Raw genomic sequence first — 56536 nt, forward strand, 5'->3', positions numbered from 1 at the left:
CCATCCGCAACGCCGCGACGGTCACCTGGTCGGCGGCCACGGCCCAAGGCAACCGGGCCGTGGGCGGAAACGGCGGGGGCGGTGGTGCCGGCAACGCGGCGGGCGGAGGAGGTCTCGGAGGGGAGGGGGACGCGGGGGTCGGTTCGGCAGCGCGGGGGGGGCGAGGGATGCGCCGGAGGCGACGGGGGCCCTCGGGGGCCGATGGTCCGGGTGGCACCGGAGGCGGGGGAAGCGGCGGGGGTGTCTGGAGCGACGGGGTGTTCCACGCGACGGGCGGATTGATCTCGGGGAACTCCGCCGGCGGGAGAATGGGAGGGCCAGGCGGATCAGGGGCGGCCGGGGCGGAGATGCCTCCTGCGGTGCCCACTTCACGACCCAGCCACTCCTCGCCCAGTCCGGCAACACCTTCGCCTCGAGCACGGCCACAGCCGGCCCGGCAGGCGTGAACTACTGCGCCGCGTACGCCACGGGTTGTCCCGGCGGCGCGGGCGGGGGCGGCTTCGGTGGCCCCGCCGGTGCCCTGGGAAAGGGCGGCCATAACAGCGAGGGCGTCTTCGCCGCCGACGGCGGGGCCGGCGCCCAAGGCGGATCCGGAGGCGCCGGGGCCTCGGGCGGTGCCGGAACCGACGGCGACCCAGGAGCCGCCGGCGCCCTCGACCACAACTCAACCCACCTACGCGCTACTTGTAGTACCGCATCAGCTCTCCGTTGGCGCGCAGGTGGTACAGCTGGGTGCTCGAACTCGCGATCATGACCGGGATGGGTCGGCCCGGCAGCCGGAGGTGGCTCACCTGCCCCACCTCGCCGCTCGGCGTGTGCCGGAAGATCTCTCCATTGTCGAGGAGCTGGTACACGTCCCCGGCGGAGGCGCTGATCTCCAAGGTCCGCAGGTCGGTGTCGACCGTGTCCCAGGACGCGCCTCCCAAGTGCCGCAGGATCTGACCGCTGGCCAGCCTGAACTGGTACATGACTCCGCCGCCGGCCTCGATCCGGGTGGCGCCGCTGCCGGCGAAGGCGAGGAACTCCCAGCCGGTCAGGGGCGTGCCGGTGTACCGGAAGATCGCACCCGTGGTGTGCCGCTGGTACAGCTGGTTGCCGTCGGCGACGATCTGAGTCGTGAACGGGTTGTTGTCCAGGAGCTGCCACCCGGTCATGGGCGTGCCGGTGTACCGGAAGATCGCACCGGAGTTGTGACGCTGGTAGAGGTTCCCTCCGGACGCGGTGAGCTGCGCGGTGGCGGTGTTGTTGTCCAGCTGCTGCCAGCCCCCCAGCGGGGTGCCGGTGTACCGGAGGATCGCGCCGCTGGTGTGACGCAGCTGGTACAGCTCGCCTCCGTCGGCGACGATCTGTGTCGTCGTGGGGTTCAGGTCGAGTGCCACCCAACCGATCATGGGCGTTCCGGTGTACTCGAAGACCGCGCCCGTGCTGTGGCGCTGGTAGAGCCGGTTGCCTGACGCGGCGAGCTGGACGGTGGCCGGGTTGCCGTCGAGCTGCTGCCAGTAGAGGCTGCGCGCGCGCCTCTTGTCGTTCGCCGTCGGCACCCGCCTCAGGGTGTTGGGATCGAAGAACGCCCACATGACGTCATGCTGCATGCCGACTCCGGCCGCGTGCCGCATGCCGATGAGATGGCCGATCTCGTGGAGGGCGACGCTCTCCACGTCGAAGCAGTCGGGCTCGGCCCCTATGCGCCACTTGTGCTCGTCCTTGTCGAAGTGGAGCGGCTTGGGCATATCGGGCGTCCCGCACCCCGGCGGCGGGAAGGAATGTGCGTGGCGTGGGCCTACCAGGAGGGGGTAGTCGGGGTCGTTCGCCGGAACCCAACTGACCATGAAGTCGGGGTTGGCCCCCGAGGACACCTCGGTGAACGTGATGGGGAGGAGGGCTTGCCACGTGGCAAACGCGGTCCGCACGGCGGTGAACTCGTCGTCACCGGGTATCTGAACGGTCCCCGCGCCGAACGCGTAGGTGAAGTGGTTCTTGTCCCAGGCGCACATGGGCCCGTTGACGCTGTGGAGGATGGGCTCTCCGATCGCGCGGAAGACCGGGTCCGGGTCACCCATGAACCCGCAGCGGGACTTCAGCATGACCTCGCGCGTCCGTTCGTCGAACGAACCCGTAGGCGTGAGCGCGCTGTGCTCCTGGAACCTGGCCAGGGCCAGTGAGGTGATGTTGTCGAGGCGCCCGGCTTCGTAGGAGTGCGCCGGAAGGTACCCCAGCTCTTCCAGGAACTTCTGAACGTACTCGAAGCCGTCCTGCCTCTTGCCGGGTTTGGTGATGGCGACACCGGTGATGGTAGGTCTCGACTCGGTTGTGTGCTGTCCCATGGCGGACTCCTCCGGTGTCGACGGGAATCGAACCGAGTCCTGCAGGAACGGGGTACACGTTCAGTCTCCTGCGGGGCGACACCCCCCGCAATCCGGTGTGGCCACGCGTCTTCTTCCGCCCCGCGGCGTGCGTCGCGGCCCCCGTGGCGCTGCATCTTGCTGCATGTCATGCGCGAGCCTCAACCGCGCTTCCACGTGATGGCAGCCGGCACCCCCAGCAGCGCGCGGAGGTACACCGCAGACCCCCCGCGTACATCCAGCGGACCCATGCCCAACCAAGGGCGCAACGGATGCCGTCGTGCTGGTAGTCCCGCAACGCAGCCGCAGTGGAGTGCTGCTTCACGTCGGCCGGGGCCGCCGCGATCATGTTCAGCGCCGCGTCGAGACGAGCAGTCTGCTCGACGGAGAGGGCGCGGACCTGGGTCTCGGCCGGCTCAATGAAGACGATTCGCCCGAACCGCCAGGCAGGATCGAGCGTCCGCCTCAGTGCAGTTGGTCGTCAGACGGAATCGGCTCCGCCACTGACCGGGGCTGACGGGCCGCTGACGCTTGCGGCTGAGGCGGCGTGCGGTGCTCGTGGCAGGATCCCCGGCATGAGCGACTGGGGGATCCGCCCTGATCACTGTCGGAATGGCCATCTTGGGCAGCATCACGACCGCGTGCCGCCCTCGGCATCTCCTGTGTGGGTCGCGATGGCCTTTGTCCGGCACGCGAGCAGACTGCGGAGAGCTTCTGACCCAGCTTCGTTGCGCATCTGCTCCTCGTGAACGAGGAGCCATCGCGCTCCCGCTTCGACCTCAGCCCACGCCAGTCGGCTGCGCCGGTTCTCGGCGCGTCTTACGTCACTGCGAAGAAAGCCCGCCCCTGCTGCGAATCCTGCGGACACAAGGGCCAGCAGTGCCGCTGGAACACGGGCATCCGGCGATGACAACCCAGCAGCGCCGGAAAGCGCGGCAAGCACCGCAGCGGGGAAACCGAGCGTGACATCCATGAGAGACCAGAAACGGATGCGATGGTGGGCAGCGCGTTCCAGCCGTTCCGCTTCAGCCAGCACACGCTCGACCTCAGCTCGGAGGAGCGCCCCCTGCCCCTGCCGACTACCCGGATGCTGCCTGTTGTCACCAGCCACGAGCTCATGATGGCCCGGAATCCGAGCAGTGATCACCGAGCCACGCTCGTGCCGTCGGTCGAAGCTGGCAAGATCACCGACATGAGTGAGTGGGGGGTGCCCTGACCCCTGCCGGGTCGGCCACCGTGGGCAGCGCTGTAGCGGAGTTCCCCAAGGAGCGTCGCCGTACCGCTGCCTATAGCATGGAAGTTGACACCTTGCTGGATTGGAGGAGTCGAAATGGTAGAGATGGTGAATATTCAGTCCTTCAATCGTCAGGACATGTACGTTCAGTCGCATAATTTTGAAGGTGAACTGAATCCGTTCGATCCGAACAGGAAGTCCCGCTTCGTCTTCCAAGTCGAGCGCGGCCAAGCGTTCGACGGCACGGAGACTGTACCGACAGTCCGCTTCAAGTCCGTCCGTCTGGACGAGGGAAATTTCTACCTACGCCATCGGAACTTCCGGCTCTATCTTGAGGCGTGGAACCCCGCCACGCCGGTCGACGTCTTCGCCGACGATTCACTCTACTTCGTGCGTGGCGGCAAGTCTGGAAACGTGGATGCCGGCTGGATCTCCTTCCAGTCGTTCAACTTCCGCGACCGATGGATCCGGCACCGCGACTATCACGTCTACGTCGAATCCCTCGGCGTCAACCCGGCTTCGGCAAGGGAAGACGCCACATTCAAGATGGTGCCGACAAGCTGGTTCTTCTTGGAGCCGTAGATCGGCTTACTCGCAACCAGCCGCTGAACAGGTCCTGTTCTCGCATAGCTGCGGACACGTGGTGGCATCCGGGCGGCGCTTGGTGGCGTCGGCAACATCACCGACCCGGATGGAGGGTCAGCTCGTCACGCGGATCCCTTCCCCGACCGGATGGAAGCCCTCGTGGAGGAGCTCATCGAACTCGCCGATCCGGCCGCGGCGTCCCCAGGGACCGGGACTTCGGACGCCTTGCTGTTGGCCGGTTCGTGCACGACTCTGGCGTACCTGACCGGCCCGGTGACAGGGTGAACGGCACGCGGCCTTCCGCACCGCTCGCCCGCGGACCTGGCCGTCGGCCCTGCTCCGCGACGCCCGCGGCAGTCATGGCCGCGCCTGCCTCCCGGCTCCCCACGGGAGGCCATAGGTGCGCTTGGGGAGGCCAGCTCACCACGAAGACATGTCAGAGTGCCCAATGCCACCGTGAACGGGCATGGTGACACCCGTCTTTCAGGCGAGGTTGATCGTGAAGCGCCTCGTGCCGGGAGCGATCGTTTCGGCGTGGATGGAGCCGCGAGCCCGGTTGTATTTGCCGGTACCGCCAGTGATGCCGTTGTCGAACGAGGGGGGAGGGCCCGGGTTGAGATGGCCGAAGACCATCCCCTGCACCGAGAGCTGGCCACCCGGGAGGGTGTAGGTCACGACGCACACCTCCGCTCCGCCGTTGTCGACCCGGGTGGTGTCGCAGGTGCCGCCGGTCTCGCCGACCTGCTTGCCGTCCTGGTCGGAAAGGATCGAGCGGAAGACGGTCCGATCGCCCTGGGCGGGGGCACCGCCGGGGTTGACGGGGAAGCGCGTCTGCTCCGCGAGCCGACCGATGAGGATGATGACCTTGTCTTTGCCCTTGGCGTGGACCGAATCGGTGCCGGCCGCGCCAGCGGCCGCGACAGGGGCGCCGACGAGAAGGGCGACCAGCGCAGTGGCCGTTCCAAGACAGGCTGCTCTGATGGGGCGCATGAAGTTGCTCCTGAGATTGATGCTCATGGATGGTCCGGTGACACATCCATAGCCTCAGCTCCGCCTCGCCCAGCGCGATCACCGGAAGATCCGACCGATCGGACGCGCCCGGCCGAGAGGCGACGGCCCGCCCGACCACGGTCTTCACGGCACCGGCGTCCCCTCATCACGCAGCGCACGTCCTGACCCGGACATCCGCCGGCCATACGCGGTGGCCGGCCCACGCAACGCCTTCGACGCACCCGACCGGCCACACGCCGGTGCCCCCGTCTTCCGCTGGGGACGTCGCGGAAGACGGGGGCACCCCTGGGTGGGGTCAGCGGGCGGTGGTGGTGGCCCCAGGACTCGGTGTCCACGGTGCGGCCACGATCGTCACGCAGTCCGCCCCGTGACGACCCTGGCGGTTACGGCCGGACGAATTCTCTTTCGGCATCGGACCGTTCATGACGACGTCTCACGGCACCGTGATCCCCCAGCCGAGATCATGTGAAGACGCCGCCCAGGGCGCCCTCACAGGCTGACCTCTACAGGTTCTTCAGCCTGCGCTCCAGTTCCTTGACGTCGATGGCCCGGGGGTCGCTCGAACTCACGTCGTTGCCGTTGGCGTCCGTCAGGGGGTCCGCGAATTCTGCGATGCGGGGAGAGGTGTCCCCGCGTTGCGCGGCTCCCCTGACGTAGTCCATGAGCGAGCGCGATGTCGGGGTGATGGCTCCTGTGGCGGTCATTCCGGGGTCGAACCTGTCGGAGATGCTTCGGTTCGTGCTGGCGTCGCCGCCCCGCAGGTTGGTGATGGTGTCCGCCGTGCTGTGTGCCGCGTCATGGAGGAACTTCACATAGCTCTTGATCTTTCCCACGACCTGCGCGGAAGTGCCGGACTTCGTTCCGAGCGCCTTGAGGTCGCTCACGTTGACGCTGTCGTCGTACATCGCGCCGAGCGTGGATATCTCCTTCCGTAGTTTGAAGGCCCGCTCCGACGCGGCTGTCGCCTTCTGGCCCCCTCCAGTGAGGTTGACCAGGCCGTTGATGATGGTGCTGCCGAAGGTGGCGGACTTGCGGATCGCGCTGTCGAGCAATTCGTACGTCCCCTGGTACGAGAGGCGGTGATTGCGGTCTACCTCCATGTCCTGAAGATGATATTTGCCGGTCTTGTCCTTTGCTTTGCCGACGTAGTTCTCGTAGGGGTTGAGCGTGCGTGACGAGGTGGCGGGCGTCCTTCCGGTGAGGCCGTTCGTCAGCGACTCACCCATGGAGGGGCGAGAGGCGTAGAAACTCTTCGCTTTACCGGATTTCCCTCGCTGGACCACCGTCCCGACGGGTGCGGCGGAGGACTCTCCCCGAGACTTCCGCTGCACGGGACGCGAGGCGCGCATGACGGTTCGCGCGTTGGCTTCGGCTTCGCGCTCGAATCGGTCGGACGGGTCGGAGACCTTGAGCCCCGAACCGTTGTCGGTGCCGGCGACGGGCCCCAGCCGCTGCTGGATGACATGGGTGAGCTCATGGGCGAGGGTGTGCTTGTCGCCGCCGCCGTCGCCGATGACGACGTGGTTGCCACTGGTGTAGGCGCGGGCACCGACTTCGGCGGCGGAGGCCTTGGCGGCGGCGTCGGCGTGGACGCGGACGTCGGAGAAGTCCGCGCCGAGACGGGTTTCCATGTCGGTCCGGGTGGCGTCGTCCAAGGGGCGTCCGGCGGTACGGAGCACGTCGTGGACGGCGGAGCGCTGCACAGCGGGCGCCGACCGCTCGGTCTGCTGATGCCCGCAGCCCGCGCCGTGCTGGTGCTGTTCCTGGGCCCACGGGTGTCCGGCCTCGCGGAGCATCTGGAGGACCGCGGCATTGCCCGCGGCCGCTTGCAACGCCACCAGCCCCGCGGGCATTCTCGCGGGCCGAGCCTGCGGGGCGGCTTGGTGCGGCCGCTCGCGTCCTTGAACGCCGGCTGTCCGCGCCAGGCCGCTGCGGGGGTGACTAGGCGGCAGGGTCATGGCGTTTGCCTTTCGAGAGCGGGGTGGCTGCTTGCCCAGCCGCTGCCCCGTCAGGGCCCCTCACATCGGTGACGCGTCGTGACACGGCGAGGTGATCGGGCGATGTGAGGCAGTATCAACGAACCCGTTGTCGTATGGCTGACGTCCGGCTAACGCTCCGCCATCGGGGGCGAGCGCGGCATCGCAACCGCCCGTGTGGAGGCGCGCGCAGCAGGCGATCGCGCCAAGGGGCGGGCGCCGAACCCGAAGAGGGCGTCCCCGCAAGCGGCCGGACAGAGTGCGTGCCGACAAGGCGTACGGCTCCCGGAAGAACCGTGCCTACCTGCGCCGACATGGGATCCGGTGCACGATCCCGGAGAAGAAGGACCAGGTTCGCAACCGTAAGAAGTTCGGCTCCCGCGGTGGCAGGCCGCCGACGTTCGACAAGGCCGACCACCGCGAGAGGCACGCGGTCGAATGCGGGATCAATCGCCTCAAGCGCCACCGGGCCGTGGCCACGAGATACGACAAACTCGCCGTCCGCTACGAAGCAACCGTGCTGGTCGCGGCCATCAATGAGTGGCTGTGCCCCCGCGGCCGCAGCAGCCTTCAGTTAACCCTTTGCCGAGGAGCCGATAGACCAGCTAGGTTCTCCCAGCCGTCCATAGTGATCCGGACCGGCACTGTCGACGAGGAGGTGTGGAGCACATGCGCAGGAGTGCCCAGCAGTTGAGCCCGCGTACTGACCTTTGCCACCTCCTCACGACGGAGACACCTTGTCGCTCCGCATCACCCCTCTGACCGACCCCGCTCACGGGGCGCACAGCCGACGCCTTGCATGGCTGGCGTCCGACGCCGATACCAACCCTGTCGGGACGGCCTTTCTGCGCCTGTTCGATGGCGGACAAGAGCACCTGGCCGAACTGACCCTCCACGTCCATCCTGTGGAGCGCCGCAAGGGCGTCGGCTCCCGGCTACTCGACACTGTCGTGGCCGCCGCCCGGGACAACACCCGGCGCTGCGTCGTAGCGCAGGCCGGGGCCGGATCACCCGGCGACCACTTCCTGCCGGCCCGCGGCTTCCGCAAGGTCCTCACCCTGAGGTACTCCCGCCTGCCCCTGGCCGATGTGGACATCCCCTCCCTGGCAGAGATCATTGAGCGTCCGCATTCCGGCTACCGGCTGGCGTCCTGGCAGGGAACCGTCCCCGACGATCTCGCCCAGACCTTCGCCGACTCACGTCGCGCCATGGACGACATGCCCATGGAGGACACCGACCACGGCACCACGACCTGGGACGTGGACCGGGTCCGGGCTGCGGCGAAGGCCGTCGAACAGCGCGGCGACCACCTGCACACCGTCGTCGCCATCGACACCTCCAACGGCTCGATCGCCGGGTTCACCGAACTCGTCGTGCCCGGCGGCGGCACTGGTGATGCCCAGCACTACGGCACCGGCGTGCTGCCTGAGCACCGCGGACACGGCCTCGGCCGCTGGATGAAGGCCGAGTCGATCCGTCAAGCCCACGGGCACTACCCGGACCTCGGCGGCCTCCTGACCGACACCGCCGACAGCAACACGCACATGAGACACATCAGCGACAGCCTCGGCTACCTGCCCACGCACACGACACTTCAGTATCAGCTCGACCTGTAGAGACGAGCGGACGGGCCGGACCTGGGCATCACCTCGTCCGGCCCGTCGGCACTTTCACAACAGGCACTACTGATCTCTTCGTTGGTTCTGTGGGGCTGGTGGGCGGAGAGTGAGCCCGGTGTGGGTGAGGAAGGGCCAGGGCGGTTGCGGGTTGCCGTTGATGCGGTGGATGCCTTGCTCGGTCGCTTCTGCGACGTCGGCGAGGTGGTCACCGGCAAGTTTGGCGAGTTCGCGTTTCTTGAGCGAGGACCACAGCAGTTCCACCGGGTTGAGCACGGGCGCGTAAGCGGGTAGTCGCTCGAGGCTGAGCCAGTCCTGCTCGGCGACCCAGGCCTGCATCGCCCGGCTCCAGTGGGCGGGCAGTCCGTCCCAGACCAGCACCACTCGTTCCCCGCGGTAGAACACTTTCATCTGCTCCAGGACCTCGATGAGTCCAGCGGTGTCATAGCTGCCGGGTTGAGGTGGAAGCACAACCGAGAACCTCGATCGGGGGCGGCGGCGTGGTAGCCGAGGGCCGCAGCCATCGAGGCAGGCTTCCAGTTCAGCCGGTGCCGCAGGAGCGGGGCGCGGCCACGGGGTGCATAGGTGCGGCGGACCTCGGCAGCAAAGAGCTCGGGCCACTCGGGCCGCTGCAGACTCCATCCGAGCCGGCCGGTCAGCAACCGCCACACCGACGCCCTCGACAGCGTCACTCCTGTCACCCGCATGACGACCGCACCGACTCGCTCCAGGGTCCACAGATCGGCCTCGAAGCCATACGCCTGGGCACCTTGTTCCAACGCGGACCGCACCCGCTCGACCTGGTCCTCGTCCAGCTTGGGCGGACGCCCGGTGGCCGGACGCCCGGTGGCCGGACGCCCGGTGGCCGGACGCCGGCGCAAAGCATCGGTACCGCCCCTCACTCAGACACGTCTCCACCGGCGGACCCGCTGCCCGCTATGCGGCGCTTCCGGATCACCGCCGTCAACACCGAGCCAGGCGGCACCATCGGCGTCGGCTACGCACCCGAGGACTGCTCCGCCACAAGCGGCCACCCAAGGCTCCACGGCTGCCTGCTGCCTCGCGTAGGCCGGCGGCCGTTTCTTTCAGATCATCCGGATCGTTCCGCTCGCCGCTCACCAGTTACAGCACCGGGAGCGGACCGACGCCCACCCCACCCCGCCCGGCCAGAGTCCCTCCCGCGCGTTCTGACCGCGCGCCAGGAGTCCGACGGCGCCGGCGTTGTCGGTCCCCGGTGTTAGCGTCGACACCATGGCGAACCGTTCATACCTTTACTCCGCGGACTCGATGCCGAACGAGGCGGAGATCCCCAAGCGGGTCCGATGCATATCCGAGCACAACTGGGACATCCCGCTCGCGCACAAGCTCATGGTGGGGCGCGGAACGACGATCGTCCCGTCCATGATCTGGAACCCACCCATCGGCATCGCCGCACGCTACGCCGACGGGGCGGCCCTGCTCCGCGACCTCCTGCGCGCGGTCGGCAAGGGCCTGGAAGAAGACGCCGAGTTCGCCGAATGCGTTGCCAGGACCACTGCCCACCTCGAGAAAGAGCAGGCGAAGTACTTCCTCCTGGAGACCGGGGAGATCGTCTCGATGTCGGATGACGATCCGGTAGCGAGCGTGCAGCGTCTGGCATCCGAGGACATCCCCGACGCCGTCGCCAAGGCCGAGGCGGCAATCGCCGGCCAGAACGACGACTGGCTCGCCTCGGTCCGAGCCGACTGGCAGAGACACTTCGCGTCCTTCTACAGCGAAGCGCTCTACTTCTCCTTCCCCAACTGACGAGACCCGCGGCCCGGTTCCGGGCGATTCCGGCCTGATCCGAGAGCCACGACCCAGTGGTCGCGCACGTCAGAGGTCCTGTCGGGAGCAGCCCCTCCAGCTACTCCCCCACCGGTGGTGGAGCAGCCTTCGGCCGCTCCACACAGGGGCTCCGTCACAGATCCGCCAGGCTCCCCAAACACCCCTTGGGGCGAGGGCCTGTTTGACCCCCGCCCGAGTTGGGCGCTACGGGTTGTCCCGTAACGTTCTTCGAGTCGGTGGGCCCGTGATCGGCTGCTGCCGCTTGGCTCGTCTACCGGCCGAGTGCGAGGTTGTGCAGGTGGGCGATTCCGCTCATCGCGTGATGGAGCCTCGCCCTTCAACCGGCAATCACCGAGGACCTTTCCAGGTCTTCATGCGGGCGAGAACGTGAACGAGGTGGCGCCGGCGGGCGGCCGGGCCACTCGACCGCCCGCTGCGGATCGACGAGGGGCACCGGAACCCTCGTGTCCTGTCCGGTCGCCGATCCGGGCCCGAACCCGAACCGGTGCGACTCCCGTCCTCAGAGAAGACCGGACGACGTCTCCTTGCCAAGACGCACATCCAGGGCGTCTTGGGCGAGCCCGAGTGAGATAAGGCGCGCGTCGGCCAGGCCGTAGACCTCCCCGTGGATCTCATCGGAGAAGGGCGTCAAGCCGCCGTCATTCCTGTAATAGCCCCCGTCCATGGCCTTTCCGATGCCGCTGTTCGTCGAGGAGACACCGAAGCGGAGATTCTTCGGACTGTTCGAGACCGTGGAGACCAACTGGCGGAACACGGCCTGCGTCTGATTGACCGGCTGGTTCCTCAGGGTCACGAACTGGTTGATGGCGGTCTGTACGTCGTTGCCCGGAACGCAGGCCCGGAAGAAGTTCAGCGTGGCCTGTTGGTGAGCCTGGTCCGTGTGGTCGTAGTTCTGGGCGGCACTTTCGAGGATCTTCGCGATGTAGTGATCGGACAGCCGATGGTTCCGGGACATGGAGACGCCGGCCGGGGTCGCTCCCACGCCACCGTTGGGACCGGTGAAGTTGTTGTGTCCCCACTGGTCGTAGGGGTTGAACGTTCCGCCCTGCGCCTGGATCTCCTCCGCGCGGAGCTGTGCTCCGGGAGAGGCGAGGGCTCCGGTCTGGTACGGGAGGATCTGCCGTGTGGCGGCGTCCGGGATGTTCGGTCTGGTGTAACCCTGCCCGTAGTTGAAGTTCGGGTTTCCAGCAGCGATGGTCTGCTGGTTGAGGTATTGCAGCTGTTGCTGCATCTGATCATGCCGCTCCTGTTGCAGCTGGGCCATCTGCTGCGGGGTCAGCCGGGGTGGCCCCATCATGCGTTGGACCGCCGGGTGGGCGGGGGTGGATCGTGCCTGGCCGGTGGAGGCGGACTCGGGGACCGCAACGGTCCGCGGCTCGGGGTCGCTGGCCATCGCCTTGCTCGCGTTGGCTTCCGCCTCCCGTTCGAAACGGTCTGTGGGGTCGCTGATGGACAGGCCCGAACCGTTGTCGCTGCCGGAGACGGGGCCCTGGCGTTGCTGGATGACGTGGGTGAGCTCGTGGGCCAGGGTGTGCTTGTCGCCGCCGCCCTCGCCGAGGACGACGCTGTTGCCCGAGGTGTAGGCGCGGGCGCCGATCTCGCTCGCAGAGGCGCGGGCGGCGCTTCCGTCGTGGACGCGGACGTCGGAGAAGTCGGCGCCCAGCCGGGCCTCCATTTCGGCGCGCAGCGGTGTTTCCAACGGCCGCCCGGCCCCGAGCAGCACCTGGTGCACGGTCGACCGCTGCACGGCGGGTCCTTCCACGGCCTCCTGGTGGCCGCAGCCCGCACCGTGCTGGTGCTGCTCCACCGCCTGGGGCTGGGCGTGAGGATGGCCGGCGAGCTGGAGCGCGCGCACCACGGCCGCGTTCCCGGCGGCACGCTGGAGGGCCAGAAGCCCTGCGGGACCCATGGGCTCGGGCCTCCTGGGGCCGGGCGGTTTCTTCGCGGGGGCATGACGTACTTCGTGCTGGTGTGACATCGGTGAGCTCCGGGCGTAGGTCCAGCGGATAGTCGCAAGATCGCCTGACCCGGACGGCGAGGGAAGGCGCGGGAGGGCAGTGTGACGGGCACCCTTCGTTGCCCTGCCTCCCCTGCGCCCGTGGCCACCGCCCGGCCCTTCGGCGAACCGCAGGCACGGGCGCCCCTGCGGCCCAGCCTTCGTGGCTGAGACAGGGCCACAACCCGTCCCACAAACAGGTCCGAGCCCGGGTCAATCACGTCTATGCCTGTATGAAGAGCTGGAAGCCCCCCTGCGGCTGCCAACGGCCGGCCCCGTCCGTCGCAGGCCAGGTGGATCTTGCTGGTCAGCCCGCCGCGAGAGCGTCCGAGCCCACGTTCTTCGAGCAAGGCGGAAGGCATGTTCCATCACGTCGTCGACGGTGCCCGTGATCACTCGCTCGGAGCAAGCGGCACCCTTCAGCTCCGAGGTGGCACCACGGGCCGGAGGCACGTGGTTGGCGTACTCGGTGATGGCGTTGCAGCCCGCCCACGCCGTTCCCCGGATAGCTGCCTGGGTGTCCGCGTACTCCAATCGGTTCCGGATGGTGTACCAGTGGGCGAGCCGATTGTTCCTGTTCCAGGTGGGCTGAGGATTCGTGAACTGCGCACGCGGAGACGAATGAGCGTCAGGCCGGCCTCGCGACCGACACTCGGCGGGGGCACCTACCGGCGCGTCAGCCCGTGGCGGTCGGCCCAGTCGTTGATCGCCGCGGCCAGCTCCTCGGGGCGGTCCTCCGGGGAGTGGTGGCCAGCGATCCCGTGGTGGGAGATCTCCAGGCCGGCCATGTTCTCCTCGCACCAGGCCACCGCGCCCTGGTCGGTCATCGCGCCCGGTCCCGGCTCGAACGCGGCGAGCAGCTTGGGCGTTTCGGGGCTGGCGGCCAGCCAGGCGTCGTAGCGCTCGACGCGTGCCACCACGTCGGCGGGCTCGTCGTCCAGCGGCATCATGCGCGTCCACGCCAGTATCGGACGGCGGCTCTGTGGGGTCGGGAACGGGCGGCGGTAGACCTCCAGGTCGACGGGGTCGAGCGGAGTGGCGAGCGTGCCCGGGAGCCCCTCGATGAACAGTGCCTTCTCCAGGATCATCTCCTCGCCGACCCCGGGGGTGCGCAGGAGGGTGAACAGTTCACGCCCGGCCGCCGGGAATTCGTCGCCGACGAGCGGCTTGATGATCGTCTCGGTGAAGGCGAGGCCACGGACGCGGCCCGGAAGGCGGGCGGCGCGGTCGAACGCGAGGGCGCCGCCCCAGTCGTGGCCGACGAGGACGGCCTCGTCGAGCCCGAGGGCGTCGAACCAGGCGTCGAGGTAGCGGGCGTGGTCGTCGAAGGAGTAGGCGAGGTCGGGCTTCCCGGACTCGCCCATGCCGATGAGGTCGGGGGCGAGAAGGCGGCGACCGGGCGCGGCCACGCCCGGCAGGACGTTGCGCCAGAGATGGGAGGAGGTGGGGTTGCCGTGGAGGAAGACGAACGGCAGTCCGTCGGGGTCGCCGGACTCGCGGTAGTGGAGGGTGGAGTCGAGTACGGGGATGGTGGGCATGGCGGTGTCACTTCGCTTTCGGTGATTCGGGAAATGCAACGGCGGATTCGTATCGGGGACTCGTACCGGGAGTCAGAGGTTGAGGCTCAGGACGCGGTCGACGGCTATCTCGATGACGGCCAGGTCCGGTGGGCCGGGCGGGGCCGCTCGGTAGCGGGCGGTGTAGCGGCGGACCGCTTCGGCCAGGTGTAGGGGGTCGTCGGTGACGGTGGCCCGGCCTTCGAGGGTGGCCCAGCGCACGCCGTCCACCTGGCAGAGCGCGGCCCGGGCCACCGGGCCGGCTGCTGCCACGTTGTGGGCCTTGCGGGCTCCCGCCCGGGTGGTCACGCGGGCCAGGCCGGTGGCCGCGTCGAAGGTGAAGCGGACGGGGGTGACGTGCGGGGTGCCGTCGGGGCGGAGGGTGGTCAGGGTGGCCGTGTGGGGGCGGGTGAGGAACCCCTGCATGCCGCCCGTGAGTTCGATGGTCGTCCGGCTCACTTCTTTTTCACGCCCTCGTTCCAGATCAGCTTGGCGATGTTCGGCTTCACTGCCGTGGTGACGACGCCCATGGCCGTTCGGACGTACCGCCGCTCCTCCAGCTCGTGCAGCATGCTCGCGGCGAGGTCGCAGCGGGCGGTGAAGACGCCGTCGGCGCTGGTCTCGGCCGTGCGGTAGTCCGTGACGGCGGGGTGCTCGAAGAGGCCCGAGGGCCGTACGAGGGTCCAGTCGAGGTCCGTGGCGCGGATCTCGGCCTCCATGCGGCGCATGTCCTCGTGGAGTGTGCGGCCGAGACGTCGGTTCACCAGCGGGTCGAGCACGTGGTTGAAGAAGTGCGCGCCGGTGGGGCGCCAGTTCGGGTCGGCGATGCTGGAGCTGACGACGAGCAGCCGCTTGATGCCGTGGCGAGCCATGCCCTCGGTGATGGCCGTGGCGCTCGCCGAGTACGTGGTGATGGTCTCCTTGCTGAAGCGTGCACCCAGCGCGGACAGGGCGGCGTCGGTCCCGCCGAGCGCGGCGTGGACAGCAGCCGGATCGGTGGCGTCGGCGACGGCCACGGTGAGACCGGGCCGCGCGGGGAGGGAGCCGGGCCGGCGGGTCACGGCCACGACCTCATGGCCGGCGGCAAGGGCTTGGTCGGTGAGGTGGCGGCCGGTCGGTCCGTTGGCGCCGAAGACTGCGATACGCATGATGCCGGGTCATCCCTTCGTGTGATTGTCGGAACGCCCTTGACTGTGCCGATCACGAAACGCAGGCTCAACGCTGATGAATAACGCCGCCCCTGCCCCCGCCCGCACCCGAGGCCGCCCCCGAGGCAACCCGCCGACCCGCGAGTCGATCGTCTCGGCGGCCCGTGCGCTGTTCCTGGAGCGCGGCTACCGGCGCACCACCTTGCGTGCGGTGGCCGGGGTCGCCGGGGTCGACCCCGCGCTGATCGCCTATCACTTCGGCTCGAAGAAGGGCCTGTTCGCGGATGTGATGCAGTTTCAGTGCGCCAACGCGCTCGCGGTGGAGGACGTCCTGGGCGGCGACCCGGCCACACTCCCCGGCCGTCTGATCGACGCGGTGACGGATCTGTGGGAGGACGCCGACTTCCGCCGGCTCACCGGGCAGGGCGACGAGGCCGCAGAGGTGATCCGCGAATACCTGGAACACGAGTTGCTGGCCCGGCTTGTTGAATTTCTCGGCGGTCGGGAAGCGACCGCCCGCGCCACGGCCGTGGTGACTGTGCTCGGCGGCCTCATCTACACCCGCTACCTCAACCCGCTCCCCACCCCCGCCACCCTCACCCCGTCCGAGACCCGCCGCGTACTGATCCCGACACTCCGCGCGGCCCTGGCTACACGGCCGCGCACCGTGTGACGGCTGCTCGGGGCGCCCATGGGGAGACGAAACGACTCAGTGAGACCGGGGGCGCAACAGATGCAGCACGTATGCACCCGGAGCCGGCTGAAGCCCGCGCGAGCGAGGCCGACGGCGCCTCGTCACCCGCTTCTCCGCCCGGCCCTCGGTGTCCTGCCTGCACCTGCACGGCGCGCCCCCCTGTGCGGGGGCCGGGCTGGCGGGCCGACTCGGACATCGAGCCTGGCCGCGGGCTTTAGGCGCATCGTCCACGGGCCCGTCCGTATCGGCCGCGAGTCCCGCACCGTGCGGCCAGAGGGTCAAGGGCGGGATCTGAGCCGGCGCAGGGTGTACCCGCCCGCTGCGGGGTCCAGGTGCTTGGTGGTCTCCTTGAAGAGGTATTCGGCCCGCTCATAGGAGAGGCGGCGGCGGCCCGTGTCGGGGCACAGGTCGGTCTGTGCGGGTGTCCGGGCGGGGCCGGGTCGCCGGTCGGAGAGGAACACCGGCCCCCGGGTCCGGCCGGCCAGCAACTCGGGCAGGAGCCGAGCGGTCCCGGAGCGCCAGGTCACCCAGGTGCCTCCCGTGCGGGCCCTGCGCTCCTCCAGGTCCAGGTCCTCGACGTTCAGGGACAGCACGGCTTTCGCTCCGGCCGCGGACTCGTACAGGAGCCGCCACAGCGTGTGTTCACGCATCGGCAGCTCCGGGCGACTCCAGAGCGCGTCGAGCTGTGCGGGGCTGAGCGCCGGCGTCCGGGGGCGGGTCTCGGCGCGACGGTCCAGGCCGGCCGCGAGGTCGCCCAGGGACGCCCACGCGCTGAAGGACCTCACGGCCGCGCGGTGCCGGTTCCACGTCGCGGCCGCGGATTCACCCCACGCCGTCGCGAACACCCGCGCCACCTCCTCGGCCGTCAGGGAGGCCAGCGGCATTCGGTCACCGAGGGCCAGGCACAGGCGCCTCAGGGTCTGTCCGTAGGAGCGGATCGTAGCCGCGTCCAGATCGTCACGGCTCAGGAAGTCGTGGGTAGCCCGACCGAGTGTGGGGCCCGGCGGGCCGACGTCCTCGATCGCTTCCGCCCGTCGGTGCAGAAAAGCACGCTCGGCGGCGTTCCTCGTGAGGGAGGCCGCCCGGTGAAACTCCCGCCGCGCTTCCTGGTGCCGGCCCAGGCGGGCCAGTAGATCGCCCCTGACGCTGGGCAGGAGATGGTAGTCGCGCAAGCTGGGATCGGTGGTCAGCGCATCGGCCAGGTCGAGGCCTTCCTGCGGCCCGTACGCCATCCCGAGCGCCACCGCACGGTTGAGGTGAACGATCGGTGTCGGCACGAGCTGCGCCAACGCCCGGTACAGGGCCGCAATCTGGGCCCAGTCGGTGTCCTCTGCGTCATGTGCCTGCGCATGGCACACGGCAATGGCGGCCTGCAGCAGATACGGTCCGGGCGGTCCGCCGGCTTCCCGTGCCCGCAGCATCGCGGTGAAGCCGCGCCGGATGAGCAACTGGTCCCAGCGTCCCCTGTTCTGCTCGTGCAGTTGGACCGGCTCGCCCGACGGGCCGGTACGCGCGGCCGAGCGGGAGGCCTGGATCTCCATCAGCGCCACCAACGCGTGCACCTCGGCTTCCTGAGGTGCCAGCTCGGCCAGCAGCCGGCCCAGACGCAACGCTTCGAGACAGAGCCCGGGCCGCATCAGGTCCTCGCCGGAGGTGGCCGCGTAGCCCTCGTTGAAGACGAGGTAGATGACCTCCAGCACGGATGAGAGACGTTCGGTCAGTTCCGCGCCGTCCGGCAGGTCGAACGGCACCTGCTCCTCGGCCAGTGTCCGCTTGGCCGCTGCGATGCGCTGGGTGATCACCGTCCCGGTGACGAGGAAGGCCCTCGCGATCTCCTCGGCCGTCAGACCGCCCAGTAACCGGAGCGTAAGGGCGACTCGGGCCTCGGTCGCCAGAACGGGATGGCAGGAAATGAGCATCAGCCGCAGGACGTCGTCCTGTCCGGGCTCCGACTCGCCCGGCTGCTGTTCCAGCTCGTGGGCGAGCTGTTCCTGCTTGCGCGTCAGCCGCTGAGAGCGCCGGATGTGGTCGACGGCCCGCCGCTTGGCGGTGGTCGTCAGCCAGGCGCCGGGGTTGTCGGGTACGCCTGTGCTCGGCCACTGCTCCAGCGCGGCGACGAGCGCGTCCTGGGCCAGCTCCTCGGCGAGGCCGACGTCGTGCACCATCCGCGTGAGCGCTGCGACGATCTTGGCCGACTCGAGCTTCCAGACCGCAGCCACCGTGCGACGGGTATCCAGCACAGGCACGATGACAACACCTGCCCCGACTTGTTCGCAAGCCGGGGCAGGTGCACGTCGCCGTTCAGGGCGCGAACCCGCCGAGGGCTCAGGGGCCGAAGACCTGCTGGACCACGCTCTCGCCGTCACCGACGATCCTTCGGAAGCGGCGGGCCAGCTCGACCGCCTCCTCCTTCGAGCGGACCTCGATGAGCGCGAAGCCGGCCACGGCCTCCTTGGCCTCGGTGAATGGGCCGTCCGTCACCGTGATCTCCTCGCCGGCAGACCTCACAAGGACGCCGCCCGGCTCCAGGCCACCGGTGGCCAACAGCACACCGGCCGCCGTCAACTCCTCTACGAACCTGCCCATTTCGGCATACAGCTTCTCGTCGGGGGCGGTGTCGGACGGCCTGGTCGTCATCAGGTAGCGCATTCATTCCCTCATCTCATCGTGCGGTTTCGACCGCTTCTGCCAACACGACGAACAAGGCGATGTGACAGGGAACGTCTGCATTCCCTGTCACATCGCCCGATCGACGTGTCGGCACAAGCACCACACTTCGAACCCGAGAGGCAGACATCATGAGCACCCGGACCGCCACCACCGCCGTGCCCGCCACCACGACCGGAACCCCGGCCCGCCCCACCACCCGCTCCCTGCTCACCTGCGCGGTCGTGGCCTCTCCGCTGTGGGCGGCCCTCTCGCTGGCCCAAGCCGCCAGCCGCGACGGCTTCGACATCACCCGCCACCCGCTGAGCGCCCTGAGCAACGGCTCGCTCGGCTGGCTCCAGATCGCCAACTTCCTCGTCGCCGGAATCCTGCTCGCCATCGGCGCGACCGGGCTCCGCAGAGCGCTGCACGGCACCCCCGGGGGCACCTGGGCCCCTCGGCTGGTCCGGATCGGCGGCATCGGCATGATCGCCGCAGGGCTGTTCGTGATGGACCCGGTCGACGGCTTCCCCGCGGGCGCCCCCGCCGCGGAGGCCGCCGCGCTCACCTGGCACAGCTACGCCCACTTCGCCGCAGGATCGGTCACCTTCACCTCCCTGATCGCCGCCTGCTACGTGCTGGGCCGCCACTTCGGCCGCATCGGCAACCGCGGCTACGCCATCGCCTCCCGCGTCGCCGGCACCACCCTCCTGATCGGCAACGGCTGGGCGATGGGCGGCGGCACGGCCGGCACCCTGACGCTTGCCGTCGGTGCCATCACCGCCATGCTCACGATCTCCGTGATCGCGAACCGGTACCGCCGCGGCCACTGAGCCACGCCCCAGACGGCACCCCTCTTGGGGCGCCTGGTATCTGCCCAGCACAACCCCCAAACGGGTCAGCTTGGTTGAGCCGTGACGGCAAGACGCCGCCGACAGCTACATCGGCCTGGATACGTCAGTGCTGCCGTCCGGCCGACCAGGTCCGGGGCCTCATCGAGCAGTTGCGCAGCGCCCGGCGAACATGGTCCGTGCCGTGCTGATGCAGCAGCAGGGCCCTGAGCCGGCGGGGCCAGGCAGGAGTTGCACCTGCCCGGAACAGGCCGATTGCCCGCTCTCCCCACGCGGCTCATGCCGGAGGAGAAGCACTTCTCGCGGACGTACTCGGCGCGAACTGCCTCTGCCACGACATCGGGCGGGAGCCGACACGACGGGCCTCGGCAAACGCGGCCTTGGAAGCACCGGCGGCTCGGTCGGTGCTTGGCGGCCCCGGCAGCCCGAAATCAGGTGGCACCGAGTCCCGCTGCAGTGCCATGCTCCAGGCAGCAAAGGGGCGTAGCTCAGCCCGGCCAGAGCAACGGACTCCAAACCCGTACGCCGCAGGTTCGAATCCTGCCGCCCCTGCCATTACACCTCGACCACGACCACTCCGTCGGCCTTCGGAACAATCTCCGGTGGCGGGTCCCCGGCGAGGGAGCGTTCTCCGTAGGTCGGTAACTCCCCGCGCAGTCCGCGTAGGCAGGGCTCGAAGTACGGCACTGGAAGTGCCCACGCAGATGCCGATACACGCTCGCGGGTGCCGTATCGACGACGCCGGTCGACACTGCGGCAGCGAACTGCCCCATTGCCCTCCGCCCCACCACATCGAAGATGTGCCTCGCCGCCTTTCGTGCTCCGACCTGATCCACATCGAGGAACTCGCGCAGCCCGTGGTCCGTGTCACCCAGGCTGAGCCGGCGGTGGAGGTCGTTCCTGCCATACATGCCGGGCGCGGTGATCTCCATCAGCGGCTTCGCCCACTGGCAGAAGACCTCGAGCGCGCTGCGGTCCGGATGCCAAGGCACATGCTCAGCGAACTGACTTTCTCGCTACGCCACCAGCGCCGGAGCCAGAGTGACCGCAGCCCCGGCTCTCTCGCGGCACGGGGTCCCGCCCACATGCTTCGATTCGCATTCCATGGCAGCGCGGTAGTCCCGATCGCCGACATAAAGCATGAACCCGGCGGGGAGACGAAACGCGTTCGCCGTATGGAAGAGGTGTCGCAGCTGCCGTCCGGGAGTGCTACGGGGTGCTGGAAGCCGATTTGTCACCTTCGCCCGTCCCGCTTGATGTTCTTCGCCTGCACAAGGCAGCCGAAGCATTCCCCGGAGCGGTCCACCCACCACCAGAGATAGTCCGACCCGGCCTTCCTGCTTCTTGTTGAACTTGGCGTACCGCATTTCCGGGATGACGGACAGGCAGAAGCGCTGGGTGAGGTACTCCTCGTCCCGTACTCCCTCAAGGGCGAGAAGCCGGCCCATCTCCGTCTCGACCTCAGCGGTTGCGCGGCAAAACGCCGATGCACGGAAGTAGCGCTGCCTGCTGTGCCCTCTTCCGTCATGCCGTTGGTCGCTCCCCCGCTGTCAGGCGTTCAGGGCATCAGGAGTGCCTCTGACATCCCGGGCAGCGCCAGAACTGCCCAGGCTCTGTCGTAGCAGGGCCCGGCTGGTTCATGGGCGGCGTCAGGCCCTCCGGCGCGCCCTTTCCCTCAGGCCGCCCATCCCTGGCAGCGGCGGCCGCTACTGAACTTGATTGGGTGATGTCGGGACCGTTCGCCTGATAGCTCCTGGTCCGTTCCGGTAGCCCTGGACTGTGAGATACGCGCAGGGCGGCGGCTTGACCGACGCCGGGAGGGCAGCGCGGGAGCGGATCCGGCTGCAGGCTGTGGAACGCTTCGAGGGCGGTGAGAAGAACCGGGAGATCGCCGCCGCGCTGCGGGTGTCGGAGCGGTCGGTGGAGCGGTGGCGTCGGCGATGGCGGGAGGCCGGAGCGACCGGGGTGCGATCGAAGGGCTCCCCGGGGCGCCCGAGGCTGAGCGATTCGCAAATAGCCAGACTGGAGCGTGAGTTGGAGTACGGACCGCTCACCCACGGCTGGGCTGACCAGCGGTGGACGCTGGCCCGGGTGAAGACGCTGATAGGCCGACTCTTCCACGTTTCGTACACGGTAGAGGGCACGTGGCGGCTGCTGAAGCGTCACGGGTGGTCGTGGCAGCAGCCGGCCCGCCGGGCGATCGAGCGCGACGATGCGGCGGTAGAACTGTGGAAGAAGGAGGTCTGGCCGCGGGTAAAAGCGCCGCGGCGGCCCGTGGAGCCTGGGTCGTCTTCGAGGACGAAGCCGGACAGTCCATGAGGCCGCCGCGCGCCAGGACCTGGGGCCGCATCGGCCACACACCCGTCGTCCGCGTCCGCGCCAGGGGGTCCGGACGGGTATCGATGGCCGGAATGACCTGCTTCAAACAGGGCGAGCGGTCCCGGATGTTCTACAGCTTCCTCGTCTACCGGGGGCGCAAGGGCGAGCCGAAGGGCTTCACCTGGCGGGACTACCGCGACCTCATCGTGCGGGCGCACATCCAGCTCGGCGGTCCGATCGTCCTGATCTGGGACAATCTGCGCGCTCACCTGATGCCGCCGATGAGAGCGTTCATCGAAGCCAACGCCGACTGGCTGACCGTCTTCCAGCTGCCCTCCTACCCGCCCGACCTCAACCCGCAGGAAGGCGTCTGGGCGCTGGTCAAACGAACCATCGGCAACCTCGCCGCACCAAACCTCGACCAGATGGCCAGGGCCGTGAAGCGCAGCCTCAAGCAGATCCAGTACCGCCCTGACCTCGTCGACGGCTGCATCGCTGCCACCGGCTTGAGTCTGGATGGCTGACCGCAACCGGGAGCCGGTCCCGGGTCATGCATCCCAGTCCGCGTAGTCCCCCATCTCCACGTCGTCGCAGAAGGTCTCCCAGAACCCATCGGGCACGAGCGCGGTCTCGTCAATGCCGGAGAGGAGGCCGCGCAACTCTTCCGCCACCTCGTATGTCTCCTCGTCGCCCTCGGCGTAGAAGGGGAAGCGTGCGATCACGGCCCCGACGCATCGGTTGAACGAGTCGAGGTCCCTGTTCACGTGCCTAATCACTGCTGGCTCGCTCGTGGGAGTCTCCACCACGTGACCGCTGGCCACATCAACGGCGATGGTGATACTTCCGAACAGGCCACTCACCGCGAAACCTACCAGCCCCCGCTCACCGAGGTCCGCGAAGTACACCGGCTCGCTCAGCGGTCGGTACTCGTAACCGATCAGCCCGCATGGGATACCAGCCTTCCCGAGATCGACAGCAACCTGGGCGGGCACCTCGGGCGGGACCTCAAGCGGAATCAAGACGAACTCGGGTTTCGGCAACTGCGGCAACGGCTGGTTCACGGGAGGATCCTCCCCCGACGGACTGCTCGGCAACACCCACAGGCCCGCGACTCCCGCCAGGCAGCCAGCCCCGACATCACTCAATCAAGTTCAGTAGTCAGCCACCACCAGACACCAGGCCAGCCGGGATCGCGCTGTCCAGGCAAAGTGAGCGCCCGCCTCTCGCGGGATGTAAGGCCGGCGCTCACCGACACTTCCGCTGCCGGGCCCGGTCCGGATGCAGTACGCCTGAACCCGATTCCGTCTGGACGGCGTAAGCGAGGATCAAGCTGTCGTCGTTCGCCCGCCCGCCCGACGAGCAGGGCGGACGGCGCCGTCCGGATCGGTTGAGATCTCCGGCACGCCTCCTTCCCGAAGCCGAGCGGGCACACAGCTACCCGCGCGCCCCAGCCAGACGCCGGCTTGTGAGCGACAGCGGGATGAGGACCACCCCTGAGATCACTTGCAGTACAGCCCATTAGCTTGCCGATTGACCTCGGCGCGAGATGAGCCGGGCGAGTGTCTCTGTGGGCCAGCAGAGCCATGCGAGAAGCGGGCTCATGACCACGAACCAGTGGACACTGATTCGGCCCTGCTCCTTGTCCAGGATCGCTGGAGCCTCATCCCGGTAGACGTAGCGGAGGTAGCGGCGGCGGACCGGCCCGCCAGCCATCAGCAGCACTGGTGAGGCGACGAGGATGGCCAACGGGGCCAGGACTTTCGCGGCGGTGAGCTTCGCCTTCTCCTCGTATCGCATGCGCTCAGCCTGTCGTCTAACCTCAACTCCTTGAAGGGGTGGGTATGGATCAGGCGGTCTTCGAGTCCATCAGGTACTCAGCTGGGTGCCAGGACTGCGGTGCGGAGTTGGAGTGCTGGGGCGTCCAAGCCCTGGTCCATGGCTCCTTGCGCTGGGACACGGAGTCCAGGTGTTCAGCCTGCGGGTTTGCGATAGCTGACTGCGGCGGTGATCTGCCTTCCGAACTACGGGGGCGGCTGCTCTCCGAGCGGGGACCAGCCCGCCTCCAGGTGGATCCATCAGCGAGGAACGCTGCGATCATGCGGGTTCTGCGGGCAGAACTTGGCATAGGTCTGGTGGAAGTCAAGACCCTGCTGAGGGAGGTCTTGGCGGGAGCCCACGCGGGCACGATGCCTGAGATCGAGTTCCTGGCCCGCAAGCTGCGGGCGTCTGGCGTCGATGCTGTTTCCGCTCGGCCGTAGATGTCGGCGTACTCCTCAATGCGCTCAGGCAAGTACGGACGAGTGCCTCTTCAATAGCAGCAACTTCGAGGAGCTTGTAGAGGCCGACGAGCCTCGTTTTGCCGCTGGCCAGGACCACCCTCAAGACCGTCTCCCGCCCCACGGGAGCCAAGGGGTACGCCGTCCTCCCGCGCCGCGGGCCAGTCGAACGCACGCTGGGATGGATCATGAACGCCCGCCGCAACGCGAGAGACTACGAACGTCTCCCGCAGCATTCCGAGGCTCACCTGAACTGGTCCCTCATCACCCTCATGACCAGGCGACTCACGAGGAAAAGGCCTGCCCCCAGGCTGGACGAAGAAGGCTGCGGCCACCTGAGGTCCGAGGCAGACCCCGCCGCGCAAGGTGCTCGCCTCATTGGTATGACGGTTCTTTGTCGCTTGCCAGCCTCGCGTGGAGTTCGACGTCATAGCGCACGCCGTCGTATTCGAGCTTCTGCCGCTGAAGTCCCTCGACCGCGAAGCCGGCGGCGGCAGCGACCCGGCACGACGCGGGGTTGTTGACCCGGTGGCCCAGCTCGAGGCGGGACAGCTCAGCGTCATCGAAAGCCCACCGCGCCAGAGCCCTGCATGCCTGCGAGGCGACACCCCGCCCGCGGGCCGTGGACGTCGTCCAGTACGAAACCCAGCCGGTGGCATGACGCCGATCGACGGCACCAACGGCGACGTATCCGAGTACGTCGCCTCCTCCGTCAACCACGGCGAAGGCGAAGGCCGCCCCCGCGTCCCATCGCTCCGTCCACGCCGAAATCCACCGTTCCGCAGCGTCCTGCGAGTCAATCGCCGCCTCGGACTGCCCACGCATCAAAGGGTCTGCAAACGCACTCATCACCGGGCGGGCATCCAGCGCGGCCCATCGACGCAGCAGCAGCCCGGATGGAGTCTCTACGTGATCACGCATGGCCGGAGTCTCGCCCAACACAGGGCCAGTGTCACTCCGTTTCTCGCAGAGTTCAGGTTCGAAACACTCACTCAGTACGTCAGGAAGTGGGCACGTTTCATCACACCCCGGGTCCTGGGGGTGGACGACTTCGCGCTCTACGGCGACACCTACGGCACGATCCTGGTCGACGCCACCACCAGGCTTCCACTGACCCTCTGGGAAGGACGTGAGGCGGAACGGCTGGGCCGGTGGCTGCGTCAGCACCCAGGTGTTGAGGTCGCCTGTCGCGACGGTTCCCTCGCCTACCGCCAGGGCATCACCGCCGGCGCCCCGGATGCCGTGCAGGTCAGCGACCGCTTTCACCTCTGGCAGGGCCTCTCCCGCCGAGTTCAGGACATCGCCTCCGCCCACCGCGGATGCCTGCCCGCAGCGCTCCCCCCGATGAGCGAGACCGATCCCGCACCGGTCGAGGAGCCCGTCGAGAACACCGCCGCGGACACACGAGCCGGGCGCCACGCCCGAAGGCTTTTCGAGGCCGTGCAGGTTCTGACCCGTTCCGGTCGGAGCCACAGCTCCGTGGCCCGGGAACTCGGCCTGGACCGCCGCACGGTCGGCAAATACGCCCGGGCCCACACCTGGCAGGAGGTGATGCGCCGCCCGCCCGAAAGCCCTCCAGTCTGGACCCCTACTTCGACTACCTGCAACAACGCTGGGACGAGGGACAGCACAGCGCGAAGATCCTGCACGAGGAACTCCAGACCAAGGGATTTCTCGGCCACTACCAGCGCGTGAAAATGGTCGTCGCGCCACTCAGGCGGGGCCTGCCCCTGGACGAGCCACGCGAGCGGCCACCCTCGCCGCGTGAAACAGCCCGCTGGATCACCACCCACCCGCACCGCCGGAACCTCCACATCAACGACCGCCTGCCCCGGCTCCTCGACCACTGCCCTGAACTCAGGCAGACTCACGACCTGGTCCGCCAGTTCGCCGCCATGCTTGACAACCACGACGCGACAGCACTCCTGGGCTGGCTGGACGCCCTCGCAGACAGCGGTCTGGCCCCTCTTGTCGGCCTTGCCCGATCCCTGCGCGAAGACCAGCACTCTGTCGCGCACGGAATCACCACCCCTTACAACTCCGGGGTCAACGAAGGCCACATCACCGACGTCAAATCGCAGAAACGCCTGATGGCTGGACGCACCGGCGTCCCGCTCCTCCGCCACCGCGTCGTTCTGATTGCTCACCTCCGCCGCCGCTATGCAGACCGAGACGTCCCCAACCTGATGCGGCGCGGGCCGAGGACTCATCCAGTTGATGCACCGCCGGCATCCAGACGCTCAGATGACTCGAGCAGGTACCCGGGCAGCTTGGAGTCTGCCGCCAGTACCTCGATGCCGATGAGGCGTCCTTGCTCGTCGAAGTCCAGGTTGATCATGCCGCCGACCTCCACCGGATCGCAGGGGTACATGCGCGAGGATCTGGTGCGAACCTGCGGATCGGTGAGGTAGACGTACGCTGCGTTCGCGGTCTTGTCGTACGTGACTCTGAGGTCTGCCACGGCTGTCACGCTCCCTTGGTATGGCTGGTGTCGGCACAGTCTCTGTACCTACCGGAGCTCGGTCGGACAGATGCTGAGGCGGCAAGCTGCAAGACCAGGAAAGCCTGGACGGTGTCGCATGCGGGCGGTACTGCACACGCTCGCTGAGTTCACCGAAGCCAAGATGATCTCCGGCTACGAAAATCTTGCCAGAGCCACGTTCACGTGTACGCCGACAGTAGAGACCCTGAGCTGGCTATTCAGCTGATTCTCCGGGGTTTCGTGCCGACCTTGTGGTGTGCTGGGCGGGTGTATGCCTCGCCGGTGGCTAGGACGCGTCCGACTTCGTAGCGGGTGGCGGGCCGCTGGTTCTTCGAGCCGAGCGGTCGGCCGGGGCCGGGGCGGGTGGGTTTCGGTGCACCGGCTGGCGTGCCGGTCTTCGCCCGCAGGTTCCTGAACCCCCGCCGAACCCGGGCCGGGGTGAGTCTGTTCGGTTCCGCCGGCCGCTCCCACGGTCGTCGGAGGACGCGCGCGAGCGGGCGGGCGGGCGGGCGAGGCGAAGCTGAGCGTGCGCGGCCAGGACGAGCCAGGTCCAGCGATCGGCGGCCTGCGAGTCTCGCAGTTTCGGGCGGGTCCAGCCGAGCGTCTGCTTGGGCAGTCGGAAGGTGTGTTCCACGTCGAAGCGCCGGAGGAACGCCTGCCAGCACCGGTCGACGTCGTCGGGGCTGGCGCCGGTGCCCAACCAGCACAGCCAGACGGGCTTGTTCACCCCGCCGCTGGGCAGTTTCGCGACCGTCAGGCGGACCACGGTGCCCTCGATGATCGGCAACGGGCCCTCGTGGTCGAGCCACGCTGCCCTGCGGGTGAGCCGCGGGTGGAGCCGGTCCCAGGCTTGGGCGGTCGCGGTCCCGTATCGGTTGGTGTTGGTGACGGTGACCGCGGTGGCCTCGCCCCATGTGGCAGGGTCGCCGAAGACGAACTCGCCTCCGTGCTTGGGCGGGTGGCCGCCTTGCGGCGGGCAGATCCATGGCACGGGGACGGACTTGCGCATGACCCGGTCCGAACGGAGCCGGCCCAGCACCTCGACGGGAAGATCGCTCAGGAGGTGGGCGATGCGGGGCGCGTCGTAGCCGACATCGAGGACGACCAAGATGTTCGGGGCCCCTGCCTGCCACTGGCGGGCTTCCACGAGGCGTTCGACGACATCGCGGACCTGGCTGGCGGTGACCGCGGCCAAGTCGGCGCCGGGCTCCAGCCGGATCGCGTCCAGCAACGCGGTCCACGAGGTCCGACCTCTCCAGCGCCGCGACGATCGAGTACGGCCGGCCGGGCACCATCGGGTGCTTGCCCAGGCCCCGGCCGAAGGTATGACAGAAGGACCGGTCACAGGAGGTGTCGGCGTCCGGCCGCAGCCACGGCGAGACGTCCACCGCCAGCACCAGCACCAGCACCAGCACCAGCCGTCCCTCCCCGGCTCGGGGAAGAGGGACACTCGACAGTGCCCGCCGCAGCCGGGCGACATCCATCCGACCGTGGTTGATCCCCGAGTACAACGCCCCGTGCCCACGCCGATGCTCGGGAGCGAGCGCCAGGTCCACGAGGGTGCGGACCGGACCGTCGGTGCACAGCAGCGCGTCGCACAACTCGAACAGGGCGTCGCCCCGCGCGGTCAGGCACGCGTACAACTCCGAGCGGAACTCCCGCCACCACCGTCAACGCGTCTCGTTCAACCTCGTGCCCGACCGGCCCCACGATCCCGGCCTCCGTACTGCGCTGTCGCTCAGCACAGGATCGGCCCGCGGCCCCTCACACAGCTGGTGAACTGGGAAAACACCGAACAAGTTCGACCGTCGTTCGACGCCGGACCATAGACGACAAGCTAAGAGGTCGTCTCAGTTGGTCAATCTTCGGTAGCAGATGAGGGTGGCGGCGATGCCGGCGAAGGCGAGGAAGTGTTCGGCCTTGCGTTCGTAGCGGCGGTGCAGACGACGACACCCGTTTAGCCAGGCCACCGTCCGCTCCACGGTCCAGCGGTGACGGCCGAGACGCTGGGAAGATTCGATGCCCCTGCGCGCGATGCGCGGCGTGATGTTCCGAGAGCGGAGCCTTACGCAGGTGGTCGTAGTCATAGCCCTTGTCACCGTGGAGTTTGGCCGGACGGCGGCGGCGCGGCCCACGGCGAGAGCGGATGGGCGGTATGCCTCGGACAAGAGGTTCGAGACCCTGGCTGTCGTGGGTGTTGGCGGCGGAGATGCCGATGGAGATGGGCAGACCCGTCCGTTCTGTAATCAAGTGGATCTTTGAGCCTTTCTTGCCGCGATCGACAGGATTCGGGCCTGTCAGCTCCCCCCTTTGAGGGCTCGCATGTTCACGGAGTCGATCGCGCACCTCGACCAGTCCAGCTCCCCGCGGGCGCCGAGCTCGTCCAACACCAGACGATGGAGCTTCGCCCACACCCGCGCTGCGGTCCACTCGGAGAAACGCCGATGGACCGTCTGCCATGAGGCCCCGAAAACTGGCGGCAGCTGCCGCCAGGTGCACCCTGACGTGGCGACAAAGATGATCGCGGCGAGCACAGCACGATCGTCGACCCGCCGACGGCCTCCGCCTTGCGGCCTCGTGGGGATCTGCGGTCTCACAGACCGGAACAACTCCCACAGCCCCTCCGGCACCAACCCCTCAACGAAGGCCATCAAGTACAGCCCCCTCCATCGGTGCCGGAGCCACCGACCTGTCCGCGGCCTTCCAGAGGGCCCCGAATCGCGCCAGGTAGTGCCACACCTTTTTGACCGCCTGGGGGTCATAGAGGCCGGCGAGTGCGGAGTTTCCGAGGATCCAAGGATCCAGCATGCCGTCGATCGCGATCTGCGTGCCCAAGTCGACGTATCCCTGGCCGCGGTAATCGGGGTGACGTCGGAGTTCTTCAACCCCAAGTCGGAAGCCGGGGTGCCACTCCACCGGGCAGCCAAGACGCAGGGCCGCGTCCTCGACCGCCGTACTTCGGTAACAGGGGTCCAGCACCAGCGCCTCCACATCACCTTGCAGCTGGACCGGGCCGTGCACCTGCGCCTCTACGTAGTCGTCAAGCTCGTCCTTACGATCGGCGAGGGCAAGCTCGATAAGCCCCATGCGGGCCGCGACACCGAAATCCGATGGTTCGAGGAAACTGTCCGGGTAGCAGAACGTGCTCCGCGTCAGCGTCTGGGCGGTCAGCCGGAAGTGAGCCGAGCCGAACCGCGGCGCCCCGCCGACCGGCTTGCGGCGGAAGTTCAACGCCCCGTAGACGGGCCGCTCATGAGCGGACGCTTCGTCGTACGCCCCATCGAAGATCCGGCTCTCCCAGCGCCACCGGTCGCCGCCTGGATGCGCGGTCAGGCCGCCATTGCTGGTCCCCGTGACGAACTGCGAGTGGTAGACGCCGCCCTCGGCCATAGCGTCCAGGATCGGCTTGCCGTGCAGCAGACGGTCCGGGTGGAAGTTGAGGGTCACCCGCAATGCCGGTTCCATCGGAGGGCCCGACGCCAGTTCCGCGACATGCCGAAGGGCCCGTTCCTGCGCTGTCTGGGAGGCTGCAGAGCTCATCAGCACAGTGTTCCCCACCCTGATCAACCGGTGCACGCGGATTGCCCACCGACAGCCCGTTCCAGCGTGACGGAGCGTTGATTGATCACCAATCGAGACGATCTCTAAGTGGCTGTTGTTGTTCCGAACTTGAGGAGTGCTGGTCGAACGGGAGTCACCTGAACTGCCGACCCGACCGGTCCTCCCCCGCCATCGTGACCTCCGCGTCCATCACATCGACGGCAGCATGGCCGCGCGCACCGGGTGGATGTCACGGCACCGAGGTGCCCGGCCGCACGGCGCGGCCAGAGCACCCACAGGCACGACGCCTGGCGTACCGCCACCACCAGCGTCCTCGCAGCAGTGCGCAGCTTGTCACCCGAGCGGTGGGAGGCGAGGACGTCTGCAATGGCCAACCGGCGGCGACTGTGAAAATCGCTGTCCGATCTCGGAGCACGGTGATAGACACCTGGCGTGGAAAAGAATCTTGAGTTCCCTGACCTGTTGCGACTGATCGATGAACGGTCGACCGCCTTCCGCGCCGTGGTCGCCGCCGCGCCCGATCTCGACGCGCAGGTGCCGACCTGCCCCGGGTGGACGCTGTTCGATCTGGTGAAGCACCTGGGTGGGGGAGACCGTTTCTGGGCCGCCATCGTCGGCGCGGGGTCTGCCGACGCTCCCCCGGCCGAGGCCGTCGCCGCGCGCGCCGCGCTGGAAGTGCCGCAGGAGCGTGAGGCCCTGCTGGCCTGGCTGGACGCGTCGACGCAGCTTCTGCTGGGCGCCCTGCGCGCCGCGGGACCGGAGAGCGGTTGCTGGACGTGGTGGCCCGCGTCGCAGTCACCGCAGACCGCCGGCGGCACCGCCCGGCACCGGGTCCAGGAGACCGCGGTGCACACCTACGACGCCCAGCTCGCCGGGGGCTCCCAGCAGCCGCTGCCGATCGAGCTGGCACTCGACGGTGTGGAGGAGTTCCTGTTCACCGTCTGCGCAACGCCGAGTGCCTGGCCGCACAAGCCCACGGCCTTCGACTTCCACGCCGCCGAGGGCCGCTCCTGGCGCCTCACCGTCGACGGCGACGGCGCACGCATCACCCGCATCCCCGCTCCCACCGCCGCGACCGGCGAAGACTCGGACGCAGCCGGCGCCTCCGTCCACGGAACGGCCAGTGAGCTGGTCCTCTACCTGTACGACCGGATCCAGGCCGACTCCTTGCACGTTGACGGAGACGCAGGGCTGCTCGACCTGCTCCGCGCCTGGGAGCCGGAGGAGAAGTAGGACGTAGCGGGGGCGGCTGGCCGCGCCTCGAGCCGGTAGGACACGACTCTTCGCCAGGTTCGTCAGTTGCGGCACCGGGCTCAGACCCGCGAGGCGGCCTCGGGGCGTCACCAAGCCGACCGTCTACTTGGATGGCAGTGCGAATCTGTCCGTCCCAGCGATCACGAGAAGCCACGCGACTGCCGTCGTCCCGATCTCGTCGAGAAGTCAGTCGATCGGGTGACTGCGGCGGCTGCCGTGCATGAGAGCAGGGCCTCTTGGTAGCTCGAAGGGTGTCGAATCCAACGTGCGCTCCAGGAGGCCCTGTTGTCGCACTTCTACGGCAACGCGGGAGTGGGGTCCACTTCAGCCACTCTCGCGTGTGACTGTCTGGCTCACAGTTTCGGGAACGCCAGAGACCACGGGGCGCGCGAGCGTCGGTATCCCACCGACATGTCGGACGCCGAGTGGGCGGTGGTCCGGCCACTGCTGTGCCGGTGCCGGGCTGGCTGCGGGGCCGGGGCGGGCAACCGGAGGCATATTGCCACCGCGCGATGCTGGACGCGATCCGCTACCTGGTCGACAACGGCACGAAGTGGCGGGCCATGCCTGCCGACTTCCCACCGTGGGACCGGGTCTACGCGTTCTTCCGGCGCTGGCGCAACCACGATCTTGTCCGCGAGTTGCACGACCGGCTCCGCCGCCTGGTCCGCGAGCGGGCCGGGCAGGACTCGGAGCCGGGCGCGGGCGTGATCGAATCGCAGTCGGTCAATGCGGACGCGGTCGTCGGCTCTGACAGCGGCGGCTTCGACGGCGGCAAGCTGATCAACGGGCGCAAGCGGCACGTCGTGGTGGACACCCTTGGCCTGCTGCTCGCGGTGATGGTCACCGCAGCGGATGTGGGCGACCGCGCCGCGGCCCAGGTCCTGCTACTCACCCGGGTCACTGCCGCACACCACCTGCCGGCCCTGGTCTGGGCCGACGGCGGATACACCGGCAGCGTTCGGGCCGGCCTGGACCACGGTCTACCGCCGGTTCGCCCAGTGGAGCCGGGATCGGATCTGGGCCCGGCTCTATCGCGTGATCCTCGACGAACTCGGGGCGCGGGGTGAGCTGGACTGGTCGCGGTGTGCGACCGACTCGGGCAGTCTGCGGGCGGCGAAAGCGGGCCTTTGACGGGACTGAATCCGGCTGATCGCGGCAAACTCGGATCGAAGATCCACCTGATCTGCGACCAGAACGGGCTGCCGCTGTCCCTGGGTATCTCCGGTGCGAACATGCACGACAGCCAGGGCCTGGAGCCGCTCGTCCGGGGCATCCCGCCCGTCCGCTCCTGCCGCGGGCCCGGCACCCGTCGAAACTGCACGCGGACAAGGGCTACGGCTACGGCTACGGCTACGACCACCTGCGCCGATGGCTCCGCGAGCGTGGAATCCGCCCTCGCATCGCGCGTAAGGGCATCGAGCCCTCACAGCGGCTGGGCCGGCACCCATGGGTGGTCGAGCGAACCGTGTCCTGGTTGGCCGGTTGCCGACGGCTGCACCGCCGCTACGAACGTAAGGCCGAGCACTTCCTCGCCTTCGTCGGCATAGCCGCGGTTCTTATCTCCCACCGCCGCCTCCAGGCAGTGAGTTCGAGCGCCACGAAGTGACAGATTGCCTGTGATCAGGCAGACAGTGCGGTCTTGCGCGATGGTGGACGCCAGATGAAGGCGTTGGCGATCTCGTCCGGGAACGAACGCTGCTGCCATGTGTCGGTGATGTCGGTCCAGTTGCGAAGGACAGCCCTGCCCGCCGCCTTCGGAGTCTCTCGGTCGTAGACAAGATCGAATGAGTAGACACGGTCGTCCTTATCTACGCACTGGCCGAACTCGTGGTCACCCCCGTCCGGGAAGAGATTGACCAGCACGGTCGCCGCCGGGTCGAGTCCCTGATCTTCGAGGAGACTCCTGAGCCGCCTCCAGAGATCGAACGTGCTCGTGCGAAGGAGGTGCGTGTTCTGAACATACACAGCCTGGGACATAGAACCCGATCTTGTGTCACCAGCGCCAGAACCGCCAGTCCTCGCAGACGGACAGCTCAAAAGAAACGACGCCTTAGGGCTCGTCCGGCGGATCATGGGCCGCGCCAGGGCCGGACCGAGGCGAGGGCCGGCCAGTGCCCTAATCGTGTTGACCGCCCCAGGCAGGCAGTGCTGGAGTCGGCACGTGGACAGCATCCCCGCCAACCGGCGGCTCTGGAACCGAATCAGCAGCGCCTACCAGCATGAGCACGACCCGCAAATCGGCGCCACACCCCGGCTGTGGGGCATGTACTCCATCCCCGACGCGCACCTCCACGCCCTGGGTGACGTCACCGGCAAGCGCGTCCTCGAACTCGGCTGCGGCGCCGGCCAGTGGTCGAGGGCGCTCGCCGCCGAGGGCGCCACCGTGGTCGGGCTCGACCTGTCCGAAGCCCAACTCGCCGCAGCGGCCGACGCGATGGGAGCGGCCCGCTACCCGCTGGTGCAAGGCGCCGCCGAATACCTCCCCTTCGCCGACGACAGCTTCGACCTGGTGTTCTGCGACTTCGGTGGGCTCAGCTGGGCGCCCCCGCACCTGGCCGTCCCGCAGGCCGCACGCGTCTTGGGCCGGGGCGGGCGCCTGGTGTTCAACGTCGCCAGCCCATGGTTCGAAGCTTGCTACGACGAAGCCGCCGGCCGCGTGACCACGACGCTGCAGAAGGACTACTTCGGGCTGAACACCATCGCCGAAGACGGCGGCGCGACCAGCTATCAGCTCACCTACGGCGACTGGGTCCGGGTCCTGCGCGGCGCGGGACTCATCATCGACGACCTCATCGAGCCGCGGCCCGAACTCGGAACACCCAACGGCTACAACGAAACCGACCCACCCGACTGGGCACACCGCTGGCCGGCGGAACTGCTCTGGGTAACCCACAAACCGTAAGACGTCGCGGGTAGCGGCGGTTACGCCGGGAGGACTACGCCTCATCGCCGCCCAGGTGGACGGGCCGGGTACGCGGATGCCCGCCACCCGGGCGGTGGACACGGATGCGTTCCATGACCGGGATGAGCTGCGGGGCGCCGCCCGCTGGCCCTGCGTGATCAGCAGCGCCAGCGGGCGGCGTCCGCCTTCACCGGCCAGGTGGATCTTGAGGTCAGGCCGCCTCGGGAGCGTTCGAGTCCCTCGTCCGGGCGGTGTGCCGGGGCGTGCTTCTTTTCCCGGCACCCGCGGAGGTCCCCTGCGCGCTCCCGCCGCATGCTGATGACTCCGGCAGGACGTGCCGTCCACGCTCACCATCGACCAGCCGATACGGCCCTCGGCATCAGCGTCGGCCGGCACGGCCGCGAACATCTTGTCCCAGTGCCGTCCGCCGACTCAGCCACGTCCCGCAGCTCTCCCCGTTCCACCGCATCAACGCCGTCGCCTGAGTCTCTGGCTCAAGCCGGAAATGAAACAGTAGTGCCCGTCGGCTCCGGCAACAGTGCACGGTCGCTGCCGCGGAAATCGGCATGCGGTTGAAATTCGGTCGTCCTGTCCGTCGTTCGCCGGGCCCAGGCCCCGACCGGACCGGTGCCCGCCACCGTGCCGTACCAGCCGGCCTCTGCTGAGGGGCCCGGCTTCACGACGTGCGGTGTCGCGGTCCTTCGTGATCTCTGGTCAGATCGCGGCGGTGAGGAGGTCACTCAAGGGCTGGGCGGAGTCCGTTCCTGAGTGGCCGAGGGGCGCGTCGAAGCTCCAGACGAGGAAGAGCAGGAAGACCACCAGGGCACTGAAGGTGGTGGCCAGCAGCAGTTCGCGCGCAGAGCGGCGGATCTGCAGGGTGTAGAGCAGGCCGAGGGTGACCAGGGCACCGGCGAGGAGGCCGAACCAGAGGGCTGCGGGCAGAGTGGTGCCGGAGGTGTCCAGGCGCTGGTGACGGGCGTCGTCCGCCGCCGCCACCTGGTCCAGGAGCGGCTGGTAGGCCTGGGCCTGGAGCTCGTCCGCCGGGGTGCGATGAGCGATGTCGCTCCGGATGCGGCCCAGCAGTTCGGCGCCGGTGCCGTCGACGGGCAGGTCGTCCTTCAGAGCGGGCCATTCGGCGTTGACCGCGTGTCGGGCGTAGGCGTCGATGTGTTCCTTGATCTGTGTCCGGAAGGCGGCAGGGTAGACGTCCAGGCGCTGATCGATCTCGTACAGGGCCTGAGCCTCGCGCTGGACGGTGTCCTCGGCCGCGGTACGGGCCTCCCACACACCGGCGATCGCCAGTCCGAGCACGATGGCGTAGACGACGCCGACCATCATGACCATGTACTCCAGCACGTCCGGTGTCTCGGAGGTGTCTTCGTCGACGGCCACGCGGCGGTGCCGCAGAACGGTCGCCGTGACGACGAGAACGCAGACCAGGACCGAGGCCAGGGTGTAGACGAGCCATTCCGGCATTGCACAACTCCAGGACGAGCGGGGCGATGTGTATGAGGTACGGGGGCGGACGCGGTGGGCCGGTCAATGACCCGGCGGCCGGACGAGAGGCAGATGGTCAGCCGCGGCCGCGGCGACGGGACCCGGGCCGCAGGACGGCCGCGGCCAGAACAGCCGGCAGGGTGATCACGACCGTGGACATGGTCATCGGGAGCGTGGCCGGAGCGGGACGGGACGGACCACCCGTGTAGTGCGAGCGCGGCTCCCACCGGAATCCGTTGGGCGCTTGCGCCGGAGCGGGGGTGGTGATGCTCGGCACCGGGGGCGCTGGTGGTGCCCACTCGGGGCCGGGTGCCGGGGGTGCCGCGGGTGCCGCGGGTGCCGCGGGTGCCGGGGCGGCTGGTTCCGGAGCGGCTTCCGGTGGCGAGAGCTCGGGCGGCCTTGGCGGCGCCGGCTCGGGGGCCGACAGGGGCGGAGGCGGTGGTGACGGCCGCGACGGAGGAGGCGGCGCCGTGGGCGACGGGGTCGTCGGAGCGCACGTGGGGCGCGGGGCTCCCGTCACCCCGTCGCCGTAGCCCATGTCGACCCACACGTCCGGGGCACACACCACCAGGTGATCGCGAGTGGGAGAGTGATCCATGATTACGGCCACGTCTCCGTGGTGCGGCAGCGGGCACAGCGCCGCTGCAGCCCCGAGACCGACACTGATCCAGCCACCCACTCGTCATTCCTCCCCGTGACGACCTGACGTCGGACACGCGTTCAGGGCGCGAGAGGGCGGTTGTTCCACTGCCCTCGGAGCTGCCAATGCGGGTAACGATCATGAGCCCGGCCAGTCACGGAGACCGGACGTGCCGCCTGCCATCGGGGTGAATGCATCGCCACAAGGCCATACCTCGGCCACAGCAAGCGGAGGGAAAGGGCCCCGTCGGCATGGCGGTGGGGTAGGGAACCACGCCTCCGGCAGCGGGCTCCCCGCCGCCGCTGGCCGGATCGTGCTCAGGCCCGCACGCCTCCGCACTCCGGGGGCCGCCCGGGCCGCTGGCACCGGGGTCCGTGCCGCGTTTCACTTGAAGGTGTTGGAAGGTGCCGCACCCGCGCTCCGGGAGGTTCCGTGAACACGCACACACCGCCCCGTTTCGACCCCACCCGCGTCCCCCACCTGTCGGGCCTGTTCGCGCCGGTGACGGAGGAGGTCGACGCCGCCGAGCTAGAGGTGACGGGCGAGATCCCGGCCGCCCTGGACGGCTTGTACCTGCGCAACGGGCCCAATCCCCGCTTCACGCCGATCGGCTCGTACCTGTACCCCATCGACGGCGACGGCATGCTGCACGGGGTGTGGCTCTCGGAGGGCCGCGCCCGCTACCGCAACCGCTTCGTGCGCACCCCCGCCCTGGAGGCCGAGGAACGGGCCGGGCGGGCTTTGTGGGGAGGCCTGGAGTCGATGATCGTGCCGGATGCCGAGCAGGTCGGACCGCAGCTGGCGGGGACCTTCCGGGAACTGCCCGACATCAACGTCGTACGGCACGGGGGCCGGATGCTGGCCCTCGCCGAGTCGGACTGCCCGTACCGGATCGGCGCCGGGCTGGAGACCCTCGGCCGCGAGGACTTCGAAGGGGCCCTGCCTGCGGGGATCACCGCCCACCCCAAGACCGACCCGGTCACGGGCGAGATGGTCGTCTTCTGCTACGGCCTGGAGCCGCCGTACCTGACCTGGTCGGTCATGGGCCGCGACGGCACCGTCACGAGCGGGCCTACTCCCGTCGACGGCGTGGACGAGCCGATGATGATCCACGACATGGCCCTGACCGGCCGCTACGCCGTCCTGGTCCTCGCGCCCGCCTTCTTCGACCTGGACGCGGCCATGGCGGGCGGCTCGTTCCTGGACTGGCGGCCCGAGCGGGGTACCCGCGTGGTCCTGATCCCCCGCGACGGCGGACCGCCGCGCTGGGCGGCCGACGAGGCGTTCTGGCTGTGGCACACCGTGAACGCCTACGACGACGGCCCCGGCGCGGACGCCCCGGTGGTCCTGGACTACGTGCAGTGGAGCCGGCTGACCGTCGGCAGCGCACCGGGGGCGGCGCAGGACCCGGTCAGCGGCGGTCTGGCACGGGCGCGCATCGACCCCGTGGCAGGCACCATGACCCGCACCCTTCTGGACGACGCCCGAGTGGAATTCCCTCGCATCGACGACCGTCTCATCGGCCGGCGGCACCGGCACACCGCGCTGGCCGCCTCGACCGGCCGGACGGACCTGCTGCCGGGCGAGTACGACGCCGTGCGCTTCCACGACGTGCGAACGGGGGCCGCCCTCGTCTGGGACGCCGGAGACCTGTCGGTCGGCGAACCGGTCTTCGCTCCCGAGCCGGGTACCGACTCCGAAGAGCGGGGCTACTGGCTCACCTTCGCCACAGACCGCACCGACGGGTCGAGCTGGTTCCTGGTCGTGCCTGCCGAGGACCCGGCTTCCGGGCCGGTGGCGCGCGCCCGCGTCCCCGTCCGGGTCCCGCTCGGCCTGCACGGCTGCTGGCTGCCCACCGAAGGCGGCCGAGCCGCCGAGCACGGTGCGCCGTCCGCTGCGACGTGACGGACAGCCGGGGTTGCTGCCCGGCGCGGCCTCCGCTGGTTCCCACCGTCAGAGCCTTGGCTGGCCGCGGAGACGAGACGGCGTGCCTCTAAGGTAACCGGCATGACGAGCGCAGCCGGAGAACTGGTGGGTGGGCGTTACCGACTGGTCGACACGATCGGTCGCGGCGGAATGGGCCGAGTTTGGCGTGCTCACGATGATCGCCTCGACCGTGAAGTGGCGGTCAAGGAAGTGGTGGTGCCGGACGACGCGGCATCGGGTCTGCGGTCCGAACTGATCGCGCGGACAGAGCGGGAGGCGCGGGCCGCAGCCCGGCTCCGGCACCCCGGTGTGGTGGCCGTGCACGACGTGGTCCACCACCGTGGCGTTCCGTGGATCGTCATGGAGTTCGTCTCCGGCCCCTCACTCGGGGAACTGATACGGACACAGGGCCGCCTCGGCTGGGAGCGCGTCGCGTCCCTCGGCATCGGGATCGCGGATGCCCTCGCGCACGCCCATGCCGCCGGAGTGGTACACCGTGATCTCAAGCCCGACAACGTCCTCCTCGCTGGTGACCGACCGGTCATCGCCGACTTCGGCATCGCCCGGCTCCTCGACGCCACCCAGCACCTGACGGCGACACACACCGTCATCGGCACACCCCAGTTCATGCCTCCGGAGCAGCTGGAGGGCCGCCGCGTCGAGGCTCCGGCAGACCTGTGGGCCCTCGGCACCACGCTGTACGCGGCAGTCGAGGGACGGCCTCCCTTCGACGGGCCCACCCTGACCGCTGTCATCGCGGCCGTGCTGACGCAACCTGCTCCGGCGCCGGCACAGGCCGGGCCGCTGGCGCGGCTGCTCGGTGAGCTTCTGGACAAGGACCCGTTGGCGCGCCCCGACGCCCGAGTCGCCGCGCAGAGGTTGCGAGCCCTCTTGGGCGCGGCAGGTGGGCCCGAAGCCCCCGCGCGGCACACTCCCACGGTGGTGGACCTCGGCCCTGCACCCGATCCCATACCCGATCCCGGTATCAGTCGCGGGTTCGCCGACATGCCCACCGCCGCCGCCGTTCCGGACGTGCCCGAAGGCGCTCCGCGTCGCACGGATGCGCCCGGCCCGCGCCGCCGCAGCGTCCTGCTGGGCGGACTGGCCGCGCTGGCCGCGGTGGGAGGAGCGACCGCCCTCGCGATGCGGCAGTTCACCGGCGACGAGGCCAAGGCACCCCCGCCGTGGACCGCGTTGACCGGCGCTCAGAACCCCGTGCTGTCCCTGGCGTTCAACCCCGCCGGCACTCTCCTGGCCGGGGGGTGCGCGGACGACACCGTACGGCTCTGGGACGTGGCCGGCGGCACGCTTGCCGCCACCCTCGACGTACCACCGGACCCTTCCCGGGACGACTATCCGATCGAGGTGTACGAGGTCCGGTTCAGCCCGGACGGCAGGACCCTGGCCATCGGCACCAACGGCCCCATACCCCGCGTGCACCTGTGGGACGTGGCGACGCGCGCCCTCACCCGCACCTTGGACCGCCGTGGTCCTGTGTCGAACCCGATCACGTTCAGCCCGGACAGCAAGACCGTCGCGACCAACGGCGACGGCGATGTCCTGCTCTGGAACACGGCCACCGGAGCCCTCGTCGGCACGGCGGGCGGTGACTGGGAAGCGGTGACGGCCCTCGCGTTCAGCCCCGACGGAAAGGCCCTCGCCATCGGTGACGAGGAAGGCAGACTCCGCCTGTGGGAGCCGAGGTCGGACTCGAAGCCCGCAGAGCTGCAAGTCGCGGACAGCAGCGTGCAGTCGTTGGCGTTCACACCCGACGGAAGCGCCGTCATCAGCGGGGGCGACAGGCTGCGCCTGCACAACCGGACGGACTCGAGGATCACGCAGTTGGGCAACGAGAGGGCCGACTGGGTGATGCCCAGCCCGGACGGAGGCTCCATCGCCGCTATTGCCTACGCCGACGGATCCAGCAAGCTGCTCCTGTTGTCCACCACGACCCGAGCCGTCACCGGCGAGGCCGAGGTCGCCGAAGGACTGGGCTCCGTGCCGGTCGCCCTCAGCCCCAACTGGACGAGGCTGGCCACAGGTGGCGACGCCAACTCGGTACGGCTGTGGCCCTTCTCGCCTCACAACCCGCCCGGGTACCTCCACACACCCACGCCCACGCATTCCCCTCATTGACCCCCGACACCAGCGCCCCGCAGCGTCTTCGCAGTGTGCTCACAGGGACCGAGGCCTCGGACGCATATGCCATTGGCCGGGTCGTGCACGACTCTGGCGTACCTGACCGGCGTGGTGGCAGGGTGAACGGCAGCGGCCTTCCGCACCGCTCGCCCGCGGACCTGGCCGCCGGCCCTGCTCCGCGTCGCCCGCGGCAGTCATGGCCGCGCCTGCCTCCCGGCTCCCCACGGGAGGCCATAGGCGCGTTCGGGGAGACAAGCTCACCGCGAAGGCAGGACCCGCGCCGCCGCGTACTCGGCCGCCGCGAACCTCCGTACCGCCCGCCGCAGCCGTGGTTCCCCCACACCGGCCCTGTCGAGAGCACGCTTCCGCATACCGGCCTCCTGCCATCGCCGGCTGCGAGCCTACGACTCCCGGGACGGAAACCCGCAGGTGCCCCGGCCGCCCGCCCGTCAGACTCACGGCAACACACGCAGGGGGCCGAATGCGCGCTGCTTCGGCAGGCTGCGGGGCGCGTGCACGCGCCCTCTCGCCGTTGGCCCACCCGGGCCAACGGCGGGAAGCACCGCTCATGAGCGAACGTCATAGACCACGTCGCTCCATGCTTTCGTGAAGCGGCGCCTACTCCTGGCGTGCGGTACTCGCGGCCCCGTCAGCCCTGTCAGCCCTGTCAGCCCCGTACGACTCGCGGAACACGGTGCGCTCCTGGGCGCGCCGCCCCGGATGGCGGGGCTCGTGCGCCGGGTAGCCGATCGACACCAGCAGGGCGATGGCGAGGTCGTCACGGTCACCGATGCCGATGACCTCCTTCACCTTCTTCTCGTCCCAGCCGTTCATGGGCGAAGTCGCCAGGCCCATCTCCGTGGCGGCAAGCATCACGAAGGAAGCCGCGATCATGGCGTCCTTGACCGCGTACTCCCGGAGCAGACCCCGCTGGTCGAGATCCTCCTGGAACGCCCGTGACGCGTCGGAGAACATCGCGACGAACTCGTCGCTCCAGGCTCCGCCGCACCGCGCCTGCTCGTAGACGTCACTGTGGTCGTCACGCCAGGCCTGAGGCTCGGCGACGAAGACCAGGACGACCGGAGCCTCTTGTGGCTGGGGCTGGCCTCCCGTGGCCCGTGCAAGCCCCGCACGGCCTTCGTCTCCGGACACCGCGACGATCGACCGGTCCTGCAGGTTCCAGCTGGTAGGAGCCTCAGCGGCCAGAGCGAGAAGTGCGTCGATCGCGGTATCCGGGATCGGGTCGGGCCTGTAGTGGCGGACGGTGCGGCGGGTGCGGATCGCTTCCGCGACAGACATCGTTGGAGTCGTCATGTCACTCACTATTGGTGAGTGACTCTCCATCGGAAAGAGGGCACTATTTAGTGCGCTACTCTCCCCGCATGGAGACCATCGTGGAATCGTCCGGACTGCCGGCCGACGTCTACTCGGCGAAATGCCCGACACGCCAGGTCCTCGACCACATCTCCGGCAAGTGGACCATCCTGGTCGTGGACGCCCTCCTCGAAGGCACCCTGCGCTACACCGACTTGAGCCGGCGTATCGAAGGCGTGTCCCAGAAGATGCTCACTCAGACTCTGCGCGGCCTCGAAGCCGACGGGTTCGTCACCCGCACCGTGTATCCCACCATTCCGCCCCGAGTCGAATACGACCTGACGGAGCTCGGTCACAGCCTCGGAGAGCCGATCACCGCCCTCCGCCAGTGGACAGAAACCCACATCAACGAGATCGAGCGAGCCCGAGCCCGGTCAGCATCAGAGGCCGGAAAAGCCCCCTGACCTGCTGCACCCCACACGGCGGGCGCGCAAGCCCACGGACCGACTCCTGTTCGACGGGCAGCAGACGCTGACCGGCTCCAGGCCGGCTGTACCGGGGAAGCCTGCGACCGTCATCGGCGGCGGGCTCGCGGGGAGGGTTCCGGGCTTCCTTCCAGGCCGGTAGCTCGGTCCGCGGCCGTAGCCCGAGCATGGTCACGGGACCTGGCTCACGATCCGGCCGGCGGCCGACATCGAAGGCCGCCGGGTCGATCTCCTTCAGCTCATCGGCCGGCCGGTTGACGGACCGCCGTAAGCCGAGGTCGATGCGCCGCTGCCCGCGCCGTGTCGGACGACTGTCGGTGGGGACAGCGACCTGTCGGCGGAATGTGGGTGGCGTGAGAGACCGTGGGAGCTGGGCCTGACCGGCTGTGAATGTGCGGTCCCGCCCGCCTCCAGACCACTCCGAACCTCCAGGAGCCCGCCATGCCCTCCGTTCCCCAGGTCCCGCAGTGGGACGTCCGCCGGCTGCCTCACGCCGAGGGGAAGAGCTTCCTGGTCACCGGCGGCAACGCGGGCATCGGGTACTTCATCGCCGAGCAGCTCGCCGGCACCGGAGCCTTGGTCGTTCTCGGCAGCCGCGACAGGGCGAAGGCCGGCGAGGCGATCACTTCCATCAGCTCGCGCGTCCCGGGTGCCAGGCTGAAGCACATGCCCCTGGACCTGGCAGATCTCGCGTCGCTCGAAGCATCCGTGGATGCGCTCGGTCTGGATCGCCTCGACGCCGTCGTCCACAACGCCGGCGTGGCGCTCGACCATCCTCCGCGCCGGGAAACCGCGGCCGGCCACGAGCTGATGCTCGCAACCAACCACCTGGGGCACTTCGCGCTGACCCATCACCTGGCCCCCCTGCTCACGGCGACCCCGGGGAGCCGGATCGTCACCACTGGCAGCTTCGCCGCCAAGTCCGAACGCCTGGACCTCGACGATCTCCAGAGCCAGCGCGACTACCAACCCAAACGTGCTTATGCGCGGTCGAAGTTGGCCCAGATGCTCTTCGCCGTTGAACTCGACCGCCGCCTGCGTGCAGCAGGGAGCGCGACGCTGAGCGTGATTGTTCATCCCGGGGGCGCGCTCGACTCCCTCACGCCTTCGCGCCCGCCGATCCATGCCCGGACCGCCGGCGAGCGCCTGCGCCAGCTGCCGCTCGGTCTTTTCGTCCAGGGCAAGGACGCTGCCGCATGGCCCGCTGTTCGCGCCGTGCTCGACCCGAGCGTCCACGGTGGCCAGATGTGGACTCCCGGACTGTTCGGGCTGCGCGGTACCCCCAGGATCGAACCTCTCTGGAACCACCTCGCCGACACCACGACCGCGGCACGTCTATGGGCGGCCAGCTGCGACCTGACGGGCAACGACCTGGCGTTCACCGCACCGACAAGGGTCCGGCGGGACTGCAGGCCCAGCGACTGAGCGGTAGAGCGAGGCGGACTACGCGGACTACGCGGAGAACCCCGACACCGACGGCCGCATGGCAGCCGTAGTCGCGGCCGTGGAGGGCCTGACCTCGGGAAGGCGGAACCCAGGATTGCGGGTGCGCCGACCGCATGGTGCGCCAGTGGGGCCGACGACGCCACGCGGGTGACCGGTGGCGCTCCGGCGGCGGCGCGCTGGAGCAGTCCGTTGTCATGACTGGCCGGGCCCGTCGAGGCGTTCGGTGGGACCGGCGAAGGAGAGGAAGAGAGTCCGGGTGGTGAGCAGCCAGGTGTCGTCCACCTTGCGCAACGTGTCCTCGCAGTACCCCACTTGAACCGGGGGCCGCGACGGTACGAGGCCCTCGCTGTGGCCGTCGACACGGTACGTGGTGAAGTAGGTGGTGGCGGCGGTGTCCGCCGAGGTCACGGTGACCAGGATGGTGGTGCATGTACGTCGTGACAGTCGGTCTGCGGGCCGGTCGCCGAAGGAGATGCGCAGGGCATCGTGGCCCGCGATGCGGTGGTCGCCGGCGGGCCATTCCCAGGTGTCGTCCTGCGTGAAGAGGCCCGCCACCGAGCTCGGATTCCCGAGGTCGAGCCGGTGGGCGAACTCGACGACCAGCCGTTCACCGGCACGCTCTGCGAGCAGGCGCTCCAGCGGGTCAAGAGTCGCTGCAGTGGCGCCACTCGTCCCCTGACTCCTCTCTGCTATCCATGGCGGCACTTGAGTAGTTGACCTATGGTGTGATCTCGTCGCCTATCCGGGGGGAATCATCACGTGGCGAACGCCGAGATCGCGCGTATCCGAACCGAGGAGCCGTCCGCGCCCGCCGCCGCGAGCCTTGGCCCCTCTGCAGGCACCTGGCACGGCGTCTCGGACAAGAAGTACTCAGTCGCCTGGCCGGAGATCACCGACCACGGTCTCGGCTCCGGCACCCCGGTGTTCAACGGCTCCCAGCGCAGGTCCACGGCCCCGGAGACGGCAAAGCTGTTCCAAGTTCCCCACGGCGAACTCTTCATGACGCTGTGTCGCCGGCTGAACCCCAACCTGAAGGGCTGACCCCTCGACCGTGGAGCAGCTGAAGGGGCAGGACCCCACACACATCGGTCCGTACCGCCTGATCGCCCGACTCGGTGCGGGTGGGATGGGCCTGGTCTATCTGGGGCGGTCCGATCTCGGCCGCACGGTGGCAGTGAAGGTCGTACAAGCCGAACACGCCCAGCATCCGGAGTTCCGCGGGCGGTTCGCCCGCGAAGTCGCCGCGGCCAGGCGGGTGGGCGGGGACTGGACCGCCGCCGTTCTGGACGCCGATACCGAGGCAGCTGTGCCCTGGGTGGCGACCCAGTACATCCCCGGCCCAGACCTGACCACCGTGGTGGGCAGGAATTTCGGCCCGCTCCCCGAACACTCGGTCTGTACGCTCGCCAACCGCCTGGCCCTCGCGCTCCAGGCCGTCCACGAGGCGGGCCTGATCCACCGCGACCTCAAGCCTTCCAACGTGCTGGTCACGGTCGACGGGCCGCGCGTCATCGATTTCGGCATCGCACGGGCGCTCGACAGCATCGGCGGGGACAGCCTGCTCACCCGCACCGGCATGCTGATCGGCTCCCCCGGCTTCATGTCCCCGGAGCAGGTCCGGGGGCAGAAGCTCACCCCGGCCAGTGACATGTTCTGTCTGGGTGCCGTCCTGGTGTACGCCGCCACGGGCCGGCTGCTCTTCGGCGCCACGGACACGGGCCTCAACGCCCACCTCTTCCGCATCGCCGAGGAGGAGGCGGACCTGACGGGCGTACCGGACTCACTCGTCGACCTCGTACGAGCCTGCCTGCATAAGGACCCGGCCCAACGGCCCACCCCGGCGCAGGTGGCCGAGCGCACGGCGACGGCCCGGACCGAGGAGTGGCTGCCAGGGTCGGTGCTGGCCGACCTGGGCCGTAAGGCGGCGGAGTTGCTCGACTTCGTACCGCAGGCGCGGGCAGCGCAGCAGGCCGCGCAGGTCCAGGGCCCTGTCCCGGTCGCCCAGCCCGTGCCGACCTCCTACCCGCTGGCGCCGCCCACGCCGCCTGCGGCCGTCCCGAACCCGTACTCCCCGACCGCCCCGGCCGGCCTCGGCCCGGCACCGGGCTACGACCCGCCCGCAGGCGGGCTGCCCGACCCCGCGGCACCGCCGTCGCGAGCCGGGGCCGCGCTGGCGATGGCCGTGCTGGCGCAGTTCGCCGTGCTGCTCGACGCGTCGGTCATCGGCTTCCTGCTGCCCGACATCGCCTCGGACGTGGGGCTCAGCGACACCTTCCTGCGGTGGATGTACGCCGGATACGCCATATCCTTCGGCGCCCTGCTGTTCATCGGCGGGCACCTCTCGGACCTCATCGGCCGCAAGGCGACGCTGCTGATCGGCCTGACCGGTTTCGTGGTGGCCGGCGTGGTCCGCGCCGCGGCCGGTGGGCCCGCCTCCATCCTCACTGCTCAAGTCCTCCAGGGCGTGTTCGCCGCCCTGATCGCCCCGGCCTCGTTCGGCCTGGTCGCTGTCCATTTCACCGAGCCGCAAGCGCGAAGGAAGGCTTTCGGGATCTACGCCCTCGTGGGCGTCGCCGGTTCCGTCCTGAGCCTGTCGGTCATGGGACCACTGCTCCAGTACGTGGACTGGCGCGTCTGCTTGTACGCCACCGCCCTGCTGGCGCTCATCGCACTTGTCGGCACCGCCGCCTCGGTCCGCGACCGGTCCGTCCTCCGCGCTCCCGCCCGCTTCGACACGCCCGGGGCGCTGCTGAGCGCCGGCGGCGTCACCACCCTTGTCTTCGGTTTCGCGGAGTCCGGGGCCTCGGGATGGGAAGATCCGCTCGCCTCCGTCTCTCTGGTGTGCGGCATCCTCTTGATCGCAGCCTTCGTCCGGCGGCAGTGGAGGGCTTCGAGCCCGATCCTGGCGCCGTACCCGAACAGGAACCGCAACAGTCTCGGCGTGTCGCTCACTTTGTTCCTGACCGGGCTGGCCCTTGCGATCGTGGTGCCGGTCCTCGGCCGTTACCTCCTGTTCATGGCCGGTCCGGGAGTCGGGGGGCTGGGGGCCTTCGTGCTGACGACCGGCTCCTTCCTCGTCGGCTCCCTTGCCGTCGCCGTCCGGCTGCTACCCCGCGTCGCTCCCCGCACCCTCCTGGTGCCGGGCCTCCTGGTCGCGGCGGTCGGGGTGTTGCTGGTCCAGTCGGACACGGAGGCCACCACCAGCGTCCTGGCGGGCTTGACCTCCCTCGGCCTCGGCCTGGGCATCGCCGGCGCGGTGCTCTACTCGACCGTCACCGACGGCATCGCCGCACACGACTCCGGCGGCCGGGGCAGCCTCGTCATGGTGAGCCAGCACACGGGGACCGAGCTCGGATTCGCGCTGGTCGGCGGGGCGGCAGGGCAGCTTCACGCGGGCTCCCCCGAGAGCCTGTACATGGCGGCCGGGGCCCTGGTGACGGCGGCGCTGATCGGGGCCCTGATGATCAAGGACTCGGCCGGGACGGTCACTCCCCCCGGCCCCTGGACAGCCCCCGCCCCGCAGGACACGAACGGACTGCTGCTCGTGAACGGCACCCACACCGAGCGCGTCTTGACGTCGCGGCACGGGATGGAGCTGGTACAGGAGATCAGCCGTCTGCTCCAGTCCGAGAACGTCACGATGACCAGGCTCGGCACGGATGTGACCCTCTGGCACGTCCCGGGCCCCGGGAGACCCAATCCGATCGCGAGCCGACTCATGGCGGAGCACGGCTTCCAACCGGTCAACGGGACCGCGGTCGTGGCCGGGAAGACGATCGGCCACAGCACGTTCCCGCTGAGCATCGACGCGGTCGAGCAGATCGCACGGCGCATCGAACAGTAGCGGCGAGGGTCTGCAAGACACCGAGAGCACAGCGGCCGCTGCCCGTCAGGCCGGCCTCGATCGCGATACCGCTGCGCTGTTGGTAGCAGAACGACAGGCTGTCGGCGCGCAGGCCGTCGTACAGAGCATCGGAGATGTCGAACGGATGGCTGACCTGTCCGCTGACGACCAGGGTGAAGGCGGAGCCTGTGCCGGTGCGGGCGCCGAAGTCCACCAGGTGCGTCGACTGGCCGGACGTCTGATCGGCGCCTCTCAGCGTCGTCGTATCCGACGCGACCTGCGCGACGGGCAGGTCGCGTAACTGCCAGGCGAGCGGAGCGGTGGCCGAGCTGACCAGGGTGGCCCGCTTCGGGCCGTCCGGCAGGTAGCCGAGGTGGTTGACCCGGACGGGGAAGTCGGCGGCGCCGCGAGGGCAGCACCGCTGTCTGCACCGGCGGGGTCCGCCGCGAACGCGGTGGTCGTCAGGGTGCCGGCGGCCAGGGCGAGACCGGTGAACACGGCGGAAGCGCGACGTCACACACTGCGGAGAATGACAGGAGCCAAGGGTGGGGCCTTCCGCGAAGCGAATCAGCTGGACGGAGGGCTCCGATCCGTCCAGAAGCCGGCTTCGCCGGTCTCCCGTCAAGAGACCTGCGGGAAAAGAGTCTCAGTCAGGGCCCATCGATGGCCGTCGCGGTTGCGGCGCGCCTTCCGCGCCCTCGCACCGAAGTCGTCGTCACCCTCCGGTCGAAGCGGAGAGAGTGTCGAGGTAGCGGGCGACGTGGGAAGGGTGAGTCAGCTGGGGGTAGTGCCCGGCCCCCTCGATCTCGGCCACCGGGCAGTCGACAGCCACGGTCAGCGGATCGGCCGAGCCCACGACGATCCGGACCGGGACGCGCACGGTGTCCAGCAGGGCTCGTGACCGATGACGCTCGGCCACGTCGGCTCGCACGGCCGCGACCACCCTGCGGGCAGCTCCCGGACGACGCAAGTCCGCCGCCGCGCTCAGCACTTCCGGCCCCACGGGGACGCCGAGGGCCCTCGCCAGCCGAGTGGCCGGCATACGGCGCAGCATCGGCGCGACCAGCCGCGAGCGCGTCGTCCGGGGCGCGGGCGCCTGGAGGAACGACGGTGAGACGAGGACGAGGCGGCTGATGCGGTCCGGGTGGTCGACGGCGAAGCGGAGCGCGGGTCCGCAGGCCAGGGAATGGGCAACCAAGGTCGGGCGGGTCTGCAACGGGCTCAGCAGATCGGCCAGCCAGTCATCGACCGGCTGGGTCGTGGCGGCCGAGCGTCCCAGGCCCGGCAGGTCGGGGGCGAGAACGGGGCCCGGGAGGTGGGCGGCGAGAGGTGCCCAGAGGTCGGCGTTCATCGGCAGCCCGTGCAGCAGGACGTGCTCGGGGTGGTGCCGCTCTCCGACGACCCAGGTCGCGCCGCCGGCCACGGAGCGGTGGAAGCCGTGCGGGCTCAGCCAGGGCGATACGGCTCCGAAACGGGCGGCCACCAGGTCGTCGGTCCAGGCGCGCAGAGCATCGGCGGCTAGGGGCATCTCCAGGCCGGCGCCCGCGGCGAAGGCATGGGCGGAGGCCGTCGGGTAGCGGTCGGGCGCCAGGAACGACAGGGTCTCGGGGTCTGCGCCGGTCACCCTTCGCGGGAGACGACGCAGGAGGCCGACGGGAATCGACCGGCGAGGTGCTCGTACACCCATGTGGTCGGCGATCGTGCCGATCAGCTCGGGCAGGAGGGGGGTCTCATCGTCGAGCACCCAGTAGTGCTCGCCCGCCGGCGATGCGGGGATCTCCGCCAGGAACCGTACGAGGTAGTCGATCGTGGTGATCGGTAGGAAGGTGTCGGGGCCACCGGGCAGCATGGGGAGTCGTCCCTCCCACAGGTCCTCGACGAGGGAGGCCAGGCCGATGTGCTGGCCCGGGCCGATCACGGTGCTGGGATTGGCGATGGTCAGCGGGACCCCCAAGGCATCCGCCCGGGCGCGCACCGCGAGGTCGCCCTCGATCTTCGACGCCTCGTAGGCGCCGAGCCGGGCGTAGTCGGGGTGGCCTTCGGCGGCGCTGACCCGGTATCCGCTGATGTGCACCAGCCGCCGCAGTCCGGGCAGGCGGGCAGCCCATTCCACCACGTTGAGCGCCCCGGTGACGTTGGTCGCCCGCGCTTCCGCCTCACCGAGTCCGAAGGCGAATCGACCGGCGGCGTTGTAGACGTCTCGGACCTCGGGCAGCTCCGTCAACGGTCGGGTGATGTCGCCGGCGACGATGTGGAGCCCGCCGAGGTCGACGCCCTGGGAGATCAGCCAGGGGGTGAGCGTGTCGTTGCGAACGGCTGCTGCCACCTTCTGCCCCCGCGTGAGCAGCTCGGCGACGAGAGAGCGGCCGATGAAGCCGGTTGCACCGAAGACGATCGCGTCCATGGAACATCCTTAATAGATCGGTCTACATATTCTTGGGACAAGGAAAAGCCCGCCGGTCACCGGCGGGCCGTGTCAGCTCAGCAGGACGCCGATCTGGCGGGTGACCCTTTCCAACGGCTCCTTGCTGCGGTGCGTCCGGGCCAGCAGGAGCGCTCCCTCCACGAGGGCGAGGATCATGACTGCGAGGTCATCGGCGTCGGGGCGGCCCGCCAGTCGCGCACGCAGGGCGTCCTCCCACGAGGTGTACACCTCCGAGCACACTTCCTGCAGCGCGTCGCTGGTGGCGGCGATCTCCAACGCGACGGTGGCCACGGGGCACCCCTTGCGCCACCCGGACTCCTCAAGCCGGTCGCCCAGATGCCGCAGCACCGCGCCGGCGAACTCAGCTGTCGACATGCTGGAGTCGGCCATTCCCTCCAGGGCATCGCCGATCGTGCGCCCGGCCCGCCGGACGGACTCCCCGACGAGCTGGTCCTTACCTCCGGGAAAATGGAAGTACAGCGAGCCGCGGGGGGCGCCACTGGCCGCGATCACCTGATTGAGTCCGGCACCGTGGTAACCCCCGGCCTCGATCAACTCCTGCGTCGCGTCCAGCATGCGAACCCGCGTCTCAGCACCCTTCAACCCCATGAGGGAACTGTAGACCGATCTACATATTCTATCAAGCCTCGTTCCCCCGACCCGCGTTGACGCGGCGGCATACCAGCCACGGCGTCCGTGGTGCGCGTCCCGGTTCAGCCGGTTCCTGGTCGCGAGAAGGCGGACGCGAGGTCCCGCTCATCCGGCCACCCGCTACTGCGACCGATCTCCTCACCGAGAGCATCACTCCCGTACCGGCGGCGTGTGGCAGAGAGAGAACAGCTCAGGATCGCCCTCGTCCAAACCATGCAAGAGCCCCATCGGGCTCCATCCGGCTCGCTGGAGCAAACGCTGCGGGCATACCATTGACGGAGAGCGCCGGCTCACGGCGGACACCAACGCATCGCCGATCGGAGGGGCGTGCTCCTGCGAAGCGGTGGCGATCCAGACGGATCAGGGATGCGGACGCCTCGGGCGTCCCGAACTCTGTGAGCGCGTCAGGTACTTCGGCACGGATACGTGCGGGGCAGCCTTCCTCTGGCCTGCTCGGAGCCGTCCTGCCTCCGGTCGTGAGCACGCCCTGGACCGCCCTCGTCGGCCGGTCCTGCAGACGAATTCAGGGCGGCATCGACCGCTTCCAGGTGACGGGTGACTCGACCGAAGGAGACCATGCCACTGTCGGCGCCGGCGGACTCCGCTCGGGCGGGGAGGAGCTCTCGACGGGCACGGCGCAGCTCCGGCAGGTCCCCACGGTCTCGTCCGCACGGTCCCCACGGTCTCGTCCGCACGGGCCAGGACGCACCACAGGGCCTCTGGAGGAGGTCGTGCGGGGGCGTGGCACCGTCGTCAGTGCCCGGCGCGCCTGCTCGGTAGCGCCCCGCGCCTGTTCGGTGGCGCCCGAGGCGGCAAGCAACAGGGGGTCGAGCCAGGGCCGGTAGGGGCCCGCGTCGAGATGGGCGAAGTCTTCCGGGTCGAGCGGGACGTCGTTCCTCATGACGGGGACCAGGGCCACCAGAGCGGCTGCTGCCTGGGCGAGGCCGGGGTGGTGTGCCGGTGGGCGGGCGGACCCGGCCGGCAGAGTCGGGCGGCGCTGGTACGGAGCCGCATCCGGAGGGGACGGGCTCACTCCGGCAGCCACGTTTCAAGGCCCCGTTCACGGACAAACGGTCGGTCGAAGCGTGAGGGAGGGAGGAGCTCTGATGAAGGCTACCGGCGTGGACAGAGGTGCGGTCAGGAGGAACCCCAGGGTTGTCTGGCGCGATCTGGTGCTGGCCGTGGGGCTCGTGGGGATATGTGTCGCCGGTCTGATGCTCTTCTTCAAAGCAGCACAGACGGCGGGAAGCCGCGGCTCGGGGGTCGTCGCGGCCGTCCTCGTGGCGCTCGGCGCCCTGGGAGTGCTGTCCGTCGGACTGTCGACCGTCACAAAGGACGTGTCGTTCTTCCGCCTGCGCGGGCGCGGGCGTGACGTCCGGCGGGGCAACCTGGTCCCTGCCCCGGCCGCTCCCGACATCGGCGGCGAGGCCTTGGACCACGCAGCCGTCGACGCCGACGGCTTCGAGCACACGGTTGCCGCGCTCTGCGCGAGAGACGGATGTACCCCCGTGGAAGTGGTGGGCGGAGCGGGCGACCTGGGCGCCGATGTCGTCGCGGTCACCGTGGACGGCCTGCGTGTCGTACTCCAGTGCAAGCACTACGCACCGGACAACCGCGTCGGTTCCCAGGATCTGCAGAGGTTCGGCGGTACCTGCTTCACCATCCACGAGGCGGACGTGGCCGTCGTCGTGACCACAAGCTCCTTCACCGCCCCGGCTCTCGAGTACGCCGCCACGTGCGGGATCATCTGTGTGGACGGCGAGGCACTGGCCGCGTGGACGGACCAGGTCACGCCCGCGCCTTGGGGCGCGCCCGCCACGGAGCCGGCCGCTCCCATCTCGCTGGGCGGCGGCCCGGCCTGAGTCTCTGGGCCACGGGCCGAGTGCCGACGCGCGGGCCGGGGCACCGTCGCGCCTTCGCGGGCCTGTGATTTCTGCCGTGGTCGGAGTCGAGGGTGGTCCCTGATGCTCCGGGCGGGAAGGCGGACGATCGCGTCAGTCCACTGGTTCGTCGACATCGGAATTCTCGTACTCCGCCTCGTCGGCGCCGCCCCGGCGTCCGGTTCCCGCCACGTCGGTCGCGGGTGCCGCGGAGTCGGGCCAGTCCGCTACGGGTATTGCCAGAGGATCCTCGCCCTGCTCCGCCTGCTGGTTCTGCGGGTCGCGAGGGAGTGGCTCGTCTGCCTCCTCCGGCTCGTCCGGCTCGTAGCGCGCGTCCGTCTCATGGCGCCGGCCCGTCCGATCGGGCTCCTGCTGGGTGTTCATACAGGCTCACCTTCCTCTTGTGGCGGTTCCTGCCTGACGGAGCCGTCGGGCGGCAGCATCGCCCTGGGGGCCTCGCCGCTCGGACACCGGACCCGCCCCTTGGCTGCCGACCGCAGCCCCGTCCGTAAAACACGTGCGCCGCGCAACGCCGTGCCCGTGCCCGTCTCTCGCCGAAGAGCTGCGAGGCCACTTTCACGGGACGGGTGCCGCCGCCGGCCTGGGGGCGGCACCCGGGCATCAGCTGGGCCAGGTTCCGGTCAGGCGCCGGACCGAGGTCGCTCCGGCGCGGTCGACGGCAGCCTTGACGACGGCGAAGATCGCTCCTTGCAGGGCCGCGGCGAGCAGAATCTCTCGCCACGTGCGTTCCTCGTCCATCGCGCCCGGGGCGTCGTCGGTGTGCCCGGCCCTCTTCCACATCTGGTTGAAGGCGGCGCGGGCCAGAATGCCGCCCGCGAAGCCGAACGCAAGGCCTACCGGCCGGTAGGCGAGTTTGGCGGTCTTCATCGTTGCCTCCGGCTCCATCGCACGAGAAACAGAACGCCGCGCGGCGGCTCCCACGAGCAGGGAGTTCGGTAGGCCCGTGCTGCGGCCGTCCCCTGACCGACCTTGTCGGCAACGAGGTCCGGCGTCCGCTCTGCGGCGAGCTGCCCCGCACGAGCAGCCGTGCCACCCAGCTGCGCAGCGGAGTGAGCCGCCTTGACCACAGCCGGGTCGGGGGTCTTGTCCTTCGCGAGCCGGGCGGTGTGCTCCGCGGTCTCGCGGAGCTGACCGGTGACGGCAGAGCCCGTCGCGACGCCATGCGTCCTGAGATCGGCCGCCTTCTCCATGGCCTGGGCCTTCACGTCGGCCCTGGCGGCCAGCGCTTCCACGGGCTGTCCGAGCTTCTCACGGGCGTGCGCGACCATCCTGCGCAGTTCCTCGGCTGACGGCTCGGATGTGTCGCCTCGGGGCTGATGTCTCATCGGTGTGCCTTCTCCTCGATCTCGCCGACATCGACCTTGACGCTGCCGATGATTCGGTCGGGGGCCCCATCCGTCCACGGTTCGTCCGAACTGCCCGGCCCGGGAGGACGTTCCAACAGCCCCCATGCAATGCGCCTCCCTCCTGCACCGATCCGGAGTCCCCGACCCGAGCGGAGTCCAGGGCCGAACACACCCGCCGTTCCGCGGCCCGGATGCCCCAGGGCGAGCGCCGCCCGCTTACGCGCCTACCCCGTCACCGGCAGGCCACCCGTTCACACCTCGGCTCGCGATCCGTCCAAGGCCCGGGGCCAACTGCGCCGGTGGTCGCAGAGCGCGTCCTCTTCTGCTGCCGCGGCGCCGTTGCCGACCGACGACCGGGTGGACTCGCGGCGGGGATTCTCCGGACACCGGCACCTCGGGCGACGGCCCTTCATGATCGGGGCAGAAGCGCTGAAGAGAAGTCCGGCCCTGGCGACAGGGCCGGGCCCGCAGCTGGCGACACGACAATGAGGAGAATGGTGTGACGGGAATCAGCGGCGCCGACAACCGGAACGAGGACCGGGAGGGGGGCCGGGACGAGGACCAGGCGGATCTGCTCAGCGGCCTGAGCGTGGACAAGACCAACCCAGAGCAGCCCATTCTCCTCAGCGCCGAGGGCGCCCCGATCCGTACCTGGCGGGAGAACTACCCCTACGACCGCAAGCTGCGGCGAGGCGAGTACGAGCGGGCCAAGCGGATCCTGCAGATCGAGCTGCTCAAACTGCAGCGATGGGCCAAGGACACCGGCGCGCGGGTGGTCGTCGTGTGTGAGGGCCGCGACGCCGCCGGCAAAGGCGGCACCATCCAGCGGTTCACCGAACGCCTGAACCCGCGAGGCGCCCGGATCGTCGCTCTGGACAAGCCGACGGAGCGGGAAGCCGGGCAATGGTATTTCCAGCGTTACGTCGCCCATCTCCCCGGCCTCGGCGAGATCGTCTTCTTCGATCGCTCCTGGTACAACCGGGCGGGTGTCGAGCGCGTCATGGGGTTCTGCTCGGACGACGAGTACGCACTGTTCCTTCGCCAGTGCCCGGTGTTCGAGCGCATGCTGGTCGACGACGGCATCCACCTGGTCAAGTTCTGGTTCTCGGTGTCGCGATCCGAGCAGCGCACCAGGTTCGCCATCCGGCAGGTCGACCCGGTGCGACAGTGGAAGCTCTCCCCCACCGATCTGGCGTCGCTGGACCGCTGGGACGACTACACCACCGCCAAGGTCGACATGTTCAGGGCGACGGACACCGCGCACGCTCCCTGGACGGTCGTCAAGAGCAACGACAAGCGCCGCGGGCGTCTGGCGGCCATGCGCAGCCTCCTCTGGCGCATCGACTACGCGAGTAAGGACCCCTCGGCCGTGGGGGAACCCGACCCCCTCGTCGTCGGCGCCGCGGACACCCTCCTCGAGGCCGGCGAGGAGACCTCCGCCCTCTCCCCCACGCCCCTGGCCCCGCGCCATCAAGGCCCGGGAGCCCACCCGGAGACGAACAGCGACACGTAGGGCTCGCCCCCGTGGCTCGGAGTCCGTCCGGTCGTCGTACGCGTCGGCCACCGTCTCGAAGGCGAGGATGAACCCGCGGACCAGAGCACTGACCGGACCGGTGAGCTGGGTCAGAACCGGTCGGAGACCGCAATCCTGGGCGGCTCTGCGGCCGGGGCGTTCGTGGCGGGGCGCCTGGCCCACGGAGAACCCCGTGGCCGAAGGGGGCCCCGCCAGCGTCGTCGTCGATGCCGCCGACGGTGGCCGCCACGTCGCATGGGCGCAGCTCGCCGCGGTGTTCAACCGACGGTCGCGATCTGGTGCGCGCGAAGGGGCCCACGCTCACAGGAGCCGTTCGGCCCGAGGACGGTCGGCACACGGCACCTCCGCACGCCGTCGCCGCCGTCCACGAGGCCGAAGCGACTCCGCCCGGCTCTCGGAGTGCCGGGTCAGCGGCGGATGCCCGCGTACGCCGACGGGGAGATGCCGCCCTCCGCGCCCTGGGCGCCGCCGACCGTCCAGACCCGGCCCGCCGCGTCGGTCGCGGCGCCGTAGAGGTACCCGGCGCCGCGCGGGTTCTCCGTACGCTTGAGAAGGCCGTCGGATCCGAGCGTCAGGACGTAGTTCCCGGCCGGGTTGACGTCGGGGTTCATGGTCTCCCCCACGATCACCGGGCGGCCGGAGCCGTCGAAGGCGATGTCGAACAGCTGGCCCGTCTCGGCGGGCGTGCGGACGATGGACCAGACGCGGCCGTCGAAACGCACGACGACGGGACGGCGCCACAGGTTCTCGTCCCGCATGTGACCGACGGCCCAGATGTCGTTCGCCGACCGCCGCTCGATGCCGTCGAACATGGCGCCGTCGAGCCCGCTCGGCAGCTTCTGCTTCGTCCACGACGTGCCGTCGAACCGCGAGACGCCGTCGCCGATGGCGAGGACGACCCCGCCGGGGCCCGCTTCCAGCTGGGAGACCCAGGCGAGCCCGGTGTCGGCCGGCAGCAGGGTCCAGCCGCCGCTGCCGTCCGCCCTGCCGCGGAACAGAGCCGGCCGGTACTCGCCGGTCGCGTCGGTGTATCCGCCGTGCACCCAGACCGCACCGCGCGCGTCCACGTCGACGGCCGACAGCGACGTGCCGTCCGCCCCCTTCGGGAA

General features: G+C 69.4%; 49 protein-coding genes, 1 tRNA gene and 8 pseudogenes (1 of these 58 cut by a window edge). 25 read left to right on the forward strand and 33 right to left on the reverse strand.

Annotation, left to right across the window (positions count from 1 at the left end; genetic code table 11):
- Positions 1 to 680: 680 nt before the first annotated feature.
- Complete coding sequence (locus E0F75_RS00610) at positions 681 to 2324, reverse strand: matrixin family metalloprotease (protein WP_187620441.1); 1644 nt, start codon at positions 2322 to 2324, stop codon at positions 681 to 683.
- Positions 2325 to 3336: 1012 nt separating this feature from the next.
- Between E0F75_RS00610 and E0F75_RS00615 the strand changes: the two genes are divergently transcribed.
- Together E0F75_RS00615 and E0F75_RS00620 are read left to right on the forward strand one after the other, a co-directional pair.
- Positions 3337 to 3558: a hypothetical protein gene (locus E0F75_RS00615; RefSeq protein WP_187620442.1), complete on the forward strand. Its 222-nt coding sequence runs from the start codon at positions 3337 to 3339 to the stop codon at positions 3556 to 3558.
- A gap of 114 nt (positions 3559 to 3672) precedes the next feature.
- Positions 3673 to 4158 (forward strand): AbfB domain-containing protein, encoded by a 486-nt coding sequence (locus E0F75_RS00620; RefSeq protein WP_187620443.1) that lies wholly within the window; start codon positions 3673 to 3675, stop codon positions 4156 to 4158.
- Between the two features lie 486 nt (positions 4159 to 4644).
- Here the strand turns inward: E0F75_RS00620 and E0F75_RS00625 are convergent, their stop codons facing one another.
- Complete coding sequence (locus tag E0F75_RS00625) at positions 4645 to 5178, reverse strand: hypothetical protein (protein WP_187620444.1); 534 nt, start codon at positions 5176 to 5178, stop codon at positions 4645 to 4647.
- A gap of 497 nt (positions 5179 to 5675) precedes the next feature.
- Positions 5676 to 6827, reverse strand: coding sequence for a DUF4157 domain-containing protein (locus E0F75_RS40615; RefSeq protein WP_374115350.1), 1152 nt, complete (start codon positions 6825 to 6827; stop codon positions 5676 to 5678).
- A gap of 496 nt (positions 6828 to 7323) precedes the next feature.
- Between E0F75_RS40615 and E0F75_RS40620 the strand changes: the two genes are divergently transcribed.
- Positions 7324 to 7842 carry a transposase gene (locus E0F75_RS40620; RefSeq protein WP_374115351.1) on the forward strand — a complete coding sequence of 173 codons (519 nt, stop codon included), beginning with the start codon at positions 7324 to 7326 and terminating at the stop codon, positions 7840 to 7842.
- 43 nt (positions 7843 to 7885) lie between these two features.
- Positions 7886 to 8764, forward strand: a complete 879-nt coding sequence (locus E0F75_RS00640) for a GNAT family N-acetyltransferase (protein WP_187620445.1) — start codon at positions 7886 to 7888, stop codon at positions 8762 to 8764.
- Positions 8765 to 8830: 66 nt separating this feature from the next.
- Here E0F75_RS00640 and E0F75_RS00645 read toward each other — a convergent pair whose 3' ends face one another.
- Both E0F75_RS00645 and E0F75_RS40625 read right to left on the reverse strand, forming a co-directional pair.
- The gene (locus E0F75_RS00645) at positions 8831 to 9175 is read right to left on the reverse strand and encodes a transposase (protein ID WP_229312401.1); all 345 of its coding nucleotides are present in this window, start codon (positions 9173 to 9175) and stop codon (positions 8831 to 8833) included.
- Positions 9172 to 9666 carry a winged helix-turn-helix domain-containing protein gene (locus E0F75_RS40625; protein ID WP_374115352.1) on the reverse strand — a complete coding sequence of 165 codons (495 nt, stop codon included), beginning with the start codon at positions 9664 to 9666 and terminating at the stop codon, positions 9172 to 9174. Before E0F75_RS40625 ends, E0F75_RS00645 begins: the two co-directional genes overlap by 4 nt.
- Before the next feature lie 349 nt (positions 9667 to 10015).
- Here E0F75_RS40625 and E0F75_RS00650 point away from each other — a divergent pair, with 349 nt between their 5' ends.
- Complete coding sequence (locus E0F75_RS00650) at positions 10016 to 10549, forward strand: hypothetical protein (protein ID WP_187620448.1); 534 nt, start codon at positions 10016 to 10018, stop codon at positions 10547 to 10549.
- 541 nt (positions 10550 to 11090) lie between these two features.
- Here the strand turns inward: E0F75_RS00650 and E0F75_RS00655 are convergent.
- The 6 genes and pseudogenes from E0F75_RS00655 to E0F75_RS00675 all read right to left on the reverse strand — a co-directional run bounded on the left by E0F75_RS00655 (position 11091) and on the right by E0F75_RS00675 (position 15291).
- Positions 11091 to 12500 carry a DUF4157 domain-containing protein gene (locus E0F75_RS00655; RefSeq protein WP_229312402.1) on the reverse strand — a complete coding sequence of 470 codons (1410 nt, stop codon included), beginning with the start codon at positions 12498 to 12500 and terminating at the stop codon, positions 11091 to 11093.
- A 347-nt stretch (positions 12501 to 12847) separates the two neighbouring features.
- Positions 12848 to 12934 (reverse strand): annotated as a pseudogene (locus E0F75_RS40630) (IS5/IS1182 family transposase); the annotation flags it as partial.
- 94 nt (positions 12935 to 13028) lie between these two features.
- Positions 13029 to 13286, reverse strand: a pseudogene (locus tag E0F75_RS40635) (DUF932 domain-containing protein); the annotation flags it as partial.
- Complete coding sequence (locus tag E0F75_RS00665) at positions 13253 to 14164, reverse strand: haloalkane dehalogenase (protein WP_267499277.1); 912 nt, start codon at positions 14162 to 14164, stop codon at positions 13253 to 13255. The gene E0F75_RS00665 and the pseudogene E0F75_RS40635, both read right to left, overlap by 34 nt.
- Before the next feature lie 33 nt (positions 14165 to 14197).
- Positions 14198 to 14569: a pyridoxamine 5'-phosphate oxidase family protein gene (locus E0F75_RS00670; RefSeq protein ID WP_187620977.1), complete on the reverse strand. Its 372-nt coding sequence runs from the start codon at positions 14567 to 14569 to the stop codon at positions 14198 to 14200.
- A 29-nt stretch (positions 14570 to 14598) separates the two neighbouring features.
- On the reverse strand, positions 14599 to 15291 hold the full coding sequence (locus tag E0F75_RS00675; protein WP_187620451.1) for an NAD(P)-dependent oxidoreductase: 693 nt from the start codon (positions 15289 to 15291) through the stop codon (positions 14599 to 14601).
- Positions 15292 to 15367: 76 nt separating this feature from the next.
- On the opposite strand from E0F75_RS00675, the gene E0F75_RS00680 reads away from it, so the two are divergent.
- Positions 15368 to 15964 (forward strand): TetR/AcrR family transcriptional regulator, encoded by a 597-nt coding sequence (locus E0F75_RS00680; protein ID WP_187620452.1) that lies wholly within the window; start codon positions 15368 to 15370, stop codon positions 15962 to 15964.
- A gap of 299 nt (positions 15965 to 16263) precedes the next feature.
- On the opposite strand, the gene E0F75_RS00685 is transcribed toward E0F75_RS00680, so the two are convergent.
- Both E0F75_RS00685 and E0F75_RS00690 read right to left on the reverse strand, forming a co-directional pair.
- Entirely contained in the window at positions 16264 to 18351 is a 2088-nt protein-coding gene (locus E0F75_RS00685) for a sigma-70 family RNA polymerase sigma factor (protein WP_229312403.1), read from the reverse strand.
- Entirely contained in the window at positions 18311 to 18634 is a 324-nt protein-coding gene (locus tag E0F75_RS00690; RefSeq protein ID WP_187620453.1) for a YciI family protein, read from the reverse strand. The genes E0F75_RS00685 and E0F75_RS00690 overlap by 41 nt, the downstream gene beginning before the upstream one ends.
- Before the next feature lie 149 nt (positions 18635 to 18783).
- Here E0F75_RS00690 and E0F75_RS00695 point away from each other — a divergent pair, with 149 nt between their 5' ends.
- The 4 genes from E0F75_RS00695 to E0F75_RS00710 all read left to right on the forward strand — a co-directional run bounded on the left by E0F75_RS00695 (position 18784) and on the right by E0F75_RS00710 (position 22325).
- Complete coding sequence (locus E0F75_RS00695; protein WP_187620454.1) at positions 18784 to 19464, forward strand: DUF998 domain-containing protein; 681 nt, start codon at positions 18784 to 18786, stop codon at positions 19462 to 19464.
- A gap of 495 nt (positions 19465 to 19959) precedes the next feature.
- A tRNA-Trp gene (locus E0F75_RS00700) sits at positions 19960 to 20037 on the forward strand.
- A gap of 1224 nt (positions 20038 to 21261) precedes the next feature.
- Positions 21262 to 21801, forward strand: a complete 540-nt coding sequence (locus tag E0F75_RS00705; RefSeq protein WP_187620455.1) for a winged helix-turn-helix domain-containing protein — start codon at positions 21262 to 21264, stop codon at positions 21799 to 21801.
- Entirely contained in the window at positions 21798 to 22325 is a 528-nt protein-coding gene (locus tag E0F75_RS00710; protein WP_229312404.1) for a transposase, read from the forward strand. Before E0F75_RS00705 ends, E0F75_RS00710 begins: the two co-directional genes overlap by 4 nt.
- 24 nt (positions 22326 to 22349) lie before the next feature.
- Here E0F75_RS00710 and E0F75_RS00715 read toward each other — a convergent pair whose 3' ends face one another.
- Both E0F75_RS00715 and E0F75_RS00720 read right to left on the reverse strand, forming a co-directional pair.
- Positions 22350 to 22862 (reverse strand): SUKH-4 family immunity protein, encoded by a 513-nt coding sequence (locus tag E0F75_RS00715; protein WP_187620457.1) that lies wholly within the window; start codon positions 22860 to 22862, stop codon positions 22350 to 22352.
- Positions 22863 to 23319: 457 nt separating this feature from the next.
- Positions 23320 to 23598, reverse strand: coding sequence for a hypothetical protein (locus E0F75_RS00720; RefSeq protein WP_187620458.1), 279 nt, complete (start codon positions 23596 to 23598; stop codon positions 23320 to 23322).
- Positions 23599 to 24175: 577 nt separating this feature from the next.
- Between E0F75_RS00720 and E0F75_RS00725 the strand changes: the two are divergent.
- A pseudogene (locus E0F75_RS00725) lies at positions 24176 to 24416 on the forward strand (IS5/IS1182 family transposase); the annotation flags it as partial.
- 36 nt (positions 24417 to 24452) lie between these two features.
- On the opposite strand, the gene E0F75_RS00730 reads toward E0F75_RS00725, so the two are convergent.
- A complete protein-coding gene (locus tag E0F75_RS00730) occupies positions 24453 to 24998 on the reverse strand; it encodes a GNAT family N-acetyltransferase (protein ID WP_187620459.1) in 546 nt (181 codons plus the stop codon).
- A gap of 120 nt (positions 24999 to 25118) precedes the next feature.
- Between E0F75_RS00730 and E0F75_RS00735 the strand changes: the two genes are divergently transcribed.
- Both E0F75_RS00735 and E0F75_RS00740 read left to right on the forward strand, forming a co-directional pair.
- A complete protein-coding gene (locus E0F75_RS00735) occupies positions 25119 to 25772 on the forward strand; it encodes a transposase (protein ID WP_229312468.1) in 654 nt (217 codons plus the stop codon).
- A gap of 2 nt (positions 25773 to 25774) precedes the next feature.
- Positions 25775 to 26107, forward strand: a pseudogene (locus E0F75_RS00740) (ISL3 family transposase); the annotation flags it as partial.
- Positions 26108 to 26283: 176 nt separating this feature from the next.
- Here the strand turns inward: E0F75_RS00740 and E0F75_RS00745 are convergent.
- From E0F75_RS00745 to E0F75_RS00765, 5 genes and pseudogenes are all read right to left on the reverse strand, one after another.
- A complete protein-coding gene (locus E0F75_RS00745) occupies positions 26284 to 26547 on the reverse strand; it encodes a DUF2283 domain-containing protein (protein ID WP_229312405.1) in 264 nt (87 codons plus the stop codon).
- A gap of 230 nt (positions 26548 to 26777) precedes the next feature.
- Positions 26778 to 28202, reverse strand: a pseudogene (locus E0F75_RS00750) (NF041680 family putative transposase).
- Between the two features lie 207 nt (positions 28203 to 28409).
- Positions 28410 to 28971: pseudogene (locus tag E0F75_RS00760) on the reverse strand (IS5 family transposase).
- Positions 28857 to 29210 carry a transposase gene (locus tag E0F75_RS40640; RefSeq protein ID WP_374115353.1) on the reverse strand — a complete coding sequence of 118 codons (354 nt, stop codon included), beginning with the start codon at positions 29208 to 29210 and terminating at the stop codon, positions 28857 to 28859. The pseudogene E0F75_RS00760 and the gene E0F75_RS40640 overlap by 115 nt, the downstream one beginning before the upstream one ends.
- Positions 29197 to 30099 (reverse strand): DUF3626 domain-containing protein, encoded by a 903-nt coding sequence (locus tag E0F75_RS00765; protein ID WP_187620460.1) that lies wholly within the window; start codon positions 30097 to 30099, stop codon positions 29197 to 29199. The genes E0F75_RS40640 and E0F75_RS00765 overlap by 14 nt, the downstream gene beginning before the upstream one ends.
- 453 nt (positions 30100 to 30552) lie before the next feature.
- On the opposite strand from E0F75_RS00765, the gene E0F75_RS00770 reads away from it, so the two are divergent.
- The 3 genes and pseudogenes from E0F75_RS00770 to E0F75_RS00780 all read left to right on the forward strand — a co-directional run.
- Positions 30553 to 31353 (forward strand): maleylpyruvate isomerase family mycothiol-dependent enzyme, encoded by an 801-nt coding sequence (locus E0F75_RS00770; RefSeq protein WP_187620461.1) that lies wholly within the window; start codon positions 30553 to 30555, stop codon positions 31351 to 31353.
- Positions 31354 to 31886: 533 nt separating this feature from the next.
- The gene (locus tag E0F75_RS00775; protein WP_187620980.1) at positions 31887 to 32444 is read left to right on the forward strand and encodes a transposase; all 558 of its coding nucleotides are present in this window, start codon (positions 31887 to 31889) and stop codon (positions 32442 to 32444) included.
- Positions 32326 to 32983, forward strand: a pseudogene (locus tag E0F75_RS00780) (IS5 family transposase); the annotation flags it as partial. The gene E0F75_RS00775 and the pseudogene E0F75_RS00780, both read left to right, overlap by 119 nt.
- Positions 32984 to 32997: 14 nt before the next feature.
- On the opposite strand, the gene E0F75_RS00785 reads toward E0F75_RS00780, so the two are convergent.
- The gene (locus tag E0F75_RS00785) at positions 32998 to 33354 is read right to left on the reverse strand and encodes a hypothetical protein (RefSeq protein WP_187620462.1); all 357 of its coding nucleotides are present in this window, start codon (positions 33352 to 33354) and stop codon (positions 32998 to 33000) included.
- 184 nt (positions 33355 to 33538) lie between these two features.
- Between E0F75_RS00785 and E0F75_RS00790 the strand changes: the two genes are divergently transcribed.
- A complete protein-coding gene (locus tag E0F75_RS00790; protein WP_187620463.1) occupies positions 33539 to 34279 on the forward strand; it encodes a class I SAM-dependent methyltransferase in 741 nt (246 codons plus the stop codon).
- Between the two features lie 37 nt (positions 34280 to 34316).
- Here the strand turns inward: E0F75_RS00790 and E0F75_RS00795 are convergent.
- A pseudogene (locus E0F75_RS00795) lies at positions 34317 to 34675 on the reverse strand (IS5/IS1182 family transposase); the annotation flags it as partial.
- A 318-nt stretch (positions 34676 to 34993) separates the two neighbouring features.
- Positions 34994 to 35755, reverse strand: coding sequence for a DUF4239 domain-containing protein (locus E0F75_RS00800; protein ID WP_187620464.1), 762 nt, complete (start codon positions 35753 to 35755; stop codon positions 34994 to 34996).
- A 1093-nt stretch (positions 35756 to 36848) separates the two neighbouring features.
- On the opposite strand from E0F75_RS00800, the gene E0F75_RS00805 reads away from it, so the two are divergent.
- Together E0F75_RS00805 and E0F75_RS00810 are read left to right on the forward strand one after the other, a co-directional pair.
- Entirely contained in the window at positions 36849 to 38321 is a 1473-nt protein-coding gene (locus E0F75_RS00805) for a carotenoid oxygenase family protein (RefSeq protein ID WP_187620465.1), read from the forward strand.
- 102 nt (positions 38322 to 38423) lie between these two features.
- Positions 38424 to 40478, forward strand: a complete 2055-nt coding sequence (locus E0F75_RS00810) for a WD40 repeat domain-containing serine/threonine protein kinase (RefSeq protein WP_187620466.1) — start codon at positions 38424 to 38426, stop codon at positions 40476 to 40478.
- A 621-nt stretch (positions 40479 to 41099) separates the two neighbouring features.
- Here E0F75_RS00810 and E0F75_RS00815 read toward each other — a convergent pair.
- Positions 41100 to 41795 carry a nitroreductase family protein gene (locus E0F75_RS00815; RefSeq protein ID WP_187620467.1) on the reverse strand — a complete coding sequence of 232 codons (696 nt, stop codon included), beginning with the start codon at positions 41793 to 41795 and terminating at the stop codon, positions 41100 to 41102.
- Between the two features lie 68 nt (positions 41796 to 41863).
- Here E0F75_RS00815 and E0F75_RS00820 point away from each other — a divergent pair, with 68 nt between their 5' ends.
- Positions 41864 to 42259 (forward strand): helix-turn-helix domain-containing protein, encoded by a 396-nt coding sequence (locus E0F75_RS00820; RefSeq protein ID WP_187620468.1) that lies wholly within the window; start codon positions 41864 to 41866, stop codon positions 42257 to 42259.
- A 462-nt stretch (positions 42260 to 42721) separates the two neighbouring features.
- Positions 42722 to 43705, forward strand: coding sequence for an SDR family NAD(P)-dependent oxidoreductase (locus E0F75_RS00825; protein ID WP_187620469.1), 984 nt, complete (start codon positions 42722 to 42724; stop codon positions 43703 to 43705).
- 213 nt (positions 43706 to 43918) lie between these two features.
- Here E0F75_RS00825 and E0F75_RS00830 read toward each other — a convergent pair whose 3' ends face one another.
- Complete coding sequence (locus tag E0F75_RS00830; RefSeq protein WP_229312407.1) at positions 43919 to 44431, reverse strand: nuclear transport factor 2 family protein; 513 nt, start codon at positions 44429 to 44431, stop codon at positions 43919 to 43921.
- 54 nt (positions 44432 to 44485) lie between these two features.
- Here E0F75_RS00830 and E0F75_RS00835 point away from each other — a divergent pair, with 54 nt between their 5' ends.
- On the forward strand, positions 44486 to 44767 hold the full coding sequence (locus tag E0F75_RS00835; RefSeq protein ID WP_187620470.1) for a hypothetical protein: 282 nt from the start codon (positions 44486 to 44488) through the stop codon (positions 44765 to 44767).
- Positions 44768 to 44777: 10 nt separating this feature from the next.
- Positions 44778 to 47570: a bifunctional serine/threonine protein kinase/MFS transporter gene (locus tag E0F75_RS40290; protein WP_187620471.1), complete on the forward strand. Its 2793-nt coding sequence runs from the start codon at positions 44778 to 44780 to the stop codon at positions 47568 to 47570.
- On the opposite strand, the gene E0F75_RS00850 is transcribed toward E0F75_RS40290, so the two are convergent.
- From E0F75_RS00850 to E0F75_RS00860, 3 genes are all read right to left on the reverse strand, one after another.
- Positions 47470 to 48087 carry a cellulase N-terminal Ig-like domain-containing protein gene (locus tag E0F75_RS00850; RefSeq protein WP_229312408.1) on the reverse strand — a complete coding sequence of 206 codons (618 nt, stop codon included), beginning with the start codon at positions 48085 to 48087 and terminating at the stop codon, positions 47470 to 47472. The two genes, E0F75_RS40290 and E0F75_RS00850, sit on opposite strands and share 101 nt — an antisense overlap.
- A 198-nt stretch (positions 48088 to 48285) precedes the next feature.
- On the reverse strand, positions 48286 to 49974 hold the full coding sequence (locus tag E0F75_RS00855; protein ID WP_187620472.1) for an alpha/beta fold hydrolase: 1689 nt from the start codon (positions 49972 to 49974) through the stop codon (positions 48286 to 48288).
- Between the two features lie 72 nt (positions 49975 to 50046).
- Complete coding sequence (locus E0F75_RS00860) at positions 50047 to 50571, reverse strand: TetR/AcrR family transcriptional regulator (protein ID WP_206706098.1); 525 nt, start codon at positions 50569 to 50571, stop codon at positions 50047 to 50049.
- 1181 nt (positions 50572 to 51752) lie between these two features.
- On the opposite strand from E0F75_RS00860, the gene E0F75_RS00865 reads away from it, so the two are divergent.
- Entirely contained in the window at positions 51753 to 52508 is a 756-nt protein-coding gene (locus tag E0F75_RS00865; RefSeq protein ID WP_187620474.1) for a restriction endonuclease, read from the forward strand.
- Between the two features lie 132 nt (positions 52509 to 52640).
- On the opposite strand, the gene E0F75_RS00870 is transcribed toward E0F75_RS00865, so the two are convergent.
- From E0F75_RS00870 to E0F75_RS00880, 3 genes are all read right to left on the reverse strand, one after another.
- Positions 52641 to 52910 carry a hypothetical protein gene (locus E0F75_RS00870; RefSeq protein WP_187620475.1) on the reverse strand — a complete coding sequence of 90 codons (270 nt, stop codon included), beginning with the start codon at positions 52908 to 52910 and terminating at the stop codon, positions 52641 to 52643.
- Positions 52911 to 53147: 237 nt separating this feature from the next.
- Positions 53148 to 53414: a DUF4235 domain-containing protein gene (locus tag E0F75_RS00875; protein ID WP_187620476.1), complete on the reverse strand. Its 267-nt coding sequence runs from the start codon at positions 53412 to 53414 to the stop codon at positions 53148 to 53150.
- Positions 53411 to 53998 carry a DUF3618 domain-containing protein gene (locus E0F75_RS00880; RefSeq protein ID WP_308189527.1) on the reverse strand — a complete coding sequence of 196 codons (588 nt, stop codon included), beginning with the start codon at positions 53996 to 53998 and terminating at the stop codon, positions 53411 to 53413. The genes E0F75_RS00875 and E0F75_RS00880 overlap by 4 nt, the downstream gene beginning before the upstream one ends.
- Before the next feature lie 403 nt (positions 53999 to 54401).
- Between E0F75_RS00880 and ppk2 the strand changes: the two genes are divergently transcribed.
- Entirely contained in the window at positions 54402 to 55406 is a 1005-nt protein-coding gene (gene ppk2, locus E0F75_RS00885; RefSeq protein ID WP_374115361.1) for a polyphosphate kinase 2, read from the forward strand.
- Positions 55407 to 55834: 428 nt separating this feature from the next.
- Here the strand turns inward: ppk2 and E0F75_RS00890 are convergent, their stop codons facing one another.
- A protein-coding gene (locus E0F75_RS00890; RefSeq protein ID WP_187620478.1) for a hypothetical protein crosses the window boundary here: on the reverse strand, positions 55835 to 56536 show its 3' portion. 426 nt of this gene lie beyond the right edge of the window; only the last 702 of its 1128 coding nucleotides appear in the window; its start codon lies off the right edge, out of view; the stop codon is at positions 55835 to 55837.

This window comes from Streptomyces sp. CB02980 (assembly GCF_014451325.2).
Classification (GTDB): domain Bacteria; phylum Actinomycetota; class Actinomycetes; order Streptomycetales; family Streptomycetaceae; genus Streptomyces.

Coding starts and splice junctions, on each gene's coding strand:
- E0F75_RS00855 (WP_187620472.1), bottom strand. CDS start 49,974: ATGGACGCGATCGTCTTCGGTGCAACCGGCTTCATCGGCCGCTCTCTC.
- E0F75_RS00615 (WP_187620442.1), top strand. CDS start 3,337: ATGGTGGGCAGCGCGTTCCAGCCGTTCCGCTTCAGCCAGCACACGCTC.
- E0F75_RS00720 (WP_187620458.1), bottom strand. CDS start 23,598: ATGCGATACGAGGAGAAGGCGAAGCTCACCGCCGCGAAAGTCCTGGCC.
- E0F75_RS00765 (WP_187620460.1), bottom strand. CDS start 30,099: ATGAGCTCTGCAGCCTCCCAGACAGCGCAGGAACGGGCCCTTCGGCAT.
- E0F75_RS00865 (WP_187620474.1), top strand. CDS start 51,753: ATGAAGGCTACCGGCGTGGACAGAGGTGCGGTCAGGAGGAACCCCAGG.
- E0F75_RS40640 (WP_374115353.1), bottom strand. CDS start 29,210: ATGGCCTTCGTTGAGGGGTTGGTGCCGGAGGGGCTGTGGGAGTTGTTC.
- E0F75_RS00825 (WP_187620469.1), top strand. CDS start 42,722: ATGCCCTCCGTTCCCCAGGTCCCGCAGTGGGACGTCCGCCGGCTGCCT.
- E0F75_RS00620 (WP_187620443.1), top strand. CDS start 3,673: ATGGTAGAGATGGTGAATATTCAGTCCTTCAATCGTCAGGACATGTAC.
- E0F75_RS00775 (WP_187620980.1), top strand. CDS start 31,887: ATGCTGGACGCGATCCGCTACCTGGTCGACAACGGCACGAAGTGGCGG.
- E0F75_RS00645 (WP_229312401.1), bottom strand. CDS start 9,175: ATGAAAGTGTTCTACCGCGGGGAACGAGTGGTGCTGGTCTGGGACGGA.
- E0F75_RS00710 (WP_229312404.1), top strand. CDS start 21,798: ATGAGGCCGCCGCGCGCCAGGACCTGGGGCCGCATCGGCCACACACCC.
- E0F75_RS00695 (WP_187620454.1), top strand. CDS start 18,784: ATGAGCACCCGGACCGCCACCACCGCCGTGCCCGCCACCACGACCGGA.
- E0F75_RS00675 (WP_187620451.1), bottom strand. CDS start 15,291: ATGCGTATCGCAGTCTTCGGCGCCAACGGACCGACCGGCCGCCACCTC.
- E0F75_RS00810 (WP_187620466.1), top strand. CDS start 38,424: ATGACGAGCGCAGCCGGAGAACTGGTGGGTGGGCGTTACCGACTGGTC.
- E0F75_RS00860 (WP_206706098.1), bottom strand. CDS start 50,571: ATGCTGGACGCGACGCAGGAGTTGATCGAGGCCGGGGGTTACCACGGT.
- E0F75_RS00625 (WP_187620444.1), bottom strand. CDS start 5,178: ATGAGCATCAATCTCAGGAGCAACTTCATGCGCCCCATCAGAGCAGCC.
- E0F75_RS00670 (WP_187620977.1), bottom strand. CDS start 14,569: ATGCAGGGGTTCCTCACCCGCCCCCACACGGCCACCCTGACCACCCTC.
- E0F75_RS00690 (WP_187620453.1), bottom strand. CDS start 18,634: ATGCGCTACCTGATGACGACCAGGCCGTCCGACACCGCCCCCGACGAG.
- E0F75_RS00610 (WP_187620441.1), bottom strand. CDS start 2,324: ATGGGACAGCACACAACCGAGTCGAGACCTACCATCACCGGTGTCGCC.
- E0F75_RS00815 (WP_187620467.1), bottom strand. CDS start 41,795: ATGACGACTCCAACGATGTCTGTCGCGGAAGCGATCCGCACCCGCCGC.
- E0F75_RS00800 (WP_187620464.1), bottom strand. CDS start 35,755: ATGCCGGAATGGCTCGTCTACACCCTGGCCTCGGTCCTGGTCTGCGTT.
- E0F75_RS00820 (WP_187620468.1), top strand. CDS start 41,864: ATGGAGACCATCGTGGAATCGTCCGGACTGCCGGCCGACGTCTACTCG.
- E0F75_RS00880 (WP_308189527.1), bottom strand. CDS start 53,998: ATGGGGGCTGTTGGAACGTCCTCCCGGGCCGGGCAGTTCGGACGAACC.
- E0F75_RS00875 (WP_187620476.1), bottom strand. CDS start 53,414: ATGAAGACCGCCAAACTCGCCTACCGGCCGGTAGGCCTTGCGTTCGGC.
- E0F75_RS00870 (WP_187620475.1), bottom strand. CDS start 52,910: ATGAACACCCAGCAGGAGCCCGATCGGACGGGCCGGCGCCATGAGACG.
- E0F75_RS00730 (WP_187620459.1), bottom strand. CDS start 24,998: ATGCGTGATCACGTAGAGACTCCATCCGGGCTGCTGCTGCGTCGATGG.
- E0F75_RS00680 (WP_187620452.1), top strand. CDS start 15,368: ATGAATAACGCCGCCCCTGCCCCCGCCCGCACCCGAGGCCGCCCCCGA.
- E0F75_RS00655 (WP_229312402.1), bottom strand. CDS start 12,500: ATGGGTCCCGCAGGGCTTCTGGCCCTCCAGCGTGCCGCCGGGAACGCG.
- E0F75_RS00650 (WP_187620448.1), top strand. CDS start 10,016: ATGGCGAACCGTTCATACCTTTACTCCGCGGACTCGATGCCGAACGAG.
- E0F75_RS00785 (WP_187620462.1), bottom strand. CDS start 33,354: ATGTCCCAGGCTGTGTATGTTCAGAACACGCACCTCCTTCGCACGAGC.